The 57,671-nt window shown below is 37.9% G+C and carries 49 protein-coding genes (1 of these 49 running past the window's edge); 35 read left to right on the forward strand and 14 right to left on the reverse strand.

Going from position 1 to position 57,671, the window contains the following annotated elements; all coding sequences use genetic code 11:
• Positions 1–105: 105 nt before the first annotated feature.
• The gene (locus tag PR800_RS10875) at positions 106–453 is read right to left on the reverse strand and encodes a RidA family protein (protein ID WP_272530789.1); all 348 of its coding nucleotides are present in this window, start codon (positions 451–453) and stop codon (positions 106–108) included.
• Between the two features lie 151 nt (positions 454–604).
• On the opposite strand from PR800_RS10875, the gene PR800_RS10880 reads away from it, so the two are divergent.
• The 9 genes from PR800_RS10880 (at position 605) to PR800_RS10920 (ending at position 14,033) form a co-directional block, all read left to right on the forward strand.
• On the forward strand, positions 605–2,530 hold the full coding sequence (locus PR800_RS10880) for an ATP-dependent DNA helicase (protein ID WP_102140285.1): 1,926 nt from the start codon (positions 605–607) through the stop codon (positions 2,528–2,530).
• 94 nt (positions 2,531–2,624) lie between these two features.
• The gene (tsaB, locus tag PR800_RS10885; protein ID WP_102140286.1) at positions 2,625–3,323 is read left to right on the forward strand and encodes a tRNA (adenosine(37)-N6)-threonylcarbamoyltransferase complex dimerization subunit type 1 TsaB; all 699 of its coding nucleotides are present in this window, start codon (positions 2,625–2,627) and stop codon (positions 3,321–3,323) included.
• 247 nt (positions 3,324–3,570) lie between these two features.
• A complete protein-coding gene (locus tag PR800_RS10890) occupies positions 3,571–4,173 on the forward strand; it encodes a Slp family lipoprotein (RefSeq protein WP_102140665.1) in 603 nt (200 codons plus the stop codon).
• Positions 4,174–4,602: 429 nt separating this feature from the next.
• Positions 4,603–6,291, forward strand: coding sequence for a long-chain-fatty-acid--CoA ligase FadD (gene fadD / locus PR800_RS10895; protein WP_166265050.1), 1,689 nt, complete (start codon positions 4,603–4,605; stop codon positions 6,289–6,291).
• Between the two features lie 85 nt (positions 6,292–6,376).
• The gene (gene rnd, locus PR800_RS10900; protein ID WP_272530875.1) at positions 6,377–7,498 is read left to right on the forward strand and encodes a ribonuclease D; all 1,122 of its coding nucleotides are present in this window, start codon (positions 6,377–6,379) and stop codon (positions 7,496–7,498) included.
• A gap of 441 nt (positions 7,499–7,939) precedes the next feature.
• Positions 7,940–8,683 (forward strand): Slam-dependent surface lipoprotein, encoded by a 744-nt coding sequence (locus PR800_RS10905; RefSeq protein ID WP_210844012.1) that lies wholly within the window; start codon positions 7,940–7,942, stop codon positions 8,681–8,683.
• Between the two features lie 87 nt (positions 8,684–8,770).
• Positions 8,771–10,183 (forward strand): surface lipoprotein assembly modifier, encoded by a 1,413-nt coding sequence (locus PR800_RS10910; protein ID WP_210844014.1) that lies wholly within the window; start codon positions 8,771–8,773, stop codon positions 10,181–10,183.
• Positions 10,184–10,201: 18 nt separating this feature from the next.
• Positions 10,202–13,201, forward strand: coding sequence for a TonB-dependent receptor domain-containing protein (locus PR800_RS10915; protein ID WP_272530792.1), 3,000 nt, complete (start codon positions 10,202–10,204; stop codon positions 13,199–13,201).
• Positions 13,202–13,268: 67 nt separating this feature from the next.
• Complete coding sequence (locus PR800_RS10920) at positions 13,269–14,033, forward strand: TonB family protein (protein WP_272530794.1); 765 nt, start codon at positions 13,269–13,271, stop codon at positions 14,031–14,033.
• A gap of 88 nt (positions 14,034–14,121) precedes the next feature.
• Here the strand turns inward: PR800_RS10920 and minE are convergent, their stop codons facing one another.
• From minE to minC, 3 genes are read right to left on the reverse strand one after another with little or no spacing between them, the layout of a single operon-like run.
• Positions 14,122–14,406, reverse strand: coding sequence for a cell division topological specificity factor MinE (minE, locus tag PR800_RS10925; protein WP_102140659.1), 285 nt, complete (start codon positions 14,404–14,406; stop codon positions 14,122–14,124).
• Between the two features lie 3 nt (positions 14,407–14,409).
• Positions 14,410–15,225 (reverse strand): septum site-determining protein MinD, encoded by an 816-nt coding sequence (gene minD / locus PR800_RS10930; protein WP_125894818.1) that lies wholly within the window; start codon positions 15,223–15,225, stop codon positions 14,410–14,412.
• A 23-nt stretch (positions 15,226–15,248) separates the two neighbouring features.
• The gene (minC, locus tag PR800_RS10935) at positions 15,249–15,950 is read right to left on the reverse strand and encodes a septum site-determining protein MinC (protein WP_272530796.1); all 702 of its coding nucleotides are present in this window, start codon (positions 15,948–15,950) and stop codon (positions 15,249–15,251) included.
• A gap of 129 nt (positions 15,951–16,079) precedes the next feature.
• Here minC and PR800_RS10940 point away from each other — a divergent pair, with 129 nt between their 5' ends.
• The 11 genes from PR800_RS10940 (at position 16,080) to PR800_RS10990 (ending at position 26,471) form a co-directional block, all read left to right on the forward strand.
• The gene (locus PR800_RS10940) at positions 16,080–16,349 is read left to right on the forward strand and encodes a YcgL domain-containing protein (RefSeq protein WP_102140656.1); all 270 of its coding nucleotides are present in this window, start codon (positions 16,080–16,082) and stop codon (positions 16,347–16,349) included.
• A 48-nt stretch (positions 16,350–16,397) separates the two neighbouring features.
• On the forward strand, positions 16,398–17,486 hold the full coding sequence (locus PR800_RS10945; RefSeq protein WP_272530799.1) for a lytic murein transglycosylase: 1,089 nt from the start codon (positions 16,398–16,400) through the stop codon (positions 17,484–17,486).
• Between the two features lie 19 nt (positions 17,487–17,505).
• Positions 17,506–18,162 (forward strand): fumarylacetoacetate hydrolase family protein, encoded by a 657-nt coding sequence (locus PR800_RS10950; protein ID WP_102140654.1) that lies wholly within the window; start codon positions 17,506–17,508, stop codon positions 18,160–18,162.
• A 20-nt stretch (positions 18,163–18,182) separates the two neighbouring features.
• Complete coding sequence (locus PR800_RS10955) at positions 18,183–18,626, forward strand: YcgN family cysteine cluster protein (protein ID WP_102140653.1); 444 nt, start codon at positions 18,183–18,185, stop codon at positions 18,624–18,626.
• Positions 18,627–18,657: 31 nt separating this feature from the next.
• Positions 18,658–18,780: a hypothetical protein gene (locus PR800_RS10960; RefSeq protein ID WP_256372924.1), complete on the forward strand. Its 123-nt coding sequence runs from the start codon at positions 18,658–18,660 to the stop codon at positions 18,778–18,780.
• Positions 18,781–19,102: 322 nt separating this feature from the next.
• Complete coding sequence (locus PR800_RS10965) at positions 19,103–19,312, forward strand: hypothetical protein (protein WP_102140652.1); 210 nt, start codon at positions 19,103–19,105, stop codon at positions 19,310–19,312.
• Between the two features lie 421 nt (positions 19,313–19,733).
• Positions 19,734–19,967, forward strand: a complete 234-nt coding sequence (locus PR800_RS10970; protein WP_102140651.1) for a putative hemolysin — start codon at positions 19,734–19,736, stop codon at positions 19,965–19,967.
• A gap of 1,602 nt (positions 19,968–21,569) precedes the next feature.
• The gene (locus tag PR800_RS10975; RefSeq protein ID WP_272530802.1) at positions 21,570–22,148 is read left to right on the forward strand and encodes a fimbrial protein; all 579 of its coding nucleotides are present in this window, start codon (positions 21,570–21,572) and stop codon (positions 22,146–22,148) included.
• Positions 22,149–22,257: 109 nt separating this feature from the next.
• On the forward strand, positions 22,258–22,959 hold the full coding sequence (locus tag PR800_RS10980) for a fimbrial biogenesis chaperone (protein ID WP_102140365.1): 702 nt from the start codon (positions 22,258–22,260) through the stop codon (positions 22,957–22,959).
• Positions 22,960–22,968: 9 nt separating this feature from the next.
• Positions 22,969–25,449 carry a fimbria/pilus outer membrane usher protein gene (locus tag PR800_RS10985; protein WP_206277075.1) on the forward strand — a complete coding sequence of 827 codons (2,481 nt, stop codon included), beginning with the start codon at positions 22,969–22,971 and terminating at the stop codon, positions 25,447–25,449.
• Positions 25,440–26,471 carry a fimbrial protein gene (locus tag PR800_RS10990; RefSeq protein ID WP_102140366.1) on the forward strand — a complete coding sequence of 344 codons (1,032 nt, stop codon included), beginning with the start codon at positions 25,440–25,442 and terminating at the stop codon, positions 26,469–26,471. The genes PR800_RS10985 and PR800_RS10990 overlap by 10 nt, the downstream gene beginning before the upstream one ends.
• 101 nt (positions 26,472–26,572) lie before the next feature.
• Here the strand turns inward: PR800_RS10990 and PR800_RS10995 are convergent, their stop codons facing one another.
• Together PR800_RS10995 and PR800_RS11000 are read right to left on the reverse strand one after the other, a co-directional pair.
• Entirely contained in the window at positions 26,573–26,875 is a 303-nt protein-coding gene (locus PR800_RS10995; protein WP_102140367.1) for a helix-turn-helix domain-containing protein, read from the reverse strand.
• 487 nt (positions 26,876–27,362) lie between these two features.
• Entirely contained in the window at positions 27,363–27,953 is a 591-nt protein-coding gene (locus PR800_RS11000; RefSeq protein ID WP_166267495.1) for a DJ-1/PfpI family protein, read from the reverse strand.
• Positions 27,954–28,152: 199 nt separating this feature from the next.
• On the opposite strand from PR800_RS11000, the gene grxB reads away from it, so the two are divergent.
• A complete protein-coding gene (grxB, locus tag PR800_RS11005) occupies positions 28,153–28,791 on the forward strand; it encodes a glutaredoxin 2 (RefSeq protein ID WP_272530805.1) in 639 nt (212 codons plus the stop codon).
• 70 nt (positions 28,792–28,861) lie between these two features.
• On the opposite strand, the gene PR800_RS11010 is transcribed toward grxB, so the two are convergent.
• Positions 28,862–29,299 carry an META domain-containing protein gene (locus tag PR800_RS11010; protein ID WP_102140370.1) on the reverse strand — a complete coding sequence of 146 codons (438 nt, stop codon included), beginning with the start codon at positions 29,297–29,299 and terminating at the stop codon, positions 28,862–28,864.
• Between the two features lie 14 nt (positions 29,300–29,313).
• Positions 29,314–30,312 carry a 2-hydroxyacid dehydrogenase gene (locus PR800_RS11015; protein ID WP_102140389.1) on the reverse strand — a complete coding sequence of 333 codons (999 nt, stop codon included), beginning with the start codon at positions 30,310–30,312 and terminating at the stop codon, positions 29,314–29,316.
• A 234-nt stretch (positions 30,313–30,546) separates the two neighbouring features.
• On the opposite strand from PR800_RS11015, the gene PR800_RS11020 reads away from it, so the two are divergent.
• Genes PR800_RS11020 through PR800_RS11030 form a run of 3 tightly spaced genes read left to right on the forward strand, consistent with a single transcriptional unit; the run spans position 30,547 to position 33,694 of the window.
• Complete coding sequence (locus PR800_RS11020; protein ID WP_272530807.1) at positions 30,547–33,144, forward strand: YdbH family protein; 2,598 nt, start codon at positions 30,547–30,549, stop codon at positions 33,142–33,144.
• Between the two features lie 11 nt (positions 33,145–33,155).
• Positions 33,156–33,368, forward strand: coding sequence for a YnbE family lipoprotein (locus PR800_RS11025; RefSeq protein WP_102140371.1), 213 nt, complete (start codon positions 33,156–33,158; stop codon positions 33,366–33,368).
• Entirely contained in the window at positions 33,365–33,694 is a 330-nt protein-coding gene (locus PR800_RS11030; RefSeq protein WP_125894796.1) for a YdbL family protein, read from the forward strand. Before PR800_RS11025 ends, PR800_RS11030 begins: the two co-directional genes overlap by 4 nt.
• Positions 33,695–33,774: 80 nt before the next feature.
• On the opposite strand, the gene PR800_RS11035 is transcribed toward PR800_RS11030, so the two are convergent.
• Positions 33,775–34,374, reverse strand: a complete 600-nt coding sequence (locus tag PR800_RS11035) for an FMN-dependent NADH-azoreductase (RefSeq protein WP_166267493.1) — start codon at positions 34,372–34,374, stop codon at positions 33,775–33,777.
• Between the two features lie 214 nt (positions 34,375–34,588).
• Here PR800_RS11035 and hrpA point away from each other — a divergent pair, with 214 nt between their 5' ends.
• Positions 34,589–38,488, forward strand: a complete 3,900-nt coding sequence (hrpA, locus tag PR800_RS11040) for an ATP-dependent RNA helicase HrpA (protein ID WP_272530809.1) — start codon at positions 34,589–34,591, stop codon at positions 38,486–38,488.
• A gap of 304 nt (positions 38,489–38,792) precedes the next feature.
• On the opposite strand, the gene PR800_RS11045 is transcribed toward hrpA, so the two are convergent.
• Positions 38,793–40,133, reverse strand: coding sequence for a basic amino acid/polyamine antiporter (locus PR800_RS11045; RefSeq protein WP_395349643.1), 1,341 nt, complete (start codon positions 40,131–40,133; stop codon positions 38,793–38,795).
• 352 nt (positions 40,134–40,485) lie between these two features.
• Complete coding sequence (gene ydgH, locus PR800_RS11050) at positions 40,486–41,436, reverse strand: DUF1471 family protein YdgH (RefSeq protein WP_272530811.1); 951 nt, start codon at positions 41,434–41,436, stop codon at positions 40,486–40,488.
• A 385-nt stretch (positions 41,437–41,821) separates the two neighbouring features.
• Here ydgH and pntA point away from each other — a divergent pair, with 385 nt between their 5' ends.
• Both pntA and pntB read left to right on the forward strand, forming a co-directional pair.
• Positions 41,822–43,351: a Re/Si-specific NAD(P)(+) transhydrogenase subunit alpha gene (gene pntA / locus PR800_RS11055; RefSeq protein ID WP_272530813.1), complete on the forward strand. Its 1,530-nt coding sequence runs from the start codon at positions 41,822–41,824 to the stop codon at positions 43,349–43,351.
• A 13-nt stretch (positions 43,352–43,364) separates the two neighbouring features.
• Entirely contained in the window at positions 43,365–44,753 is a 1,389-nt protein-coding gene (gene pntB / locus PR800_RS11060) for a Re/Si-specific NAD(P)(+) transhydrogenase subunit beta (protein ID WP_102140391.1), read from the forward strand.
• Positions 44,754–44,846: 93 nt separating this feature from the next.
• On the opposite strand, the gene uspE is transcribed toward pntB, so the two are convergent.
• A complete protein-coding gene (gene uspE / locus PR800_RS11065; RefSeq protein WP_102140378.1) occupies positions 44,847–45,794 on the reverse strand; it encodes a universal stress protein UspE in 948 nt (315 codons plus the stop codon).
• Between the two features lie 126 nt (positions 45,795–45,920).
• Positions 45,921–46,676, reverse strand: coding sequence for an FNR family transcription factor (locus PR800_RS11070; RefSeq protein WP_068443675.1), 756 nt, complete (start codon positions 46,674–46,676; stop codon positions 45,921–45,923).
• A gap of 364 nt (positions 46,677–47,040) precedes the next feature.
• Here PR800_RS11070 and PR800_RS11075 point away from each other — a divergent pair, with 364 nt between their 5' ends.
• The 5 genes from PR800_RS11075 (at position 47,041) to PR800_RS11095 (ending at position 52,648) form a co-directional block, all read left to right on the forward strand.
• Complete coding sequence (locus PR800_RS11075) at positions 47,041–48,051, forward strand: NAD(P)H-quinone oxidoreductase (protein WP_272530815.1); 1,011 nt, start codon at positions 47,041–47,043, stop codon at positions 48,049–48,051.
• A 404-nt stretch (positions 48,052–48,455) separates the two neighbouring features.
• Entirely contained in the window at positions 48,456–50,396 is a 1,941-nt protein-coding gene (locus PR800_RS11080; protein WP_231068933.1) for a pyridoxal phosphate-dependent decarboxylase family protein, read from the forward strand.
• Between the two features lie 20 nt (positions 50,397–50,416).
• Entirely contained in the window at positions 50,417–51,625 is a 1,209-nt protein-coding gene (gene tyrP, locus PR800_RS11085; protein WP_102140380.1) for a tyrosine transporter TyrP, read from the forward strand.
• A 275-nt stretch (positions 51,626–51,900) separates the two neighbouring features.
• On the forward strand, positions 51,901–52,443 hold the full coding sequence (locus PR800_RS11090; RefSeq protein ID WP_125894386.1) for a PadR family transcriptional regulator: 543 nt from the start codon (positions 51,901–51,903) through the stop codon (positions 52,441–52,443).
• Position 52,444: 1 nt separating this feature from the next.
• Positions 52,445–52,648 carry a DEAD/DEAH box helicase gene (locus PR800_RS11095; RefSeq protein WP_102140382.1) on the forward strand — a complete coding sequence of 68 codons (204 nt, stop codon included), beginning with the start codon at positions 52,445–52,447 and terminating at the stop codon, positions 52,646–52,648.
• Positions 52,649–52,871: 223 nt separating this feature from the next.
• Here the strand turns inward: PR800_RS11095 and PR800_RS11100 are convergent, their stop codons facing one another.
• The gene (locus PR800_RS11100) at positions 52,872–54,617 is read right to left on the reverse strand and encodes an ABC-F family ATP-binding cassette domain-containing protein (RefSeq protein WP_272530816.1); all 1,746 of its coding nucleotides are present in this window, start codon (positions 54,615–54,617) and stop codon (positions 52,872–52,874) included.
• A gap of 412 nt (positions 54,618–55,029) precedes the next feature.
• Here PR800_RS11100 and PR800_RS11105 point away from each other — a divergent pair, with 412 nt between their 5' ends.
• The 3 genes from PR800_RS11105 to rbbA all read left to right on the forward strand — a co-directional run.
• On the forward strand, positions 55,030–55,506 hold the full coding sequence (locus tag PR800_RS11105; protein ID WP_102140384.1) for a GNAT family N-acetyltransferase: 477 nt from the start codon (positions 55,030–55,032) through the stop codon (positions 55,504–55,506).
• A gap of 366 nt (positions 55,507–55,872) precedes the next feature.
• Positions 55,873–56,943 carry an HlyD family secretion protein gene (locus tag PR800_RS11110; protein WP_166267483.1) on the forward strand — a complete coding sequence of 357 codons (1,071 nt, stop codon included), beginning with the start codon at positions 55,873–55,875 and terminating at the stop codon, positions 56,941–56,943.
• Positions 56,940–57,671: the 5' portion of a ribosome-associated ATPase/putative transporter RbbA gene (gene rbbA, locus PR800_RS11115; protein ID WP_102140386.1), read on the forward strand. It continues 2,025 nt past the right edge of the window; only the first 732 of its 2,757 coding nucleotides appear in the window; the start codon lies at positions 56,940–56,942; its stop codon lies beyond the right edge, outside the window. Before PR800_RS11110 ends, rbbA begins: the two co-directional genes overlap by 4 nt.

Consider the following 57,671-nt stretch of genomic DNA (forward strand, 5'->3'; position numbering starts at 1 on the left):
CTCTAGTCGCATACTTATGTAATTAGTTATATTCTCAAATTATAGCTATTCAAAATAAAATGGGCGCTCATAATTGGCGCCCATTTTAATTAAGTTAAAATTTGCCTAATCAATTGCAGCAACAATCTTAATTTCGACTTTATATTCAGGCTTCATTAGTAATGCTTGGACAGTACAACGGACAGGCGCACTTCCAGCAACAACCCATGCATCCCATGCTTGGTTCATACCTGCAAAATCGGCTTTATCAGCGAGAAAAATAGTCGCATCAAGGATTTTACTTTTGTCTGAGCCAACACGCTCAAGCATGACATCAATCGCTGCAAGCGTGTTTGCTGTTTGGGCAACAATGTCAGCATCAAGGTTTTCAGGAACACTGGTGTAGTAAATTACATCATTGTGAATAACAGCTTCCGACCAACGATTATCTGGGTCAATGCTTTTGATAGTCATAATTATTCCTTATTATACATGTAGCTCAAGAATAACAGTTTGTAGGTAGGATGAAAATCAGTTGTTCAACGAAACAATAATTACCTCAGCAGGGTTAATAAACTCATGGTAAAGTGTGAGCCCTCATTATTACTCATAAATAGGTCTTGTAGTGCACGACGATTTTTCTGCGGATGGCTTTTTAGCCAGAACAATTCCCGGTTTTCAGCCTCGAGAAGCACAAGTTACTATGTCAAACGCAGTAACCGAGTCGATTGAGCAGCAGCATGTGCTAGTGGCGGAAGCTGGTACTGGAACAGGAAAAACTTATGCGTATTTAGTTCCTGCATTGCGTAGCGGAAAAAAAGTTATTGTTTCAACGGGCTCAAAGGCCTTACAAGATCAACTGTATCACCGGGACTTACCAACAATTATTGAGGCCATGAATTACACTGGGCGCACAGCCTTGTTAAAAGGGCGTTCGAATTATTTATGTCTAGAGCGATTAGACCAACAATCCCTCGGGGGTGGTAGCCTTGAGCCTGAGATATTGTCAGCGGTTGTGAGGCTACGCAGTTGGTCCATCGAATCTGAGCTAGGAGATACAAGTACTTGCCATGATATCGCTGAAGATAGCCCAGTTTGGCCATTGGTAACCAGCACTAATGATAATTGCCTTGGTAGTGATTGCCCGCGTTATCAAGACTGTTTTGTTTTAAAAGCACGACGCAAAGCATTAGAAGCCGATATTGTTGTTGTGAATCACCACTTATTTATGGCTGATAGAGTGGTGAAAGACACAGGTTTTGGTGAGCTAATCCCCCAAGCAGAAGTCATGATTTTTGATGAAGCGCACCAAATTCCTGATATAGCCAGCCAATATTTTGGCCAGCAACTTAGTAGTCGCCAATTGCTGGATCTGGCGCGCGATATGATTATGACCTATCGAACAGAGCTAAAAGACCAAGTGCAGCTACAAAAAAGTGCAGATAGACTCACGCAAAGCACGTTAGACTTTCGGCTCAATTTGGGTGAAAACAGTTTTCGTGGCAATTTACGTGATTTACTGAAACGTCCTGAAGTACAAAGGGCGTTGACGCTCCTTGATGATTCCCTTGAACTTTGTTACGAAGTGATTAAAACCACTTTAGGCCGCTCACAGAGCTTAGACTCTATTTTTGAGCGCGTCACAATATACCGAAATCGTTTAAACCGTTTAAAAGATGTGACAATTGCGGGTTACAGCTATTGGTTTGAAAGTTATGGTCGCCATTTTTTATTGGCACTAACACCCTTAACGGTTGCAGATAAATTCAGTGAAATGATTGCAAGTACGCCGGCCAGTTGGGTATTTACATCAGCGACGTTGTCAGTAAATGAGAAACTAAGTCACTTCACTGACCGTTTAGGTTTAGTTACTGCAAAAACGTTATTATTAGCCAGTCCATTTGATTATCAAAGCCAAACTTTATTATGCGTTCCTCGCTTTTTACCAGAACCCAATCAACGAGGTTTAGCACAAAAATTGGCAACAATGCTACGACCTATGATTGAAAAAAATCAGGGGCGCTGCTTCTTTTTATGTACCTCACATCTGATGATGCGCGAATTGGCGGAAGAATTTAAATCTTCATTGACATTGCCGGTCTTAATGCAGGGGGAAAGTAGTAAAAATAAACTATTGTCTCAGTTCATTTCAGCGGGGAATGCCGTGTTAGTCGCGACGAGTAGTTTCTGGGAAGGGGTTGATGTGCGAGGGGATGAACTCACTTGTGTCATTATTGATAAACTCCCATTTACGGCACCGGATGACCCGTTATTAAGAGCCCGCATCGAAGATTGTGAATTACGGGGGGGAGATCCATTCTCGGATGTTCAATTACCCGATGCCGTTATTACTTTAAAACAAGGTGTGGGCCGGTTAATTCGTGATACCAGTGACTATGGTGTCATCGTCATTTGTGATAACCGTTTAGTGACTCGCCCTTATGGTGAGGTTTTTTTACGTAGCCTTCCGCCATCACCACGGACAAGAAGTATACAAAAAGCAATTGCATTTCTTGAAGAAAAAAGGCAAGAAGCAGATAGAGCAAGCTAAATCCTATCTTGTTTTTCTGCTATTCCTACAGCCGTTTGTGCTAATATAAACGGCATCTTTTAATCAAAAACTATTAATTTGCCGGAGTTTAGGCATGTCGAGTCGTATTCTTGCTGTTGATACAGCAACAGAAGCCTGTTCAGTCGCGCTTTGGTGTGATGGTGACATTATTTCGCGTTTTGCTATTTCTCCTCGCGAGCACACGCAAAAAATTTTACCAATGGTTGAGGACGTTCTTGCAGAAGCAGGAATGGGGTTGAGCCAGTTAGATGCATTGGCTTTTGGGCGTGGTCCTGGCAGTTTCACGGGTGTTCGTATTGGTGTTGGGATCGCACAAGGGCTAGCATTAGGGGCTAATTTGCCTATGATCGGCATTTCCTCTTTAATGACACTTGCAGAAGGCGCCTTTCGTATTGAGGGCCATGAACAGGTATTAGTGGCTATAGATGCACGGATGTCAGAAATCTATTGTGCCCAATATCAGCGAACAGCTGAAGGTCAATGGTTAGGTGAAGACACTGAAGCCGTTTTACTTCCCGATGATTTTGAAAGTAAATTTGCTAAACTTTCAGGGCGTTGGGGTTATGCAGGCACAGGGTGGGAAGCTTATCCTTCATTATTGAATGCATCAGCTACATTAGCTAACAGCCATATAACGCTGCCTGATGCGCAAGATATGTTACCCATTGCAGCTCAATTATGGCAACAGGGAAAAGTGGTTGCCGTTGAAAATGTCGAACCGACTTACTTACGTAATGAAGTTACATGGAAAAAATTGCCTGGTCGTGAATAAGATACAGGAAGTTAATTGATATCGAATTGGCTATATCTCGTGATATAGCCAATTTTTTTATATTAAACATAAAACCAATCAAATATTGATTATAAAAAATACAAATCGAATCATTTAATAATTTAGGGTATTATTAGGCAGTAATAGAACTATTATGGCGACTTTTAACATATCGTGTTTTTGTTTGCTAAATGCTATTTAAAACTGTATTACCTGAATTTATAATATAGCTAATCGGAGGTGGTCTATGAATATTGAATTAAACTGCCGTAATGCACTTAAAGGCCTTTTTGTTGCAAGCGTATTAGCACTAACAGGGTGTGTTTCTATACCAGCTTCAATTCAAGGTTCGGTTCAAAACCCAACAGATAACTTAACATCTGTACAAAATGCCCCTGAAATGTATATTGGTCAGGAGGCGCGTTTTGGTGGAAAAGTCCTTGCCGTTGAAAATGAAGCTGCAAGAACACGTTTAGAAATTGCGGTGATGGCATTAAATAAATATGATGCAGCGCCAGAACTTAATGCGCCTTCTATTGGGCGTATTTATGCTTATCTAAATGGCTTCCGTGAACCAAGTGATTTTACTAATCGTTATATCACTGTAGTGGGGAAAATCACGGGTGAGCAGCAAGGGAAAGTAGGGCAAGTTCCTTATAAGTACGTCACGTTAGATGTTACTGGTTTCCAACGCTGGAATGTTGCTCAAAGTGTTATGATCCCACCATCTGGCCCGTGGGGTTATGGTTATTACGGAGACCCATATTTTTATAATCACCCATGGGGTTATGGTTATGGATACGGTTACCCTGGGGGACCAGTACCCGTACAAACTTATTTAACAGAATAACACTCCCGTATCTGTTTAAAGGCCCTGCTTATAGCAGGGCCTTTTTACTAGCACAAAAAAGAATATCCAAATAAGCGTTAATAGATAAAAGTACGCAATAGAAACATTAATTAAAATATAATTCCAATAAAAGTGACTTCGGTTAACGTAATAGGCTAAATCCCTTCTTAAGTGGCTAGATAACCACTCCAAAAATCACGTAACATCATGTATAATTGCGCAATCTTGTACAGATTTACATCTGTTTAACTAATTTAAGACAAACTAGGCGGCTTAGTCCGCCTAGTTTTTTCTTGAAGGAACAAAATTTATTTAGTGATAGACCTCTCAACCTTGACATTGTCTGTTTTTCAAACTGGTACGCTGAGTTAATAATTTGTTAAAAGAGATGTTGAGTATAATAACTTCACTAAATTCAGGAGTAACATTTTGGAAAAAATCTGGCTAAAAAATTACCCTGCTGATGTGCCGGAAGAAATCAATCCTGATAGCTTCGCTTCTCTAGCAGAGTTACTTGAAAATGCGGTCTCTCAATTTGCCGACCAACCTGCATTCATTAACATGGGCGCAGTGATGACTTATCGGAAACTTGAAGAGAGAAGCCGCGCTTTTGCTGCCTACTTACAAAATGGACTTGGCCTTAAAAAAGGGGATCGTGTCGCGTTAATGATGCCAAACCTATTACAATATCCGATAGCCTTGTTTGGGATATTACGTGCAGGTATGGTTGTCGTAAACGTTAACCCACTTTATACCCCAAGAGAATTAGAGCATCAATTAAATGATAGCGGTGCAACAGCAATTGTCATTGTGTCGAATTTTGCGCATACATTGGAAAAAATTGTTTTCAATACCAAAGTGAAACACGTCATTTTAACTCGGATGGGTGACCAGCTTTCACGCCCTAAAGCTACAATTGTTGATTTTGTCGTCAAATATGTAAAACGCTTAGTCCCTAAATATAATTTACCCGATGCGATCTCCTTTCGCCGTGCCATGCATTATGGCTATCGTATGCAATATATTAAACCTAATATTACTGGCGATGACTTGGCCTTTTTGCAATATACGGGTGGAACGACGGGGGTTGCTAAAGGAGCGATGTTAACTCATCGCAACATGCTAGCAAACATTGAGCAGGCAAGGGCAGCTTACGGGCCTGTATTGAAATTTGGCGCTGAATTTGTTGTCACTGCGTTACCGCTGTATCACGTTTTTGCATTGACAGTAAACTGCTTACTGTTTATCACTGTAGGGGGCGTTAACTTATTGATTACCAACCCTAGAGATGTGCCCGATACCGTAAAACAATTAGGACGTTATCCCATTACATCAATTACGGGGGTTAATACCTTATTTAATGCATGGCTGCACAATGAAGAGTTTAAAAAACTGGATTTTTCACGTTTACGCCTTTCAGTTGGCGGCGGCATGCCTGTTCAAAAAGCAGTTGCAGAAAAATGGCAAAAGCTCACAGGAAAACATTTACTCGAAGGATATGGTTTAACAGAATGTGCCCCACTAGTAACCGGTAATCCTTATAATTTAACCAGTTATAGTGGAAGTATTGGTTTACCTGTTCCGTCAACAGATGTTAAATTTCTTGATGATGAAGGCAATGAAGTTGCTATTGGTGAGCCAGGTGAAATGTGGGTAAAAGGTCCTCAAGTCATGAAAGGCTATTGGAACCGGCCTGATTCCACCGCTGATACGATAGTGGATGGTTGGTTAGCAACGGGGGATATCGCTGAAATAGATAGCGAAGGGTATATCCGCATTGTTGATCGTAAAAAAGATATGATTATCGTTTCGGGTTTTAACGTCTATCCTAATGAAATCGAGGATGTTATTTCTGCACATCCTGATGTTATAGAGTGTGCTGCAATTGGCGTACCAAGTGAAAGTACCGGCGAAGCGGTTAAAGTTTTCGTTGTAACGAAAAATGCGAATTTAACGGGTGATGAGCTAAAAACCTTTTGCCGTCGTTCATTAACCGCGTATAAAGTCCCTAAGATATTTGAATTTCGTGATGAATTACCAAAATCTAATGTGGGTAAAATTCTGCGTAAAGACCTACGTGATGAAGAAAAATTGCAAAGAGAAAAATCACAAGTATGATTGTGGTTTAGTCTTAAACTATGAATAGATGACGCCGGTTTTAGCCGGCGTCATTGTGATGAAAATAAAAAAAGAGAAACTTGTTTTGAATTATCGTTTAGTAACTACAGATAGCGAATTAGCCCAAGTATGCCAAGAGGCGAGTAATGCACCATGGCTCGCTTTGGATACCGAGTTTGTTCGTACCCGAACATATTACCCACAACTAGGTTTGCTACAACTATATGATGGAAAACAAGTTTCGTTAATTGATCCATTATTAATGACGGATTTTAGCCCGTTCAAAGCACTTCTGACGAACTCTGCGCAACTTAAATTTTTACATGCAGGGAGTGAAGACCTTGAAGTGTTCATGCATGATTTTGATTGTGTTCCTGAGCCGATGATCGATACACAAATTGTAGCGGCATTTTTAGGTTATCCAATTTCTTGTGGCTTTGCGTCATTGGTTGCTGAGCATTTAGGCATTGAACTAGATAAAAGTGAATCACGGACAGACTGGCTTGCGCGCCCACTGAGTGAAAAACAATGTGATTATGCTGCTGCTGATGTGCTGTATTTACTACCATTAGCTGAAATTCTGATGGAAAAAGTGACTGAAGCGGGCTATTTGGAAGATGCTAAAGATGAGTGCCAACGTGTTGTGGCCCGCCGGCAAAAAGCGTTAAAGCCTGAAAAAGCCTACATGAATATTCATAATGCATGGCAGCTACGTGATGAGCAGCTCGCCTGTTTGCAATTATTAGCCCAATGGCGTTTAAATCAAGCAAAAGCCCGCGATATGGCGGTTAATTTTGTGGTAAAAGAAGATCACCTGTGGAAGGTCGCCCGTTATTTACCGGGTTCGCTCGGTGAACTCGATGCGCTTGGTTTAACGGGGCAAGAAATTCGTTGCCATGGTAAGCGCTTATTATCAATTGTCGAACAAGCTAAACAACTCGATGAGAGCCAATACCCAGCTCCTGTGTCGAATATTACTGAACAGAGCCAATACAAAAGCGTATTTAAAGAAATTAAAACAGTAGTTAAAGATATTGCTGAAAACGAAAAATTTAATGCAGAGCTATTGGCCTCTAGGCGGCAAATTAACCAATTACTGTCTATTCATTGGGGATTAAAGTCTTCGGCTACACCTCCTGAGCTGTTGGCGGGCTGGAGAGGGCGGTTACTTGCAGAACCCATCGCAAAGTTATTAGCGAACGTATAATGCATTCAGGTACAAGAAGAGTGCTTCTTGTACCTAATTTAAATACCTGAGTCTATTTATCTTTATCTTTATTTTTGTCTTTATCTCCATTATTCATTCAATAAACTTATAAAAACATATATCTTATTTGTTTTTAAATATGTTTATTTGTTTTTTAATTAAAAACTGTAATTAGTCTTAAAAATCAAATCAATTATTAATGTAAAAAGTAATAAATAAAATCACTTATTTCAGGGTTTTTAATTAACCAATTAAAAAATAAAAAGTTATTTTATTTTAATGCTTTAATAATGAAAGGTTGAATTATATTTCTTACATTTGTAAATGAAAATTATTTTTATATACTGAATCTCGAGCATTAAAGGAAAGCGTAATCTTTTATTTAATGTGTTCCTTTAATAAACCAACCTAATTCAAACTTCTATTTAAGAGGATGAATAAATGAAAAAATTATCACTAGTTACAGTCGCAGTATCTTTATCTATATTTTCTGTTGGTGTTATGGCAGAAACGGAATCAGCGCAAAGCTTAAAATACGATCTTGGCCTAACAAATATTATTGTTGGTAAAACTCAATCAACCATGGGGCCACACGGTGGTAGTATTGGTGCACCAGGTATTGGTTCTCGCTTTATGAGAAATGGAAAAACAATTTCGTTCTCTGGTTTAAAAAACTTAGTCACGCAAAAGCCTGACAATGTTTATGTTTTAGAAAGTGGCGGTAGCCCGCACGGTGGAATGGGTAAGTTCCAATTTAGCCAGGTTGCAGATGCCGAGGTATATTTCGGTGATTGGTCACAAACTGGGGCTGCTGATGATGCAATGCACACGGTTTATTTCTCTGGTGCTAATGCAACGACAGAAGTGCCAACCAGTGGCCAAGCGACTTATACTATAGCGGGTATTAACCAGTTTGCAGGTGAAGAAAAACAGACGGGTTGGTTTAATGCTGACTTCGCGGATAAATCATATACAGGTGCATTAGAAGGAGTAAATAGCCACTCCATGGAAGGGGCTATCAAAGAAGACGGTAAATTTAGCGGTACTGCCATTGCCAATGGAATACATCAAGGTGATAGTATGGGGCAACTCTTTGGGGATAATGCAGAACAAGTGGCGGGTATTCTCTCTTATGAGAATAACCGTGAGTTAGACACGGCATTTGGTGGCCAGAAAGACGAATAATTACTGAACATATAATAAGCTAAAAAAAGTAGGCAAAAGTGATTTTGTCTACTTTTTTATTTTTGTCATTAAAATGGTAGCCTAATCATGTTATTTTTTAATAAAAAAACAAATTTAATATATTTGAGTTTATTATTACTTTTTTCTCTCCCTTCGGTATTGTCAGCTCAAGAGCTAAAAGGAGGAGTTATCGGTAATTTAAAAGATTCTAGTAACAAAAAACATCAATCAGAAATAAATAATGTTAAATATAGTGAAAAAAATATCGACGAACTTGGTTTTATTCTTTATGATCTCATTCAGAAACAAGATTTTGACAAAATAAATGAAATCATTGGTATTTACGTTGACCATAAAGACCACGATAAAGAACTGGTTAAATACATTCAATCTGAGAAGGCAATGTTAAATAAGCAGTATGATTTAGCAATTAGCCTATATAATGAGATTTTGATTCACAAGCCTAATATGTTGTTGGTTGAGTTAAAGTTTGCACAAGCACTAATCTATGTTAAGCATTATGAATCAGCATTATCAAAATATCAAAATATCAAAATAAAATATAAAGGAAGAATATCAATTCGATTAACTGAATTTATTAAAAATAAAATAATAGATTTAGAAAATAAAAATCATTGGCAAGGTACAATTAAGCTAGGCTCAAGTTATGATTTTAATTTAAATGAAGCATCAAATAGCCGTGAGATGTACTGTTTTCGTCGTAAATGTATGAATAGTAGTAACCAGTCTATCGCTGGTGGAAAGTGGCATTATTATACTAAATTATCAAAGCGTTTTCCTCTAGTAGGAAACCACTCAACGGTACTCTCATTAGGTATGGTTGGGGTAGAGCCAATGAAAACAGTCGCGGTTAGAAAAACAAATATATATGTTACAGGGGAGTATCAATTTGATAACGCGGATACAACGTTCCATATACAGCCCACCCTTGAGGCTAAATGGCACGATAACCAATACTATAATTTAAGCCTAGGAGGAAAAATAGCGACAGAATACACGTTAAATCATCGGGTAACCTTGTTAGGTAATATTGAATATAAAAATAAAACTTACCCTTATAAGTATAGTTTTAATAACGGCGATAAATGGGCTTATTCAGTTACTGGTACTTATTTAATAAACCCTCGATTAATGGTTTTTGGCAGTTTTTATGGAGCCAACAGGAAAAAGCAATACGATAGTGATAGCTATGTACAGTATGGGGTTAGAGCTGGTTTTTTAAAAGTAACCGAACTGTGTGACCTACTTATTGCAATAGGTTATAAGCAAACAAACTTTGAACGGTTTGATGCATTTTTGAATGTAAAAAGAAAAGATCATAATGGGTATTTAAATAGCCAATTAACGTTTGATAAAAATAAGATATTAACTTTTACGCCTTCTCTTTATTTTAATAGCCAAGTGAATAAGAGTACGGCAGATATTATTTATTCTTTTAAGCAAAGTGAAGTCGGTGTCAATTTCACCAAGAAATTTTAATTTTCACCGGAACAGATAATGAAAATCAAAACAGTGATAGCCATTAATATCGCGACAGGGTTATCTATTGGCAGTATTGCAAATTCAGTCTATGGACAACAAAGTGCAAATATTGGCTCTATTGTAGTTAATGATAAAGCAACAACTATCAAAGAGCGTGATGGAAAAGGGGCGGATGACCAATATGATAAAGACGAGTCAAATATTTATATTAGTAAAGAAGAAATTGATCGTTATAAAGGCACTAACCCTGCAGACACCATTAATCATGCAGTAGGGGTATATAGTGGTGACGCCCGTAATAGCGGGGCAATAGACCCCAATGTACGAGGGATACAGGGGCAAGGGCGTGTCCCGGTGACTGTAGATGGTACAGAGCAAGCTATCACTGTTTGGCGTGGTTATAATGGCGCGAATAATCGTAACTATATCGACCCGAATATGATTAGTAGCATTAAGGTAATGAAAAGTGCAACGCTAGACCGCAATGTACGTACATCGACAGGCGGTGGAGTTGCCATAACAACGCTAGGCATTGATGACGTTGTGGATAAATACAGCAAGTTTGGTTTTGATATTAAATTAGAAACATCGAGTAACTCGACAAAACCGAGGGTTAATCAATTAAGCCACGGTATAGATTACCGTGATGATAAGCGGCTATTGAATACGTTAGACATGCAGAAGTTTCGTGGGATTTATTTTAAAGATCACGAAATGCTTGTTGATCCTCGCAGTAAAGGTAACGCTAATTTCTTTAATCTGCAAGATAACGCAGCGCGTATTGCCGTTGGGACACGGCAAGAAAAGTTTGATTTGATGCTGGCATACAGCTATCGCAACCAAGGTAATTATTTTGCTGGGCGCCGAGGGGCGGGTAAATTTTATGACGACATCATTACTTATGACCCTAATAACCCAAATAAAGCGATAGACCCATATATGCCCTTCGTAGCTAGGATTTATGGATCAAATAAAGAGGTGGCGAATACATCAAATGAAATGTCGACATGGTTAGCTAAATTAAACATGATGCTACCTAATTCACAGGACTTATCCCTTGGTTATATGCATACATCAAGTCATTATGGCGAAATCATGCCATCGCAAATTCGGTATCATGATTTAGAGGGAAAAATTCCACAATGGCCTTTAGCTAACTTGGCGCTAAATACTTTTTACGCCAATTATTCGTTCAAACCTGAGTCCATTGGTTGGATTGATTTTCGATTAGGCTATTGGTTAACAAAAACGGATTTAAACTCAAATACCGCAGGTGGTCAACCTAGGGAACCAATGGAAAGGGATTGGAATTATGAATTTGGTCGAGATAAAAATGTAGCTAAAAATCCTGCTATCAATGGCACATTAGTTGATGGGATTAAATTAAACCAACTTAACGATCGCTATGGTGTTTCATTATCCAATAAATTTCAAATTACACCTGAATTTAAAGTGACTTTAATGGGAAGCTTAATTGATGAAACCATTGGTAGTCGTGAAGATATCTTTAATTCGGATTCGACCCCAAAGGGTAACATGTTCCGAGCTATCCCTAGGGAAGGTAAACGTCGGGAATATAATGGGACTATTCGCTTTGATTGGCAGCCTACCGAATGGTTAAGTCTGAATGCGGGGGCTCAATATATTAGCTACTGGTCAAGGGATTTATTAAAAGAGAGACGCATTGCGGCTAAAGATATAAATTATGCACCTTATAGCCATATAACGGCGAGAAATTTCCTATTATCCCGTTTATTAAGTGCGGAAGAATATCAAACAATAAAACAGTATATTGATGATAAAGGGAATACATATAATGATATAAAAGGAAAAAGTTATGAGAGAAGAATTTTTATCGAGCAAGCATTAAACATGAAAAAGGATTCGTTATGTGATGTTGGATTAATAGGGAAAAAATTAGAATTTAGAATCACAGAAGTTAACCATGTAGTGAAATGGAAAGTGGATGAAAATAACCGATTTGTAGCTAAAAATAACCCATTTTATAATGGGGAGGTTGATTTAAAAGAAGAAAAAATAGACCCCGTCACCGGTTTAAAAGCCAAAAAATATCTCGTTGACCGCGATATTAATAACAGTCAAGATGAAGTGAAGCATTCCAATAAACAAAAATTTAAAGCGCCGAAAAGAAATGAAGAATCAGCTTGGGCTCCGGCATTAGGGGCAACAATTTACTTAACAGAGAACGATCGAATATTTGGGCGTTATTTAGAAACCGTTAGGATGCCAAGTATCTTTGAAGACACTATTGGTTTTTCGGGGGGAAGAGAGCCGAATTACACACCACCAGTTTATTTGCCAGAACGCAGCCATACGATAGAACTGGGATATGTGCGTAATTTCCAAGATCTCGTCGCAGCAGAAAACCATGCTGATTTACGCATAAACTACTATAACACGGTTGTCACAAACGCATTTGATAGGAACGACAGATTAGTCTTTACGCAGGTTGATAAACATAATACGGCCGGTTTGGAACTGTTGGCGCGTTATGATAATGGCTGGGTATTCGGTGACTTAGGTGTGGATTATCGCTTAAAAAATGAGGTTTGTGATGAAGTTTCACTGATGGTAATGGACCCCTATAACAAATTTGGTGGCTCAGAGTGTACAACAGCAGGGTTCCCTGGTGGCTATTTGCGTACTCAACTGCAGCCTAAGTACAGCATCCATGCCAATCTTGGTCTGCGTTTCTTAGATGAACGTTTAGAAGTGGGGAGTCGTTTGCGTTATCACAGCAAAGCAAAAAATGAAGATGAAGCGGAAATGATGGATAAATACCCGTACCAGTATGCGCCATTAAACAATGACCCGATGAGTTGGAATGCTGTTTTTACCGCTGATGCTTATGTTAATTATCAGTTTAATAAAGACCTAGCATTTGAATTATTAGCCACCAATTTATTTGATGAATATTATATGGACCCATTAACCCGCAGTATGATGCCTGCACCGGGTAGGACTGTGCGTTTCAATATCACCAGTCGTTTCTAAAAAGGATCCCCCTTCGCTGATACTGTTGCATTTATGTATTGGTGAGGGGGCTATTAGGGATATTAAAATGATTACTTTACGTTTTAATTTTGCTGTGATGGTTTCTTTATTATTTCATTTTGGCATCGTTTTTTATTGTTTAAATATAGAGAAAACACGCTCTGCACAAATTTACACGCCAATATATGCGGCTATCGTCTCTGTTGCATTGACACAAAATGTAATTGAAAAACAAACAAATGACGTCACATTAAATAATAAGCTAGTGGGAGGCTTACTTGCAGAGTCACAACAAAATGAAAATGCTGTAATTAAAGTTGCTAATAAGAAAAATATACATAGTGATGAAAATAAAGCGTCAGAAAAACAAAAAAAAATTATCGAGAAAAAAGAACAAAAACAACCAAATAAAAAAGTGATTAAGCAGAAAGAACAGGAACAAAAAAGTGATGATGTAAAACAAGAACAGCGTGTAGGTAAAAACGACAGCCAATCTTATGCAGCAGGCCAAGCGGGAGCACAAAGGACGACCTCGGTAGGAAACGCAACAGATTCAAACTACCAAAGTTATATTGATAAACTACGTAGTGAAATTGAACGACATAAACGTTACCCAAGAAAAGCGAGAAATACCAATGTTCAAGGAACGGTTCTGGTGAATTTTACGCTTACGTCATTGGGGGAGATCACAAAGGTGAGTATTGAAAAGTCTTCTATGCATGTTCAACTGGACGAAGCCGCATTAGCTGCAACACTAAAGAGCCGCTCTGTTGGAGTGCCACCGGAAGGTCTAAGAAAACAGCACACGTTGGAAATTAAATTTAAGCTATAAAAGGATTAAAACATAACTTCTGGCTAATCAGGGCAAATTACATAGTAAAAAAGCAAGCCGCCATAATGTATAGCGGCTTCTTTGCGAATTATTTTTCTACTGTCGTGGTTTTAATTTCATCACCTTCAGGAAGTGTGACATTTAATTCCAAAACAGAAATATCATCGTCTTTTTGTTCAAATTGCAATGACAACATTTCAGGGTCAATTTGCACATATTTACAGATAACCTGCAAAATATCGCGTTTCATATCAGCAAGATATGGGGGCTCACTATCACCACGGCGACGTTCAGCGACGATGATTTGTAATCGCTCTTTTGCGATATTCGCTGTCGTTTTTTTTCTCGACAGAAAGAAATCCAATAAAGCCATTATTTACCCCCCAAATAGGCGTTTTAAGAAACCTTTTTTCTCTTCTTCAATGAAACGGATAGGGCGATCTTCACCTAAAATACGCGCAACACAATCATCATAGGCTTGGCCTGCATCAGATTCTGTATCTAAAATGACCGGCTCACCTTGGTTAGAAGAGCGCAGTACAGATTGGTCTTCAGGAATAACGCCAATCAAAGGGATACAGAGGATCTCGAGGACATCTTCCATGCTTAGCATATCGCCACGAGTTACACGTCCAGGGTTATAGCGTGTCAATAATAAGTGTTCTTTAATTGGCGTATCGCCTTTTTCTGCTCGACGTGATTTTGACGCTAAAATACCTAAAATACGGTCAGAGTCACGAACGGAAGAAACTTCTGGATTGGTAGTAATAATGGCTTCATCAGCAAAATAGAGTGCCATTAAGGCACCACTTTCAATACCCGCAGGGGAATCACAAACAATAAAATCGAAACCAAGGTCATCACTCAATTCGTCAAGAATTTTGCCAACGCCTTCGCGAGTTAACGCGTCTTTATCGCGTGTTTGTGAAGCAGGTAAAATGAATAAATTTTCGGTGCGCTTATCTTTGATTAAAGCCTGATTAAGGGTTGCATCACCTTGAATAACGTTTACGAAGTCATAGACTACTCGACGTTCACACCCCATGATAAGGTCAAGGTTACGTAGGCCGATATCAAAATCGATCACTACCGTTTTGTTCCCTTTTTGTGCCAGGCCAGTAGCTATGGCCGCGCTTGAAGTGGTTTTACCAACGCCACCTTTACCTGAAGTCACTACAATTATGCGTGCCATGAATAATTCCTTGTAAATAAGGTCTAATTTAAATATTCGATGTTAAGTTTATTATCAACTAAACAAAGTTTAGCTGCTTTGGCGAGAAATTCAGCAGGGATTTGATCGCTCAGCCAATATTCACCGGCAATTGAGACCAGCTCAGCTTGCAAATGAGTACAATAAATCTGACTTTCAATATCACCAGAGGCTCCAGCTAAAGCACGGCCTCGCATCACGCCATAAATATGGATATTACCATCTGCTAACAGTTCTGCACCTGCACTAACATTGCTTGTGACGATCAGATCACTATTTGGTGCATAAATACGTTGCCCAGAACGAACAGGAGTATTGATAATACGAGTTTTACGATATAAAGGTTCAGTTTGAATTGTAGCAGTCTGAGGTTCAGGCTGAATTTCAACAGGCTTTTGACTTTTACCTTCATTTAATATCGGTAAACCCGCATCGTTTGCTTTTTGCCGTATCTGTGGGTCAGTACATCCACTGATCCCTACAATACGTAATCCCGCAGAAATAACAGATTTATGAATACTCTGTAAATCGGCATTTGGGGATAATTCAGCAATGTTAATCACGACAGGGGCATTTTTAAAGAAATCAGGAGCCTGATTTACTTTATCTTGCAGCGCTTTTTTGATGAGTTTAGGCTCTTCACTGTATAAGTGAATAACTGAAAGAGTAAAACTGCTGCCTTTAAGTTCTATTGGCGATTGTGGCATCTATCCAGACTCAGCAAATTAAAATTTCCGAAACAATCCTCGGGTGAAGATATTCTGTAAAACAATAGCATGTTATAGTTACTATATACTTCAAGCAAGCTAATGAACTAAGAAAAAGAGTTAAATATAATGATTTGTGCAATTTATAGAAGCCCTAAGCGTGACCAAACTTATCTTTATATTGAGAAGAAAGATGATTTTTCACGTGTTCCTGATGAATTATTAGCTCAATTTGGAACACCTCAATTTGCCATGCTTATCTCATTAGATAAGCGTGAAAGGCTCGCCAATGCTGACTTGGCAAAGGTTAAATTAGACCTCTTAGAAGTTGGTTATTACTTACAGTTCCCACCTCCGGTGGAGGATTTGCTTTCAGAACATAAAGAACTGAATAACTAGAGCAAATTAAGAAAATCCTGAAAAGCAAAGATAGTCTGGAGGAGACGAATGAAACCAACGTTATTATATACATTAGTCGCTGGCTTATTTTTAACAAGTTGTTCTGCAACACAGAATGAACCAGTTGTTACTCACCCGATTACCGCAGAACAAAATGCGGCTATAGCCCAAGAAGTCGCTGCTTTAGATAAAGCATTCCCTATTGAACAACGTGAACCATCACAATTTCCTGCTTATGTGGAATTACTGAAAGAACATGCTATTGCTCAGGGAATTAAACCTGCCACCATTGAACGCGCTTTTGCTAATATTCATTTTATTGAGCGTGTTGTGAAAGCAGATAAAGGCCAACCAGAGAAAAGGGCGACGGTTACGTTAGCAAGCTATCTAAAAAATGTACTCCCACAATCGCGTATCAATGCTGGCTATAACAAATATTTAGAAAATAAACCCACTCTAGATGCTATCAGTGATAAATATGGCGTCCCACCTCAGTTCATTGTTTCGTTATGGGGATTAGAAAGTGGTTTTGGGCGCTCGCAAGGTAAAGAAGATGTTGTTTCTGCACTTGCAACACTTTCATTTGAAGGCCGTAGAGAAGCGCTTTTTAGCAAGCAATTATTAGCTGCACTTGAGATAATGGACAAAGGTTATATTCCAGAAGATCAACAGCTCAAAGGTTCATGGGCTGGTGCCATGGGCCAAAGCCAATTTATGCCAACCTCTTATTTGTCTTACGCAGCAGATGGCGATGGTGATGGTAAAATGGACATCTGGAATAATAAATCAGATGTGTTTGCATCTATTGCTAATTATTTATCAACAGAAGGTTGGCAAGCTCAATTACCATGGGGCTACCAAGTTAATTTACCCATAGATTTTAATAAAACGTTGGAAGGCGTAAAAGCAGAACAAGGGAAATCTGTTCGTGAATGGCAAGAGTTAGGCGTTACATTACCTGCATTTGCTCAATTATCTTCAGACGTAAAAACCTGGGTGGTTATCCCTGATGATCCTGAAGGTAGAGCATTTTTAGTGACTGAAAATTTCCGTACCATTATGCATTGGAACCGCTCATATTATTTTGCATTGAGTGTATGCATGATGGCAGATGGTATCGCTAATAAAATACAATAACGATAATAGGAGTACTATTATGTATCAACATCGTGACTGGCAAGGTGCGTTACTTGATTTCCCTGCAAATAAAGTTGTTTGTGTTGGTAGTAATTACGCAAAGCATATAAAAGAGATGGGGTCTGCGACACCAGAAGAACCCGTTATTTTTATTAAACCAGAGACTGCTTTGTGTGATATTACTCAATCAATTGTTATTCCAAAAGATTTTGGTGCTGTGCATCATGAAATTGAGATGGCGATTTTAATTGGTATGCCATTAAAAAATGCAGATGAAGACCGCGTATCACGCTCTATTGCAGGTTATGCAGTTGCATTGGATTTAACCTTACGTGATTTGCAAGCTAAATTTAAAAAAGCAGGTCAGCCATGGGAAAAAAGCAAATCATTTGATGGTTCATGCCCAATTTCCGGTTTTATTCCTGTTAGTAGCCCGAATGACTTACAAAATGTTCAGCTTTCACTGGAAATTAATGGTGAAGTTCGCCAAGAGGGCTCGACGCGTGATATGATCACACCAATTTTACCGCTGATTAGCTATATGTCCCGCTTTTTCACATTACGAGCAGGGGATGTCATCTTAACGGGAACACCTGAAGGTGTCGGCCCATTAGCTTCTGGTGATATGCTAAAATTATCAATTAATGATCACTCGCTGACTACACGGGTTATTTAAGTATAGGATTAATAAGTATTATGTCGCAGTTCTGGCAAGTTAAAACTTTAGATGAGATGACAGATGAAGAATGGGAATCTCTCTGTGATGGTTGCGGGCAATGCTGCTTGCACAAATTAATGGATGAAGATACAGATGAAATCTATTTTACTAATGTCGCCTGTAATCAGCTAAATTTAAAAACTTGCCAGTGTAAGCATTATGAAGACCGCTTCAGCTATGAAGCGGATTGCATAAAGCTTAATCGTTATAACTTAGAAACATTTGAATGGTTGCCAAGTACTTGCGCTTACCGTTTGTTATTAGAAGGAAAATCTCTTCCTGCCTGGCACCCATTAAAAACAGGATCTAAAGCGGCAATGCATAATGAAGGTGTGTCTGTTCGTCATATTGCTGTTAGAGAAATTGACGTGGTGGATTGGGAGGAACATATAATGAATAGACCCATGATAGGAAGAGGCTAGTAGTAATATCTCAAATATACAGTAAATCATTATGGAAATATCTTTGCCAACAGTAGGCTTATTTGCCATTTTAAATATTGCCATTTTGCCGGCAATATTCTCTTTTTTTGAAAAATTTAGCCAAGCTGCATTGATGATGGTCTATACATTTTAATCGCGGTATCATGCTGTTTTATACGAAAATAAATAGTAATAATAATCACACTCAGACTGGGGGTGGTTATTTGCGTTATTAATAATAAGAATTATTTCTAATAAATACTCGATGTTAACCCTCTAATATTATCGTTCCTGACATAAAGTTTGAGTATATGAAAATCTATCTTTAAAACTGTCCACCCACTAATTCTTACGCGTTATAGGCTAAGCTGCAAAGTTTTCATTTAAGAAAATATTATAATTTGTGACTTCTCATTTTGCTTTTCTCAAAATACTTGGCTAATCTATTTTGGTAAAAGTGACATAAGGGGATAGAAATGAAAACATTTGGGGTGGTGCTCACAATTATTGGTCTCGTTACTGCAATTATTTCTTACAATATGGATGTCAGCATTCCTATTGTATATGGGGAGAGTGTGAAAGATACAGGACTGGCATTTGATAGGCAGAATTATATCATTGGTAGTTTGTTAGTCGCATTTTTTGGCGTTCTAATTGTCCTATTTGACAATAAACGACGCAAGTAAAATGGGGGATGTCTTGCCAATAGACGGATGGTCATAATACGTTAGCTAATATGGTTAATATAATCCAGATATTGATAGATATAAGCAGAACACCAATAATTACTCTTAAAAATAAATAAAGTAGCTGATAGCAAAATCTCTAGGTAATAATGCTGACAAGCTCCAGTATGCTAAACCAGATAAAACTAAGACAAGCAGTAACAAGTAAGTAATGAAATAAATCATATTTTTTAGGGTGTTGAAGTAATAAATATCTGCTAATGATAAAGAATTTTAGGCTAAAGTAATTTATTAGCCGTTGTTGATATAATATTGAACACTTAATGCGATATTGTTTTATTTTCGAATAAAATTGAGTTTATATTAGTTTCACTCGGTTATAATAAATAAATATTTTAATTTAACCTAGAGAATATTTCTTATGAAAAAAATACTTGTGTTAGCTGGTTTGGCTATTATTTCTGGATGTGTTTCCAATGAAACTGAAATGGAGTCAAAGAGTGTAGGCATAGCAAATCCTGCATCAGTATATTGTGAGCAAATTGGGGGGACAGTAGAAATTGAAAATACAGCGGATGGGCAAGTAGGGTACTGTATTTTACCATCAGGTGAAAGAGTAGAAGAATGGGCTCTATACCGCCAGAACAAACACTAGTCAATCTTTCACCTCTTAACTGCCATCAGCAGAAATATTTTGTGAGATTTTTGCTGTAGTTCCCCCCTAATAATTTTTCTATTCTATATTAATCATTTCTTGAAATTAGCCGATATTACTATTATCCAGTATAACTGTCAGTGTTAAGTGTGTTTTCATAGTTTGATCAACGAGATAACTATGTTTATATACATGTAAAATACTTAGTAGACACATCATAAGGCTTTTTTGCGATATTTTGATGGCCTCATATGGATTTGGTAAGGGAGTCATCGTGTTTTTATGGTAAATTATTGATATAAAATATTTTTATCCTTTAATATCACATAATCGGTAATTTGTAGTACGAAAACAGAAACAGCTACCTTATGTTATGTGATTGCTAAGTAAAGTGGGCTTATTAGAACGATTGATTCACTAAAAAGACGCTAAACTGCCTGATAGTAGAAAAATAGCAGAAGGAAAAAGCATCTTTTATTGATGACTTTTTGTATTAGATCACACTTTAACACACGGAATGAGTGATTTAGGAATATTCCTAATGTCAAAATTTGTAATGTAGATCACCTTTTTATAAAGTGTTCGTTTTAAGAAAATATCATTGATTTCATATGGTTATAAAAAGAGAAAATTGACGTAACGCAGTTTATAGTTTGTACAGTTAATCAAGTTTTCTTATTCTATATCAAAAATAATGATAATTTTTTTTAACATAGGCTCAACTAAATAATTTGATATTTCAGTTTTCACTTCAATATCAAGTTGAATGAGTAAAGAATTATATTGCGATTTTATCACTAATTCTTCTATCAGATTTATTTCGTCCGTTTCATTTATTTTGAAATTTTGATTAAAATAGATATTTACCTCGTTAAAAAGCATATTTTAAAATTTTAATAACAACCAAAGCTGACTGTTAATACAAAAGAACATATATACACTCTTGCTGTGTTATTTTGATATTCAAGCATAATAATTCGGAATTCAATATTTGTCATTTTTAGATATGTCATACTCTTATTAAGAATGAATCATTAATTTAATTAATGTTATTCTCTTGAGTTGATGTTCAGTAATTGATGAATTTCATGGTCATTCTGCAACAAAAAGTATCAAAGTATGAATGAAATTATATATTCAATGTAAATATAATGATTTTTGTTATTTCTAATAATCTGTAATTTCTATTTTGTTAGTTTTTAATGTTATGCAATGGCCAATTTCAATACATTAAAATCTAAATATTAATCTTAGTGCGAGTAAGTTAGTTAAATCTAAACATCAAGTAACCCAATCAATAGATCGCTTTTGATAGTTTGCACCTATCAAAAAATAAATAAGTGATGGAAAAAACGATTTAATAAAACTTAAGTTATTATGTATCCTCTCTTCGAAATCATATAGAGCATATGATTATAAATTCTAAATAGGACTAATTAAGAAAGACATTTACTTGCATTAAATAAATGGTTTAAAAATGAAACATAAATAACTAACTGTATTCAATATACGGTAGAACATCTATTTTCCTTATTTACCAAAATGAAAGCTTAATAAGTTCGTTTAAATGTAAGAATAAAAATCTCATATTAGGAAATGAAAATGAAGAAAGTACTACTGACTGCGGTTGCTACAACAATCATCGGCTTATCAACAGCTAACGCAGCAAATAAAGTTGGCGGTGGCCAAGTTAACTTTAACGGTAAAGTAACTGATGTTTCTTGTACTGTTTCTGTTGACGGTCAAGGTAGCGATGCAAGCGTATACTTAGCACCAATTTCATTAGAAGAAGTTCAAGCAGGTGGTAAAGGTACATTATTAAAACCAAAAACATTTGCAATTGATGTGACTAACTGTTCTGCAACATCAGTTGGTGGCAATGCTAAAACGATCGGTGTGGTGTGGACTGGTGGTAACTTATTAAGTGGTAGCGAAAAATTAGGCTATTTAGCGAATACCGATTCTACTGGTGCGAAGAATATCCAATTTGTTTTATCGGCTGATGACGCTAAAAAATTCATCGTACCAGGTGGTGACAAACAACAGTCATCTGAGCTTATTACTCAAATTGACCAAGGTTCACGTTTCCAATATTACGTAGGTTATATCACCGATAAACCAACAGAAGTTACTGCGGGTGAAGTAAAAAGCTACGCAACTTACGAAATCACTTACCAATAAGAATAGGTTGGTTGTTTTAAATTAGTGTTATTAACGTTGTAGTGAAACACTAATCGATATTATTGCAATAAGCGGTAGAACACTGCCGCTTTTATGTTTTGAGGTTTAAATGAAAGCTATCGTATTAGCATGTTGCTTTATCTTCAGTATTAATTCGTTTGCTAACAATATAATTGTTAATGGTACGAGGTTTATTTACCCTGGAGATGAGAAAGAGATCACAGTACAACTTTCAAATACGGCAGAACGTCCAGCGGTTGCTCAAGCTTGGCTTGATACAGGTAATGCATCAGAAACACCTGATACGATAAAAACCCCATTTCAAATTACCCCTCCTGTTTCTCGAGTAGAAGCAAAGGGTGGTCAAAATTTACGCATAAAGTTGATGGATAAAGGGCAAATTCCTCAAGATAGGGAAAGCTTATGGTGGCTCAATATTCTCGATATTCCGCCTACCGTAAAAGGCAAAGATGGAGAAATGCAGAATGTTTTACAACTAGCAATTCGCTCTCGTTTTAAGTTCTTCTACCGACCTGTTGGGCTAGGTAGCCGAGAATTAGCACCTGAACAGTTAGTTATCAAAACAAATGGTAAGAATATTGTTATTGAAAATCCAACACCTTTTTATATTACGGTTACAAAAATATCCACCGATGGGAAAGTAGGCCTCACAGATAAGACTGTTTTGATAGAACCCAAAAATCAGACATTAGTTGAATTAAAGCAGGCAATTAAGTCAGGTAGTAAGGTTGTTGTTAACAATATTAATGACTATGGTTCAGATGTTGCGGTGACTCTAACTGCAAAATAGGAATATATAATGAAACAGCGAGAGTTAAACAATAAATATAGCAATACACTCTCTGTAGTCTGCTTTATTACGTCATGGATTGTTCCCATATTCTATGCATCAGCGGAAGAAGAAACCTATGAATTCAACAGTGGCTTTATCATGGGAAGTAAAGACAATGTTGACTTAGATCGCTTTAATGCCACAGGGATTAGCCCAGGAAAGTATTCAGTTGATGTATACACGAATAATGATTGGAAAGGGCGTTACGAACTTAATTTTGAAGAACAAAAAAATAAACAATTAGGGGTTTGTTACACCCCAGAGTTACTTTCAAACTTAGGTATTGATACTGAAAAATTTAATCCATCAATTGATAAAAACAGTGACACTTGCCTGCCATTGGATGAGTGGAACAGTGACAAAGAAGTTAAAGATATATTTCATACGTCGACACTTCGTTTAGATATTTCTGTACCGCAAATATATGAACAAAAAATTTCTCGTGGTTATGTCTCTCCGCAATTTTGGGAAACAGGAATTCCTGCGTTAAATATTGGTTATATGGCTAATTACTATGATAGCCATATCAGTGGAAACCAAGGTTCAGACAGCTCTAGCGCTTATTTAGGCGTTAATGCTGGCTTGAGCTATGATGGTTGGCTACTGAAACATATAGGAAATTTGAGTTGGCAGCGCTCTGCGGGGTCGGACTGGAACAGTAATCAAACCTATCTTCAGCGACCCATTGCTGCATTAAAATCAAAAGCGACGGTTGGGCAGTTTTATACGGATGGTAACCTATTTGATAGTTTTGGCTTGAGAGGTGTAAAGCTAACAACTGATGACAATATGTATCCAGATGGGATGACAACTTATGCGCCCGAAATTCGAGGGATCGCTCAAAGTAATGCCTTAGTGACGATTCGGCAAAATGGCAATATTATTTATCAAACAACCGTGTCTCCTGGGCCATTTAGTTTGAATGATGTTTATCCATCCGGCTATGGTAATGATTTGAATGTTACAGTAAAAGAGGCTGATGGTAGTGAGACTAATTTTAGTGTGCCATATTCTTCGTTAGCACAATTATTACGTCCAGGGTTTACGCGTTACCAAATAGCGGGTGGTAAATCTGATTCTGAAAATTTAAGAAATCGTCCTTTTGTTATGCAAGCGACTCTTCAGCATGGGATTAATAATACATTTACTCTTTATGGTGGGGTCACTGCTTTTGATGATTACCAAGCTTATTTGTTAGGAAGCGGTATTAATACTGGGATTGGTGCGGTTGCAATTGATGTAACGCAATCTCGTATTGTATTTAATCATCGTACAGATTATGGGCAAAGTTATCGTTTTACATTTAATAAGTTATTCACAGAAACAGACACAAACCTTGTGTTAGCAGCATATCGATATTCTACGAAAGATTATTACAATATTAATAATGCACTTTATGCCATTGATAACGATAAACGTGGCGTTGTCGATACATTAGGGCGTGAAAAAAATGGTTTCAGTTACACTATTAACCAAAATTTACCTGAAGGTTATGGTGGAATTTATTTCATGGGGCGTATTTCAAGTTATTGGGATAAGTCAGGAACAGAAAAACAATATCAACTAAGTTACAACAATAGCATCAATCGCCTTTCATATGGTTTGTCATTTATGAGGGTGTATACACAAAATAGTCATGATAAAAAAGATGACAGGATCGGTGTGAACTTGAGTATTCCTCTTTATTGGGGAGAGAATCAGGTATCTACCTTAACGTCAAATACTACATTTAATAATGAAAAGTTCGGAAGTAGCCAAATAGGAACCAGTGGTACGTTTGACCGTGATAACAATTGGACATACGGTATCAATACCTCAGTTGCAAATGGTGGTGCGAAAAATATCGGTCTTAATACTAGTTACCGTACATCGTCAGCCAATACAAATGCGAATTACAGCCAAGGTGAAGGTTATCGCCAATATGGTGTAGGCGCAAATGGGTCATTAGTTTTGCACTCTGGTGGAATAACGCTAACGCCGAATAATGCAACCACAATTGCATTGATTGAGGCGAAAGGCGCAGAAGGTGCATCAGTGGTAGGGGCGATGGGGACGACAATTGATAGTCATGGTTACGCTATTGCGCCTTATGTAAGGGCTTATCGCACTAATAAAATCGAAATTGACCCGAAAGGCAGTTCCGAAGATATTATTTTTGAAAATATGTCATCACAAATAGTTCCTTATGAAGGTAGTGTTGTTAAGGTTAAATTTGGTACTAAGATTGAAAAAAATGTGATTTATAACGTTAAAAGGCCTAATAACAAACCTCTACCATTTGGCGCTAATGTGACAGACCAAAAAGGTGAGTCAATCGGTATTGTTGGGCAAGGTGGTATGGTGTTCATTAGCAGTGAAATTGCAACTAATGCCATTATTACGTGGGATAAAGGTCAATGTACATTCTCATTAGCTGCAGGAAATAGTAAGGAAGTTCTATGTCAATAAAAAATCAATGGTTTTGGTATATTGGGGTAGGGTTACTATTTACCGCAAATGGAGTATCTGCAAACAATTGGTGGACAGAACGTATCAATAGGAATAGTTGCGAAAGAACGAACCAACCTGCATATAGAGTAGACATGAGGCTAGGAAAAATAGTTGTTGATCCTAACCTCCCGGTTGGTAGTGTAATTAAAACGCAAGATTATACAATGAATACCAATCAAACTTACCTCTGGTGCCGTGGAAAGGTGAATATTGAGGCTGAAGTCGTGATGCCTGACCTACGTGATATTGGTGGAAAAGTGTATCAAACGAATGTTGAAGGTATTGGTTTAAAATTCCACCGCTCATCGGGTCGGCAGCATTCTATGACTTACCCAAGTACTTTTCCTATAGATGTGGGATATTATACTACCCCAATGTCATTAAATGATTCTACTTTTACGTTAAGTATAATAAAAACGGCTAAATATACAGGAACCGGAACACTCGCAAGTGGTATCTATACTACTTATGGATATAAACCTAATAACAGTCCAATCTTAGTTAGTTATTTAGATGCAAATGCTATTACTATCGTTTCGCCATCCTGCCAAGTGACAAGTGGTGAAAATCAAAATGTAATGTTAGACCCTATAAAACGAGTTCAATTAACAGCGCGAGACCAACCTGCAGGTGAAAAAGATTTTACAATAAAATTGAAATGTAGTGGTGGTACTAGTTTTACAGGAAAAACTAATATTGATGTGACTTTTAGCGGAATTAAAGCAACGGGTACTCAAGTCAATGGTGTTTTAGCAAACCAAAGCACATATAGCCCAGCAAAAGGAATTGGTGTTCAAGTTATACAGCGAAAAGATAAAAGCCCAATCAATTTTGGCCGTCCATATCATGTAGCATCATTAAATAATAATGATACTAAAGATATCGATATAGAACTTACTGCTCGTTATTTTCAATATGAAGATAGAACTACACCGGGAGAGGTTTATGCTCAAATGCGCTTTGATATTACATATGATTAATTATTAAAAATATCTTATTCAATAATAAAGGTTGATTTCATATTTAGACTCAACCTTTATTCTGTCATTCAAAATGATAATACGTAATTATTATAGGAAAATCATTTTAAATCAACGATTATGCTTTCTGCAGTATACTGTCGCTCTTTATTTGATTGTTCAAATTCATCATTTTTTTCAATTTTTAGTCCGCTTGTATAACCTTGAAAAAACCATTCAATCGGGCAATTTAATGCTTCAGCGATATCAACTAAATGATTAATTGGAATTTTGTTAATACCATTTTCATAACGTGATATTTGTTGTTGGCTTAAATTTAATTTCTCAGCTAAATTAGCGCCTGATAGACCGAGTTCTTTTCTCCGGTTTTTTATTTTAATACCAATTATAGTATGAATGTCCATATGACATCCTCAATTTATAGGAAAGATTATTATTCAATGCACTTAATTTAAATTACGCTAGATAGTATATTAAAAAACAAATGAATTTAAAAGTTTTTATGAACATAATTATGATGAGAATCTCTATTTATAACTTGTTCATTTGCAGTATAATAACATTATTTATGATATGGTTATTATAATTACATAAGTAAAAATATCTATATTTATTATTCCCCACGGTGAGGTCTTTAAATTTAATTTTTAATATCTTATTTCTGCCTCTCAATTTTGTTAAATTTTTGATTTAAAATCAGCTAGTTATAATTTCTATTATAACACTGGTGTTATAGTGGTAAAGTTAATGGATCGTTTTAAAATGTTAATTTTTTGTTTTGGCTGATTTAATCTAAATAATCGTTTTTTAAAAATAAAGGTACAGATCAATAATATTAATCATATACCAATTTAATTGATATTAAATAAAATCTTAAATCATCTTAAATGATTACTTAGAGAATGGATCATGTTTAGCATTTTGATTCCATATGTATTCCATTTTAAGTGCGATATTACTTGCAATACTTTGGTCATAAAAATCGCAAATAATCTGTAATGACATATCAATACCTGCACTAATGCCTGATGAAGTATAAAACTTATTATCATGAACCCATCTAGCTTTCGGTTGCCATAACACTTGGTTATTAAGAGAAGTTACCCACTGATAAGATAGCTTATTTGTCGTAGCTTTAAAGCCATTTAAAAGAGACGTTTGAGCAAGAAGTGCGGAGCCAGTACAAACGGAAATGACAGTCTCTGCAAACTCGGCTTGTTTTTTTAGCCACTGAATATACTGATCATTTTTCGATAATGAGCGAGTACCTTGCCCTCCAGGTATCAAAATACATTGATAGCAAGGGGTCTGAATAGGTAAGGTATTAAGTGTAACTCCCTGAGAACTGCGCATGGGCTCTCCTGAAGGTGAGATAAATACAATTTGGCAATCTTTTAAGCTACCAAATACTTCAACAGGCCCCATGACATCAAGGGTTTCAAAATTATCAAAAAGGATAATTGCGATAGAATTTAGCGACATATTTTTCTCAGATGTTGTCATTGTTGAGTATATTGTGCCACGTTATATATTTTATGATTGGGATTTTGTGCACTCTAATATACTTATATTACTTAGTGATAAACAAAATTTCATAAGCGTGATAAAGCATAAATATGGGCACTGAAGTATACTGTATAAAACCTATTGGGCTTTTAATACCAAACTAGCGAGGTTAACAATGAAATTATATATTTATGATCACTGTCCATTTTGTGTCAGAGCAAGAATGATTTTTGGTTTAAAAAAGTTAGCGGTAGAGCAAATTGTGTTATTCGATGATGACATCGAAACACCGACAAAAATGATTGGTCGGAAAATGCTGCCTATTCTACAAAAAGATGATGGGAGTTATTTACCTGAAAGCTTAGATATTGTGCATTATGTAGATAGCATTAATGAACCTAAATATGCAGGAGGAAACATAACCCCTGAAATAGAGGCTTGGTCTAAAGCGGTTTCTGCTGTGGTATATAAGCTTGTGACACCACGTTTTACACAAACTGATTTCCCTGAAATTAGTACAGCAGAAGCCAGAGCTGCATATATCGCTAGAACATCAAAATCTTATGGTGATTTAAACGAGCTTAAAAAAGAAACGCATACGCTGCTAGTTGAATTAGAGCCCCAACTGTCGTTATTAGATGTGTGGCTAGAAACACGTGGGGAGGTCATTGATATTAATGATTTTATTATTTTTCCAACTTTACGTAGTTTGAGCATAGTTGAGCACTTAGCATTTAGCACAAACATTCGCAACTATATGGAACGAATTGCAAAATCTTCGAATATTAATTTGTTATTTGATAAGGCTAAATAGTCTATCTAGCTGCCAGTTTAGTGTTTTTTGGCAAACGTTTACCGCCTCTAAAAGAGGCGGGTTGTATTCGTTAATTGACGTAGTCGCGTAGTGTATATACTAACTTGTAATGGCCTTGAGTTAACACTAGTTTGTTGTTTTTCAATGAAATTATCGCACCTTCAGACAGTGCTCGATTTATCATTGAATCCCATTTGGATAAATCTTCATCAACGCATTCGAGTTCAGTCCTACTTAAATTTTTTACGGTAATTTTTGCGTTTTTGATATTGCCAAATCCGTTGAAATCATTACACATTGATGCAGAAACAAACATTTTTTCGCCAAAAGCAAGGAAAGGGGCGGTCTGTTTACTGTTAATCGTCTTACCATTTACTTCAGTTAAAATAAAACGGTGGTGCATCAATTTATTTTCAAGTGCTTGGTCATCATTACGCGCATTGACTTGATGAGTTTGGCATGCTGCTAGCAATAAACCCAAAATAGTAAGTGGAATTAGGCGTTTCATAATCCCAGATCCAACTATGCGTTAACAATATTAGGGCAAGTTTCCCCACAACTAATTTGACGGATATTATTTAGCGTAGTTTGACTGATACTTGTTAATGCTTCTTCGGTTAAAAACGCTTGATGCCCAGTAAATAACACATTATGACAAGAAGAAAGTCGACGAAAAACATCATCTTGTATTACGTCATTAGATTTATCTTCGAAGAATAAATCACGTTCATTTTCATATACATCCATACCTAATGCGCCAATTTTTTGTGATTTTAGTGCATTAATGGCGGCAACAGAATCGACTAACGCACCTCGACTTGTATTGATGATCATGACCCCATTTTTCATCTTCTTGAATGCATTTTCATCGAGTAGGTGATGATTTTCAGGTGTTAATGGGCAATGAAGAGAAATAATATCTGATTGTTCATATAGAGTATCTAAGTCAACATATTCAGCACCCAAATCTAAAACAGCTTGGTTTGGGTATGGGTCATGTGCGAGTAAACGCATTCCAAAGCCCTTTAAAATACGTAGTGTCGCTTGGCCAATTTTCCCGGTACCGATAATGCCAGCGGTGCGGTTATGCATATTAAAACCTGTTAATCCCTCGAGAGAGAAATTTGCATCTCGCGTGCGCTGGTACGCCCGGTGGATCCGGCGATTAAGGCATAGCATCATCCCAACTGCGTGTTCTGCAACGGCTTCAGGAGAATAAGCAGGGACTCGAACAACTTGGATACCTAATTCTTTAGCTGCTTGTAAATCAACATTGTTAAAGCCAGCACAACGTAAAGCTAAAATTCGAATATTGAGTGCGGCAAGTTCTTCTAAAACAGCACGATTAGCTTCGTCGTTAACGAAAATACAGATAGCGTCGGCACCAACAGCATTTTTCGCTGTCTGAACCGTCAATGGAAAATCAAAATATTCAATACTAAAATTAAATCCAGAATTTTGATTAACTTGTTCCATATGCTTGCGGTCATACTGTTTGGTACTATAAGAAACAATTTTCATCATAAAGACTCCAATTTTTAGGAACCAATTAGAAAAGAGTAGGTAAAAAGGTGTACCTACAAAATATAAACTCAGAATAAGACAATTAAGTTTGTAAATCACCTATAAATTAAGAAAATAGGTATCTGTTTACGATTGAATGTGGTTTATCTTTGTTAGTATCGCGTTTAATGAGACGATTTTGCTGAAATTTATCATTTGCGCTACAGAACAATTCAAACAAGGGACGTAGTAATGCAGTTAATGAAAAGAGCATTCAGAATATTACTCTGCTTTTTGGGTGGAAGCATTGCTCTCTTAATACTTTTATGGATAACGATATCCCATTGGGCTCCTGTTGTTGCATCATACTATCTTCCTAAGCCATTTAAACTGTCGTTTTCAGAACCAAGAATTAGTCATGGCCAATTGGGTATAGCAAATATCAGTATAACAGCAAATGATTGCACATTAGTTCAGTTGAATAGCACAAGGCTTTCAATCTTTCCCTTGCATGCTATTGTGGATGGCCTTGATGTTAAAACTGAATGTTTGAGTGCTCTTGAGCCAACGAATGAAACAGATAATGATCCGATTAATATTGCAGACGTTATCGATAATATTCCTGTTTTTTCATTAGTCATAAATAATGCCAACATACAGCCATGGAGTGATTACCAAGGCAGTATCTGGTTACGTAAAAATCAGGCTAACCCTCTAGAATTTGATTTTAGCGGCGACAATTTAAGGTTGTCATCTTTAATAAACAGGGAACACCAATTAGTCATTCAAAATTTTTTAGCATTTCTACCAGAACAAAAGCAAACAATAGAATTATTTGGTGATGTGCAACTCCCCTTAATGGCAAATCAGCTTCCAGAAAAAGGCGAGCTGAATGCTTATTTTAAGTTAATCAACCCAGAAAAATTCTTACAAGCTAAATTCAGTTGGTTGAATGACCAAGGCGTCTTTAGTGTCATGGATACAGACACAAAGGAAGAATTGCTTTATTTACCATGGTTACTATCGCCTTCTAGAATACAAATAGCGCAAGGGAAGTGGCAATGGAAAGAAGTAGATATTCCTTTACAAGGCGGTATCAGCCTTCAAGTTGATAACTGGAATAATACATTAAGTGAAATGGTATTTTCTGGGCGTATTAATATGCTCACACAAGCAAAGAAAGGGAAAGCCAATATTGTCTTAGCGGTGCCATCTACCCAGATAAATTTACTCGATGCTGATATTAACTTTAGGTTACATGGCCAAGTTAAATATGATGATATGGTGCTGGATATTAATTTACCAGCCAAGGTTTCAGGCCAGTTAGCCACACCAAAAGTTTCTTTTTTATCCAGTTCATTATTAAGAGCTTATGGCCGCCTTTCTGAAACATTGGTTCTTAACGAAGTTAGATTACCACTCGCGGGGACATCGTTAGGTGAAGATGGTATTTCAGGGCGTTTGCAAGCTATTCTAAAAATTAAAGAGCAATATTGGGGGGATTTTGATATTCATTTGGATGGTAAAGCTAATAAATTCACCTTGGATAAAGGAAAATGGTTTTGGAATTATTGGGGAAATGCCAACTTGCCGTCATTATCGGCTAATTGGGATATTAAGGGTAATGGGAGTTGGCAGGACACTTTAATCACATTAAATAGCTTAAATACAGGGTTTGACCAAATACAATATGGGCTCTTATCGATGAGGGCTCCGCGTTTACAACTAAGTAAGCCATTAGTTTGGCAACGTGATCAGAATAAAGCCAATTTTAATGGACAATTACAGCTTACCAGTGAACGAATGCAATTTGGTACTGAAAGTTATCTACCAAAAATTACATTAGATGCGGATCTTAGTGGAAAATCTCCCGCTGAATTTCAACTTAAAGGTGATTTAAGCACTAAAGATGTCGGGCCAATCGTCATATTTGGGCGCTGGGACGGTGAAAGATTAAGAGGGGAAGCGCGTTGGCCTGAACAGTCAGTCACGGCTTTTCAAACATTAATTCCTGCTGATCTTGGAATTGAATTAAAACAAGGAAAATTATTTTCTCAAGCTGCATTCTCAATAACACCAGAAGATGGTTTTATTGCAGGAGGACACTGGCGTGTAGAAAATACTAGCCTTTGGTTAAAAGATGGTGAGTTATCAGGATTAGACTTTGTTTTACCATGGCGTTTAAAACAAAGTACTTGGACTTTAGGGGGGAAGGCGCCCGTTGAGTTACGTATTAAACAGCTCAATAATTTATTTGAATTGACGGATATTAAAGCCGATCTTTCTGGCTCATATCCACCAACGGAAAATATGCCGTTAAAACTGACTAATGTGGGCTTTAAAACCTTAGGGGGTGAGGTATCGATGGATTTACTGCGCTGGCCACAAACCCATGCCTCCTCGATAAAATTAAAACAGATTGAACTTAGTCAGTTATTTACCATATTAAAAGTGTCACAATTTGCTGTTTCAGGTAAAGTTAATGGTGAGTTACCTTTTTATTTAAATAATCCAGAGTGGATAGTTAAAGATGGGTGGTTAGAAAATAGTGGGCCATTAACGTTACGGTTAGATACTCAATTTGTTGATTCCATCCGAGAGGATAATATATCTGCGGGTTCCGCTATGGGGTGGCTACAATATTTGGAAATAAAACGCAGCCGTACAGACGTTAATGTTACAAACTTAGGGTTGTTAAATATGAAAACAATCCTTGAAGGGTATAACACGCAAGAAAAGAAAAAACGTGAAGTTCATTTGCATTATCAACATGAAGAAAATATCTTTCAATTATGGCGTAGTTTACGATTTGGTAGCTCCTTAGAAGAGTGGTTGGAAAAAAATTTATAATGAGCATAAGAATGAACGTGAAAATATTAAAATTTACTACAGCTATATCGATTGCGTTATTGTTATCAGCTTGCTTACGAGTTGAGGTCGCAACACCGGATAAGCCCATCAATATTAATATGAACGTAAAAATTGAACATGAAATCCAAATAAAAGCGGATAGGCAAGTAGAAGAATTATTAAAAGAAAATAGTGATTTGTTCGGAGAGGTAAATCCCAAATGAGTCGAATTATCAAAGTACTAGCGCTATGTTCATTATTGACTACTTTTCAGGCTGTAGCAATTACAGTGGATGAAGCCAAAGAAACAGGCCTATTGGGGGAAACATTGTCAGGGTATTTAGCTCCAATTAATACAAATAATCAGGAGGCCACCAAGCTAGCAGCGCAAATAAACCAAGAACGGGAAAAAAGATATAGCGAAATTGCTGCAAAAAATAACCTAAAAACTAATGACGTTGCAAGGATAGCAGGACAGAAGCTCGTAGAAAGGGCGAACTCTGGGGAATTTGTACGTGGAATTAATGGTCAATGGCTACAAAAGAAATAAAAAGCGCACTCAGAAAGTGCGCAAAATATAACAATGGTAGTTTTGGATCTTAATAATATATTACTTAGAAAGTCTAGATCTTAAGCGATAATTGTATTGATATGGCTTTGTGCTTGTTGATGCGCTCGTTCGACTGACTCTTGGCCTAACGACGTGCCTTCAGCAAAAATAAACTCAACGTCGGTAATACCAATGAAATTTAGAAATAGTGTTAAATAAGGCACCATGGTGTCTGTTGGTGTGTCTTTGTAGATACCGCCTCGGCTCGTTAATATATAGGCACGTTTGTCTTTTAATAAGCCGACAGAACCTTGTTCTGTATATTTAAACGTGTGGCCTGAGCGAGCGATAAAGTCGAAGTAATGTTTTAAGTGGGAAGAAATCGTAAAGTTATACATTGGGGCTGCAATAACAATTATATCGTGAGCTTTAATTTCCTCAATTAACGTATTTGACAGGTCCAAATGTGCTTGTTGTTGTTCTGTTTTCGTGTCACTTGGGCCAAAAGCTGCTAAAATTTCACCGTCAATCGCTGGAATTGGTTCTTTGACTAAATCTCGTACAGTTACTGTATCTGCTGAGTGTTTTTCCTGCCATTGTTGAATAAAGTAATCTGCCATTTTATTGCTTTGTGAATAGTCAGCCAGAATACTTGATTTCAATAGTAATACTTTACTCATGTGTTCCTCTATGTTTAGGTGAAATTTTATTGGTAATGATACGTGAGGTGTAACTGATTGATAGGAAAAAAATTAGATAGCCTTCTTCAAAAAAATTGATGGTATTTTCATGTGATAACAACAATTAAAAATAAAAACAAAATTTAGCCCTCACAAATTGCGAAGTGGATTGGCTAGCGTGCATTGAAACTTATTAAAGATAAGGATTTAACAGGTGAAATCCATACTGACAGCATTAACCGCTGATATTGGACAAACTTCATTACGTGACCAATGGTTACTGAAAAAAAGAGTGCAAGGTATTGCAAAGATCCAGAACGAAAAATCGCGCTCTGCGGTACTTGACGCTATTAAAATAGATATTGAGAAAGCCAAACAAAGAGTTGAACTTAAACGATTAAACTCACCTAAAATTGTGTATCCAGATAATTTACCGGTTAGCCAGAAAAAAGACGTTATTTTAGATGCCATTAAAAAGCATCAAGTTGTTATTATTGCAGGTGAAACTGGGTCAGGTAAAACAACGCAGATCCCAAAAATTTGCCTGGAACTTGGCAGAGGGGTTCTAGGGTTTATTGGGCATACTCAACCAAGACGGTTAGCTGCACGCTCAGTCGCAACACGTCTTGCTCAAGAGCTTGAATGTGAATTAGGTTCAAATGTTGGTTATAAAGTCCGTTTTAGTGACCAAGTGAGTGAAACGACTCAAGTCAAATTGATGACTGATGGTATCTTGCTTGCAGAATTACAAAATGACAAATTGCTGTTGCAATATGACACTATTATTATCGATGAGGCTCACGAAAGAAGCCTTAATATCGACTTTATTTTAGGTTACTTACGTCAATTATTACCGAGACGTCCTGATTTAAAAGTGATTATTACATCGGCAACCATTGACCCTGAGCGTTTTTCGAAGCACTTTAGTCACGCTCCGATTGTTGAAGTATCTGGGCGAACTTATCCCGTTGAAGTTCGTTATCGCCCTATTATTGGAGAGCAAAACGATAGTGACCGTGACCAAATTGATGGGATCATAGATGCGGTAAATGAACTGTCGGTTGAAGGTAATGGCGATATATTGATTTTTATGAGTGGTGAGCGGGAGATCCGTGATACTGCTGATGCGTTATCAAAACTTTCTTTACGTCACACTGAAATTTTACCTCTTTTCGCAAGGCTCTCTAATAGTGAGCAAAATCGCATCTTCCATCCTCATGGGGGGCGGCGGATCATTCTTGCAACAAACGTAGCAGAAACATCATTAACTGTACCAGGTATCAAATATGTCATTGATACCGGTTATGCGCGAATTAGTCGTTATAGTTACCGAACAAAAGTGCAACGCCTTCCTGTTGAAGCTATCTCTCAGGCTTCAGCTAACCAACGTAAAGGGCGCTGTGGCCGTGTTTCTGATGGAATTTGTATTCGTTTATACTCAGAAGATGACTTTCTATCACGTCCAGAATTCACGGATCCTGAAATTTTACGGACGAATTTGGCATCAGTTATATTACAAATGACTTCTATTGGTCTTGGTGATATCTCTGCATTTCCATTTGTGGAGGCTCCAGATAAACGTAACATCCAAGATGGTGTGAAATTACTGGAAGAGCTAGGTGCAATTAAGTCCCACAAACAGGCGGATAAAGGCTATCAATTAACGGATACAGGTAGGCAACTAGCCCAGCTTCCTGTTGACCCAAGGCTCGCTCGGATGGTGATTGAAGCTCGTAAACATGGTGCAGTACGTGAAACAATGGTGATTGTTTCTGCATTATCAATTCAAGACCCGAGAGAGAGACCGTTAGAAAAACAGCAAGCTGCTGATGAAAAACATCGGCGTTTCCATGATAAACAATCAGACTTCTTAGCCTTTTTAAACCTTTGGGATTATTTAAAAGAACAACAAACGCAGCTTTCTAACGCCCAATTTAGAAAAATGTGTCGCCAAGATTTTCTAAATTACTTACGTATTCGAGAATGGCAAGATTTGTATACCCAATTGAGACAAGTGGTGAAAGAACAAGGTTTTGCCATTAATAGCTCTGAGGCTGATTTTCGGAGTATTCATGTTTCGCTATTGGCTGGTTTGCTTTCACATATTGGCCAAAAAGACGCGGATAAACACGAGTTCACTGGGGCTAGGAATGCACGTTTTACTATTTTTCCAGGGTCGGGTCTATTTAAAAAACCACCCAAATGGGCAATGGTAGCGGAACTTGTTGAGACATCGAAATTATGGGGAAGAATTGCCGCATCCATCGATGTTGAGTGGGTTGAACCCTTAGCTGAACATTTAACTAAACATAGTTATAGTGAACCTCATTGGTCAAAATCTGAAGGTGCGGTAATGGCATCAGAAAAAGTGACGCTATATGGGCTACCTATTGTTGCATCAAGGCAGGTTAATTATGGGAATGTTGACCCATTACTGTGCCGTGAATTGTTTATTCGTCATGCATTAGTTGAAGGGGATTGGGTTACTCGTCACGCATTCTTTAAAGAAAATCTGAAGTTATTATCTGAAGTTGAAGATTTGGAGCATAAATCACGTCGGCGTGATATTTTAGTTGATGATGAAACATTATTTGCATTTTATGACCAACGGATCCCGAATGATGTGATTTCCTCCCGTCATTTTGATAATTGGTGGAAAACGGCATCTAAGCAACAATCTGACTTGTTAAGCTTTGAAAAGAGCATGCTGATTAAGGAGGACGCCAGTAATGTTTCGGCACTTGATTATCCTAACTATTGGCATCAAGGGGATTTAAAATTTCGGTTGAGTTACCAATTTGAACCTGGAACTGATGCTGATGGTGTGACGGTACATATACCTCTTGCTGTATTAAATCAGGTTCAGAATATTGGCTTTGATTGGCAAGTTCCTGGGCTGCGTCATGAGCTAATCGTTGCTTTAATTAAATCATTACCTAAACCAATTAGACGAAATTTTGTCCCTGCACCTAATTATGCTTCTGCATTTTTAGAGCGAGTGCCAGAGCCTGAAGGCAGTGTACTGGATAAACTTGAACGTGAATTACGCCGTATGACGGGTGTTACTGTTGAACGCGGATCATGGCAACTAGCGCAGCTTCCAGCCCATTTAAAAATGACGTATCGTGTTGTAGGCGACAAAAATAAAACCGTTGCGGAAGGGCAAAATCTTGATGAGCTAAAAAATAGCTTAAAAGAAAAAGTGCAAGAAACGTTATCTGAAGTTGTGGATGACGGTATTGAGCAACACGGGTTACATATTTGGAGTTTTGGCGAATTACCTCAACGTTATGAACAAAAAAGAGGCGGATATTCCGTTAAAGCTTATCCTGCATTAGTTGATGAGAGAAATAGCGTAGGTATCAAGGTATTTGAAACAGAGCTGGAACAACAGCAAGCAATGTGGGCCGGCGTGCGTCGATTGTTGCTGTTAAATATTCCATCGCCAATTAAGTATTTGCATGAAAAACTACCAAACAAATCAAAATTAGGTTTGTATTTTAACCCTTATGGCAAGGTGTTAGAGTTAATTGATGACTGTATTGCTTGTGGTGTTGACCAATTAATTGCTAATTTTGGTGGTGCAGTTTGGAATGAAGTGCAGTTTGAAAAATTGAAAGAGTTTGCACGAGCAGAATTAAATGATGTGGTTGTTAATATTGCTAAGCAAGTTGAACAAATATTAACAGCGGTGTTTGCTATCAATAAACGTCTAAAAGGGCGGGTCGATTTTTCGATGGCAATAGCATTATCGGATATAAAAACACAAATGTCGAATCTCGTGTTTAAAGGCTTTGTGACCACTCATGGTTGGAAACGCTTACCTGATATCCTTCGTTATTTAAATGGGGTAGAGCGGCGATTAGAAAAACTGGCTATTGATCCTAACCGAGATCGTGCACAACTGAGTAAGGTAGAGCATGTTCAGAATATGTGGCAACAATGGTTAGCTAAGTTATCTCCAGTTCAGCGAAATATGCCAGAAGTGCAAGAAATTCGTTGGATGATTGAAGAACTGCGTGTCAGCTTGTTTGCCCAACAATTGGGAACTCCGTACCCAATATCGGATAAGCGGATCATACAGACGATGGAGCACTTGTCTCAACAACTGTAAGAATGATTATTTTACTCGTTGACGCTTCACATATTATTTATGTGAAGCGCTTTTCCTTTTTTAGTCAGTTTAGGATTTTTAGTTACAACATACAAATAGATTGTAAAAATATAAGCATCTGAGATCGTACAACAGTAATTTTCACCAGTATAAGGGAAGTGAAATGGTAATAGGGGATTAATACTAGAAGATTATTGAAGTATTGAAGTATTGAGATCTTGAGGTTTTGAGTGTGTGGAAAATAGGAAATTACAGTAAATAGGGCTTAAATTTACGTATCAAAATTAAGCCCTTTGGTACAAAGCTAAACAACTAAATAATAGAGTGCTGGAATAGCAGCGATAGCAATTGCATAAGCCATGATTTTTTCAATCATCTTTAATGGTACTTGGTTGGTTTGTTGCTGACGAGCATAGAAAAATACCAAAATACCAGGGGCATACAAAACAACGGATAATAGTAAATTAATTAACCCTGAAGCATAAATCAGCCATAAACCATAAAGGCTAGCAATAGCTCCAACCGCAAATAATGCTTTATTATGACGCTCAAAAGCCACTTTGACTAAAAATGCACCGACAAGGAAATAGGGGACTAAAATCATTTCGGAAGCTATAGTAAGTAATGTATTGTAATTACTTCCACTAAGCCAAATAAGAACTAAAGAGAGTTGCACAGCACCATTAGTGAGCCATAAAGAAGAGGATGGCGCATCATTTTTATTTAGTTTGTTGAATATTTTAGGAAATGATTGATACTGCGCGGCGATATAAGGCACTTCAGCGGCCATAATGGTCCAACTTAGATAAGCTCCACAAACAGAGATAATGAGGCCAGCCGCAATAATAATATCACCACTCGAACCAATTAAATCTATCATGAGAGGAGCCATGGATGGATTTTTTATTTCTGCAAGTTCTGCTCTAGGCATGATACCAAGAGAAAGTAAGGTAACGAGTATATAGATAATTAAGGCGGAACTGACAGCAAAAATTGTTGCTAAGCCAACATCACGGCGGTTTTTAGCTCTAGCTGAAACGACAACAGCCCCTTCAATACCAATAAATACCCACAGGGTAATCAACATAGTATCTTTGACTTGCTCCCAAACAGGAACGCCAAATTCGATACCACTGAAATCTGCATTGAAAATATCAAGTCTAAATGCCAAAAAAGCTAATACAATAAATAAGCCAAGGGGAACTAATTTTGCCATTGTAGCGAGTTTATTAATTCCAGCGGCTGTTTGTACTCCACGAAGCACTAAATAGTGAACAAACCAGAGAAGTATTGATTCTCCGATTAGGGCTTGCCATGTGTTCCCATCACCAAAAATGATGTTATCAGGGGTATCAGTAAAAAAACTGATTGCTGCGAATACGATAACAAGATAAGACACATTGGCAACTACCGCACATAGCCAATAACCCCACGCAGAGCAAAAACCAATTAATTCCCCAAAGCCGACTTTGGCGTAAGTAAATATCCCACCATCAAGGTCAGGTCGTATACGAGAAAGCAACAATAAGGCAAATGCTAAAAAAAGGATGCCCACACCAGTAATTGACCAGCCGATTATTAATGCGAGAGGGCTAGCCACTTCAGCCATATTTTGAGGGAGACTAAAAACACCGGCACCAACCATCGAGCTAAGAACTAGCGCCGTTAGAGCGGTAAGACTCAAAGTATTTTTCAAAGTAAATCCTGAACGTTCAGAAATCAAAAGTTAAAATGACGTTAAAATGCCATTACAATAATTAGTTTAACTAGAAGCCATAAAAAAAGTAGACAGAATGACTGCATGTTTTCAGTGTGTGGATTCTACGAACGAAATGAGAGATATGCAATGGTAATGTATGCATTTTTTAAGGTGTTTTATGCACTTTCTTAAAAGAATGAAGGTGGATAGTGTGTGAGATGTGATTTAACGGAAACGAAGTGAATAAAAACAAAAAAACCAGCCGAGAAGGCTGGTTTTAGTATCACAGAAAATTGAACTATTTAAACAAGTCAGCACTGATGGTGACACTTCCACCATTAGATTGCCATTCTCTTGTAATATGGAAATATTTAGCCCCTTTTGCTTCCGCACGTTTTGCTATTTGGTAACGTACTTCAGGCGTATTGGTGTAATATCCAGAGAATGTTATAGAGTCAAATGGAACCATTTGAGCCGCGGCTGTTTTGTTGACTTCTTCGATAACATAACCACTTGGCAGGGTCACACTAGTACGACCCGGTTGACTGCTAGAGGTTTCAAAGAAGCGTCCGACTGCGGTTGTTGGTTCTTCAGAAGATGCAACACCAGGAATGCGAACTTTTTTAGCAGCTTCACCACCTTCAGCTAATAGAGCACGGCCAGCGTCTGAATCAGCAGGAACCACTGCGTCTTCATTCAGTACTTGTCGCTTCGGCGCATCTTTCTTATAGATATAAGCTGTCGCTAATGTGTTTCCACCATCATTCATTGCGATATTACGAACCACATAGAACGAAGCTGCATTTTTCTCAAGGGCTTTTTTTGCAATAGCCTCATACAGGTCTGGTTGAGAAGGGTAAAAACCACTTACCGTAACAGTATCAAAAGGTTCATATTCGGTTGCATCCGCTTTTGACATTTCCTCAACACTACCGAATACACGACGCTTCGGTGAATCAACTTCTGGTGCATCTTTTGCGTAGACGTCTGCAACAACACGCATGTTGCCACTATCACCTACATCATCAAGGCTTTGAATGTAAAAGGCATACGCCCCCATTTTATCAGCCCTACGGGAAACTGCATCAGATGCTTCATAAATAGCATTAAAGCGCCCGGTAACTGTTATACGCTCATAAGGTTTTAATTCAGTAGCCTGTTTTGGCGTCAATTCAACAGCCGCCTGAGTAGCAGTTATACTAGTTAATGACAGCACCGCGGCTGCGATGACCGTAGTTTTCAGCTTCATACAAAATCCTTCCGCCTTGCGCAATTTATTATAAACATGCTGAATCTTAGTTGTATCACATGTACGTGATTATTACACGTAACAGAACCTGTTGTCTCATGATTTTATTTTTATGAGAAATAAATAATTATTGACTAGTTAAATTTACCAGATTTTTTAAAGTATCCAGTATTTTATTGACCTAAAACTAAGATTTTCACTGCGAATTCCATTTACTGTCTAAGAATCGAGATCAATTATGGATCAAGACGCTTATTTTCAGTAGGTTATTAGAACATTAAAAATCTGTTTATGCACAAAATAAGACTTTTCTCTGTGATGATGGTCATTATTTTAGCAAACACCCTATTAACAACATTACTTCAGGCATTAAAAAGGGAACATTATGCGTATTGGTATACCAAGAGAACGACTTGCCAATGAAGCGCGTGTTGCAGCTACGCCATCAACAGTGACTCAACTACTTAAATTGGGTTTTTCTGTGTGTGTAGAGCAAAATGCGGGTCATTTAGCTAGTTTTGATGATGTAGCATATGAGCAAGTGGGTGCCGAAATCGTTGATCGTGATACTGCATTTGCTGCGGATATTGTTTTTAAAGTCAACGCACCTCTGGATGATGAAATTCCTTTGTTAAAAGAAGGAGCAACATTGGTGAGTTTCATTTGGCCAGCACAGAATGCTGAGCTAATGGAAGCTTTAAAGGCTAGAAATATTAACGTGATGGCGATGGATGCAGTACCACGTATTTCACGTGCTCAGTCACTTGATGCGCTTAGCTCAATGGCAAATATTGCAGGTTACCGTGCAATTGTTGAAGCTGCTCATGAATTTGGCCGTTTCTTTACGGGGCAAATCACCGCGGCAGGTAAGGTGCCACCAGCGAAAGTCATGATCATTGGTGCTGGGGTTGCTGGCCTTGCTGCAATTGGTGCTGCGGGTAGCTTGGGTGCCATTGTACGTGCCTTTGACACTCGCCCTGAGGTAAAAGAGCAAGTTCAGAGTATGGGTGCTGAATTCCTTGAGCTAAATTTCAAAGAAGAGGCTGGCAGTGGCGATGGTTACGCCAAAGTGATGTCAGAAGCATTTATAAAAGCGGAGATGGAACTGTTCGCTGCACAGGCGAAAGAAGTCGACATTATAGTGACCACGGCACTTATTCCAGGCAAACCAGCGCCTAAATTGATTACCAAGGAAATGGTTGAATCAATGAAGCCGGGAAGTGTGGTTGTCGACTTAGCGGCTCAAACGGGTGGTAACTGCGAATTAACCCAAGCTGACAAATTAGTCGTGACCGACAATGGTGTGAAAATTATTGGTTACACAGATTTGCCAAGCCGTTTGCCAACACAATCATCCCAGTTATACGGCACCAACCTTGTTAACTTGATGAAATTACTGTGTAAAGAAAAAGATGGCGAAATTAATATTGATTTCGACGATTTGGTTATTCGCGGTGTAACGGTGATTAAACAAGGTGAAATCACGTGGCCAGCGCCCCCAATTCAGGTATCTGCTCAGCCGCAGGCGAAACCGCAAGCGGTGGAAAAAGTTAAAGCACCTGAGAAAAAGATGTCACCGACGGTAAAATATGGCTTGATGGCATTAGCTATCATCTTGTTTGGTTGGTTCGCTAATTCAGCGCCAAAAGAGTTTTTATCGCACTTTACTGTATTTGCATTAGCTTGTGTGGTTGGTTATTACGTGGTGTGGAATGTGACTCATGCATTGCATACACCGCTAATGTCAGTCACTAATGCTATTTCAGGGATCATCGTCGTGGGCGCCTTGCTTCAGATTGGAAGCGGTGGCTGGGTAAGCTTCTTATCCTTTATCGCCATATTGATCGCGAGTATCAATATTTTCGGTGGGTTTACTGTAACTCAACGCATGTTAAAAATGTTTCGTAAAGGATAAGGGGTAACTTATGTTGTCGAGTGGAATTGTGACAGCAGCTTACATAGTTGCTGCTATCCTGTTTATTTTCAGCCTTGCGGGGCTATCACGTCATGAAAGCTCTCAACGAGGGAATACTTACGGCATCATCGGGATGGCTATTGCATTGATAGCCACCATTTTAGGTCCTCACAGTGCAAATGTGGGCTGGATGATCGTTGCGATGGTTATTGGTGCGGTTATCGGTATTCGCTTAGCGAAAAAAGTTGAAATGACAGAAATGCCTGAGCTGGTGGCTATTTTACATAGTTTCGTCGGTTTAGCTGCAGTGCTGGTTGGTTTTAACAGCTTTATCGCTAGTGAAGGGCATGCTGATGTTGTGATGGAAAACATTCACTTAACTGAAGTTTTCTTAGGGATCTTCATTGGTGCAGTGACCTTCACCGGTTCAGTAGTCGCTTATGGTAAATTATCAGGGAAAATGTCATCAAAACCGATGATGTTACCTAATCGCCATAAACTGAATTTAGCAGCGTTAGTTGTTTCATTTATTCTGTTAGTCATTTTCGTTAAAACAGAAAGTGTCGGCTTACAAGTCTTCTTGATGCTAGTCATGACCGCGATAGCTTTAGCTTTTGGCTGGCATTTAGTGGCATCAATTGGTGGAGCGGACATGCCAGTGGTTGTTTCAATGCTGAACTCATATTCAGGTTGGGCTGCTGCAGCGGCAGGTTTCATGTTAAGTAATGACTTGCTGATCGTTACAGGGGCATTGGTCGGTTCTTCAGGTGCGATTCTGTCTTATATTATGTGTAAGGCGATGAACCGTTCATTCATCAGTGTTATTGCAGGAGGCTTCGGTACAGATGGCTCTTCAACAGGCACAGAAGAAGAAATGGGCGAATACCGTGAAAGCACTGCAGAAGAAGTCGCTGAAATGTTGAGAAATTCAACATCAGTGATTATCACTCCAGGCTATGGTATGGCAGTGGCACAAGCACAATACCCTGTTGCAGATATCACGACTAAATTACGTGAACGTGGCGTCAAAGTGCGTTTTGGTATTCACCCTGTCGCTGGGCGTTTGCCAGGGCATATGAACGTATTACTCGCAGAAGCTAAAGTGCCTTACGATGTCGTATTGGAAATGGATGAAATTAACGATGATTTCTCTGATACCGATACCGTTCTTGTCATTGGTGCTAACGATACGGTTAACCCAGCAGCTCAAGAAGATCCAAACAGCCCAATAGCGGGGATGCCAGTTCTTGAAGTTTGGAAAGCAAGCAATGTCATTGTATTTAAACGTTCAATGAATACAGGCTATGCAGGGGTGCAAAACCCGTTATTCTTCAAAGAGAATACACAGATGTTGTTTGGTGATGCGAAAGATAGCGTTGATGCGATCTTACGTGCATTGTAATTTAATGAATCACTAATTCATGTCAAAATGATATAAATAAGAATGGGTTACTGGTTAATATCAGTAACCCATTCTTGATTTTTAAGTCACTAGTTAATCATCATCAGCAGGAGTGATAGGGCAGACAAAACCGTCAGGTTTAATTGCTAATAAATCACATTTTAGTTTATCGATGACATGTTCCGCAGTATTCCCTAAAAAGGCGGCTGAAATGCCTGTACGGCCTAAAATACCGAGTACGACAACCCCCGCATGTAACTCTTCACACATATCAGGAATAATTTTCTCAGGTAGGCCCTCTCGGACATGGGTGTACTTTTCATCAATACTAAACTTTTGCCGTAACTCTTTCATGGCAATTAAATGTTGGCCGCGTAGTGCGTTGTTATATAGGCTCGGGTCGAAATCAGGTAACTCTATGGCAATATTCATAGGAGCAACAGGATACGCACTTACTAAATGGATTTCCTGCTCTTTAATAATACGTGTTGCTAAGTCTTTTGTTTTTTCAACCAATTTGATATTGAGGTCATCATGATAAGATTCCTCATTCGATAGGTTAACAGCAACAACAACTGAACCATGGTCAGGCCATACTTTATCTTTTACCATCCAAACGGGAGCGGGGCATTTTCGGAGTAAGTGCCAGTCAAGTGGGGTAAAAATAATAGATTCAAAATTATCTGTTTGATGTGCCATTTTGAGTAATAAGTCATGTTCACCACTTATCACTTCTTGAATAATGGCTTCATATGGCTTGTTATGCCAAATAACTTTAATTTCAATATCAATGCCCGCTTCAAGATAGAAATGAGCTTGTTGTTTGATCCAAGCCGCTTTTTGGCTTATTACACCTTTGCGCATGGCATTACGTTCTTCAGGCGAAAGTAATGTTGTCATGTCATAGGAAAGGTCGTAAATAGGTAAAAACGCTTTTATCCGTCCACCATTACGCTGCACGATGTAGACAGCACGTCTTAATGCAGGTTGATCATCCTGATTTGGGTCAATTGCAACTAGCAGGTTTTTATAGTTTGCCATATTGAAATCCTCTTGATACACGGATGTTTCCATATAGATAAACTATGATATTGGGATTAAATAGGCAAGAAATCTGGGGAAAAAAAATGAAAACGGATCACCGATAACGTGATCCGTTTAGGGATATTAACATGTAATAGCTGAAACTTTACCTGCAATATCAGTCAGTTTTGTCATATCTTCGATAGTGATATACTTACCTTTAACACTCAGCATGCCACTTTTCTGGAAACGGCCTAAAAGGCGGCTAATGGTTTCAACGGTTAATCCAAGATAGTTACCGATATCTCCACGCGTCATTGTTAATCTAAATTCTCTTGGTGAAAAACCACGCTCTGCAAAGCGATGAGATAGGTTAAGAATAAATGCAGCTAAACGTTCTTCAGCGTTTTTCTTGGATAATAAAAGGATCATTTCTTGATCGCCTTTAATTTCACCGCTCATTAAACGCATAATTTGCTGACGTAAATTAGGCATTTTGCCTGACAAATCATCTAAGGTCTCAAATGGTATTTCACAAACCATTGATGTTTCAAGGGCTTGTGCAAAACTCGGGTGCTGTGTATGAATGATAGCGTCAAAACCAACAAGGTCTCCGGCTAAGTGAAAACCGGTAATTTGCTCATCGCCTTCTTCGGTTATTGTATAGCTTTTTATTGTACCTGAGCGGATGGCATACAATGAACGCAATTCATCACCAGCTTTAAATAAAGCTTGGCCTTTTTGAATGGGTTTTTTGCGCTCGATGATATTATCAAGTTGATCCAGTTCATGTTCATTCAGCGTAAAAGGAATGCAAAGTTGGCTAATACTGCAGTCCTGGCAATGAATAGCACAACCACCAGACTGGATGCGACGAACAACTCTTTTTTCTGGGATCATATTTAAGGCTCAATCAAGTTAAAATTATTGATATGAGTCAATTTTAACATAAGATAATGCAACTGGTAAGTAGTAAAGTATGACAGAATCGACTTAATAAACAAAAAAGCCAATCAGAGAAACTGCAAGAGATTAGTGAATTTAGATGTTCATGCTAATTTAAAGAACATTACTAAATATAAAATTTGATATAGGTTAAATTTTGGTCTTTAAACGATAAAAAGCGATATGTACGACCCATTGTAATTAATACTTAAAATTATGCTAATTAAGCACGAAACATTAAACTAATTAGCATTAATTTAACACGAAAATAAATTTATGAATATCAATTTTTCAAATTAACCTCAAAAAGGAGAATATAATGACACTTACTCAACAGTCTTTACCCACTTCGATGACGGTTGTTGACATTATAGAACCTGGTGGACCAGAAAAACTGCGATTAATTGATAAACCGCTACCTAGAGTTTCTGCAGGATATTTGCTTGTTAAAGTGGAAGCCGCTGGAGTTAATCGTCCTGATATTTTTCAACGTAAGGGGTCTTACCCTCCACCGGCAGATGCATCACCGATTATGGGACTTGAAATCGCAGGAACGATTGTTGCCAAAGCGGATGATGTAGATGAATGGCAGATAGGCGACAAAATTTGTGGGCTGGTGGCTGGGGGAGGTTATGCAGAATATTGTTTAGTACATAAAAATATCGCATTACCATTAGGGGGCCTTTCTTTTATCGAAGGGGCTGCTATACCTGAAAACCTTTTTACTGTTTGGGCAAATGTTTTTCAAATAGGTAAGCTTAAGAAAGATGAAACGGTACTTATTCATGGTGGGACATCGGGTATTGGCAGTGTGGCGATTATGTTAGCGAAAGCCTTTGGTGCAAAAGTATTAACAACCGTTGGTTCTGAAGAAAAAGTGGATGCAGCAAAACGACTCGGTGCGGATTGTATTATTAACTATAAAAAAGATGATTTTGTTGAGGCGACGCTCAACTACACCTCTTCACTAGGTGTTGATATGGTTGTCGATATTATTGGTGGAGATTATGTCGCGAAAAATTATCAAGTTGCCGCTAAATTTGGGCGGATCATCCAAATTGGGATGATGAAAGGTAACCCTAAAGAGTTAAATATGATGCCTTTAATGGTAAAGAGATTGACTCATACAGGCTCAACCATGCGCTCTCGTACTATTGAAGAAAAAGCATTGATCGCTCAAGAACTGAAAGAACAAGTTTGGGATTTGTTACTAAACGGTAAAATGAAACCTATTATTAACAAAGTGTATCGTTTATCACAGGTAAAAGAAGCTCATGAGCATATGGAATCTGGAGATCTTATCGGCAAAATTGTTTTGTTAAACAATTGATTAGCTGTTATTTCTGTGGTTTTTACTATTCTGCTTTAGTTATTTTTGAATAGTAAAAATCGCATTCAATATAACAATTTTTTCACATATTCAAGCTTTTTTAGCGTAAAAATCTCTTTACAGTTGACTAAATTTTGATTTTTTGTGTTTGTCCACAAATCAGAACGAAATTAGACGGAGTTTGTTAATAATTTAATAGAGATCGATTATACCTATGAATAAGTTGGCCATTAACGGTTTGTTTATCAATAAATAATGTTTAAATGATATTTTTAAATGCATATCATTAATATATTGATGTCTCTTATATAAACATAGCCCGTTATGCACTTTCCAATGATATTAAGTTAAGTGACTTAAGTGCAATTAGCACGCGTTAATTGTAGTTTGAAGGTGTAGTAATGATAAATAATTTTAAAAATTCAAAAATAAATGTTGATGCATTATTTTTAGGCCCTAAATCTGAAAATGCTGTCTTTTTCAAAGAAATGATGGAGTATTCAGTTAGTGAACATATGCATTGGCGCTCTAGCTACCATCCTGAAGATCCTGATCTTATCTCTACTGTTGACCGTTATGCTCCCGAGTACCGAGATACGCTTTATCGTACTGAAGGCATTCTTAATCAACTCTCTTCAAAATTAAAAACAACGTCGGTCCCCTGGTTCTCTCCCCGTTATATGGGGCATATGAATGCAGATACACTGATGATTTCTAATTTGGCTTATGTCATGGCAATGATGTACAACCCCAATAATTGTGCACAAGAATCTTCACCAACGACAACCGTTTTAGAAATAGAGGCTGGGTTAGATTTATGTGCTATGTTTGGTTATGACGTACAACATGCATGGGGGCATATTACATCTGGTGGAACAGTAGCTAACTACGAAGGATTATGGGTAGCTAGAAATATTAAAACACTACCGTTGGCGATTATGCAGCATCCACAATCCAAATATCTACTGCAGGGCAAAACCGAAAAAGAGTTACTCAATCTCTCTGTTTCTAAGGTGTTAGATTTAATTGATGAATTAAAGAAAATGCATATTTTCGAAGAAATTCGTGATTTGACCTGCCGTGGTGTTGGAATAAAGCAAGGAAAACTCGGTAAGTTATTGGTACCGCAGTCTAAACACTATTCATGGATGAAAGCGATGGATATTCTTGGTTTAGGCCAACAGAATATTGTGCAACTCCCCGTTGATGCAAGTTATCGAACGGATGTGCATAAAATGCGGGAAACTGTATTTGCATTGATTGAGCAAGGGGAGCCAATTTTAGCCGTAGTTGCTGTTGTTGGAACTACAGAAACTGGCGCGATAGACAATGTAAAAGAAGTCATTGAGCTACGACGTGAATGTGAGCAGCGTTTTGGGGTTTCCTTCTATGTGCATATTGATGCCGCTTATGCGGGATACGCTTGCGCGATGTTTCGTGATGAAGAAAATCAATTTATGGAGTATGAGAACGTAATCCAACGTTATCATAGTGAAGGCATTTTTCCTGAAAACATGGTGTGGCCAAAACGCGATGTTTATGAAAGCTTTAAAGCATTAAGCCAAGCTGACTCTATTACTGTTGATCCTCATAAAGTGGGGTTTATTCCGTATGCCGCAGGTGCAATCTGTATGAAGGATAAGCGGATTGTGGATTTAGTTTCTTATCATGCCGCATATGTATTTGAAGAAGTACAAGAAAAACAGCGTACAACAGAAAAAGCGCAGAATGTGTTACTTGGCTCTTCTATTATGGAAGGATCAAAAGCAGGGGCAACTGCAGCAGCGGTATGGGCTGCACATCGTTTAGTCCCGTTAAATATTTTAGGGTATGGAAAAGTGATTGCGGCAGGGGTCACCACAGCGAATTGGATGATCGACAAGATAAATCAATGTGAGCCCTTTATTATTGAAGATCGCCAGTTTTCAATTATTGCGATGCCCACACCGGACTTTCACATGATTAATTTTATGTTTCGTGAAATCGGTAACACATCTTTAGAAAAACAAAATCAATTAAATAAACGGTTATATGAATTATGTTCTTATGCCGCAGGGCGAAGTTATTCTAATGATTTTCTCACCTCATCAACCTCACTAACACATGAAGAGTATGGCGATAACCCATTGAGCTTATGTCGAGATGCACAATTTTCTGATAATGAATGGCATAAAGTACGGTCAATTTATGTGCTACGGGCAGCGATAATGACGCATTGCTTGCGTGATAGGGCTCATTTTGAAACCTATTGGATGGAATTAAAAAATATCTTTGAAGACAAACTGCAACATCTCATTAATGAAGAAAATAAGTTAAATCATTCCAATTATAAAATTAAAATTTAATTACTTGTTAGGATCTCAATATGAAAAATCGCACACTTGGTAGTGTATTTATTGTTGCAGGTACTACGATTGGCGCAGGTATGTTAGCTATGCCTATCGCTGCCGCTGGTAATGGTTTTTTAGTTAGTTTGGCTATGTTATTAGTATTGTGGGCATTGATGTGTTACACAGCATTGCTTTTGGTTGAAGTTTATCAACATGAATCTCACGAAACTGGGATCGGTAGTGTTGCTCAACGGTATTTAGGGCCTAGCGGTAAATTTATTACAGGCTTTAGCATGATGTTCCTTATGTATGCATTGACAGCGGCTTATGTGAGTGGCGCAGGGGAAATTATTACTTCAAATTTAAAAAGTAGTTTTGCCATTGATATGGCTGATTGGATGGGAATTGTTGTATTTACCATCATTGGTGGGGGAGTTGTATGTTTTGGGACTTCATCAGTAGATTTTATCAACCGTATTTTATTTGCTGCAAAAATTGTTTTCTTAGTCATTATATTGGCGTTAATGATACCTCATGTTGAGCAACAGAATTTATTAGCAGCACCAACTGAAAAAGTCCTCATTTTATCGGCTATTCCCGTATTTTTTACCTCCTTTGGTTTTCATGGCAGCGTCCCTAGTATCGTCAAATACATGGGGGGAGATGTCAAAAAACTTCGTGTTATCTTTATCATCGGTAGTGCTATCCCGTTAGTTGCTTATATTTTATGGCAAATTGCAACATTAGGGAGTATTGGCACAACAACATTTGTTGGTATTCTGGCTGAAAACGCAGGGCTTAACGGGTTGCTCGATGCAATTAAGGATGTAGCTCAATCAGGAAAAACAGAGTTAATAGCACAGATGTTCATGAGTTTGGCTTTAGCAACCTCTTTCCTTGGGGTCGCTTTGGGGTTATTTGATTTTTTAGCCGATTTATTTAAACGCCAAGATAATGCTTCAGGGCGCATACAAACGGGTTTACTTACCTTTGGACCACCACTAGTTTTTGCTTTATTTTATCCTAAAGGGTTTGTAATGGCGTTAGGGTATGCTGCGATTGCACTTTCAATACTCGCCTTATTATTACCTAGCGCAATGGCATTCAAATCAAGAACATTGAATCAACGGAAATATCAAGTCCTAGGTGGTGGGTTAGGCCTATCATTGGTATTTATTTGTGGAATTATTGTTATTGGTGTTCAGTTAGGGATTGTCTTCAATATATTACCTAATATTGGTTAATAAAATACGTGTATACAAGCCAGCCGTATCTTGATGGCTGGCTTGCTCAATTCCTAAAAGCCTTTCCTAAATTTACTGCATAATTTACTCAGCTAGACAATTCACCGCACATTTTTACTGTTGTATCGACAGTTAGTCGGTATAATCCATATAAGAATGATTATCATTAGCACGTTATGCACAAAAACAGATATATCTAAAGCTAGCATTTTCTGTAAAAGTAACTATTATATTAGATATATCGGTTTTAGTACGAATAACCACTGAGAATTTTAATGGCAAGTGAACAACAACTAGACCCGTGTTTGTGTAACGGTAAAAGTGTTAGCCGTATGTTTAACCCTAAACAGTTAAGGATTTATATCCTGCATTTACTGACAGGGGGAATTAATTACGGTTATGAGCTAATAAAAAAAATTGCAGAAGAGACAGCGGGTTTTTATTGCCCGAGCCCTGGGGTGATATATCCGACTCTAACGTTGTTAGAGGAGCTAGGGTTTATTTCAGCGGGCAAAGATAATGGAAAAGGGCGAAAGTGTTATGTCATTACCCCCGAAGGTCGCTGTTTTTTATTACTAAAAGCTGAAATATTGGCAGAAGTTCAACTAAAATTAAAATATGCACAGGAATTAAAAGCAGGTAATCAATTTGCTAATGAAATTGAATGTGCTGTAGACAAATTTAAGTCATTGTTGAGACACCAAATAGTGATACAACAGTTGACGAAAGAAGAGACAACAAGAGTCGTTGAGATCATTAACCGAGCAGTAGAACGAATTGAGCAAGTCAATGCCGTGTTAGTGGCAGAGGAAAAATAAAATGGCTAAAACGAATGATATTATACAAGCAAAAGAGCGTTTATATATGAAAGAAACAAGCAAAATACCACAAACCGACGCCCCGGTTTCATCTGAAAATGAACCGCCTATAAATACGAATAAAGAGGTTAAGTTTAAAGAAGTTGTATGCCCAAGTGTCCCAACTTCATATTTTAAGCGGGCTAAGAAACAGAAAATAAAATAACAATTTGGATAGTTTACAAAATCTTTATTCACATAAAATGCATAAAGAATAAACTTTATTTATTTTCATTATTGGTGAACAACGGTACTTATTTCTATTATGTCGTCAATAAGGTAAATTTTAGGGTGCATATAATTATTTTGTAAACTGTAACTATCATCCTATATTAATATACAGCTTCTTAAGAAAATCCCCTGATCACTAACGTTACCAGGGGTATCGGTTACAAGCCCAATTTAGCGTGTATTTGGGCTATTTCGTTGCTCCACTGTTGTTGTAACTGTGGTTTTTGGTGGCTTAGTTTGCGTTTTTGGTCCGCAAGTAATTTTTGCTCCAATATAAGCAATGTTTCTAACAACTCATCTTCATGAGTAGTTTCCTTACTGGGAATTTTAACCATCGATTTAACAGGGGCATTTCCCCCAATTGTAGACGCTAATAATGGTTGTGTTTGCTGTTCAATTTTATGATAGATATCATCAAGATTAAGGTATTCCTCTAACCGATTATCATCGATAAACCAGAATCGTTGGCAACTATTTTCAATGAGCCACCTATCATGGCTGACGACCAACAATGCTCCAGAAAATAAGCTAATTTGCTCGCAAAGTGCTTCCTTACCTTCTAGATCAAGGTGATTGGTTGGTTCATCCAACAAAATCAACTCGTACTGGGCCAAACTTAAACCAATAAACAATAATCTAGCGCGTTCGCCACCGCTCAGCGTAGCGACTTTTTGTTGATGACGAGTGTAGGTAAAACCCGCACCAATCAATGCCATTTTTCGTTGTTCATCGGTTAAAGGTGCAAAATGACGTAGTGCATCCAATAGACTATCATTATCATTTAGCTGCTCTAATTGTTGGTCATAATATCCAACACTAATTGCAGGATGAAACTTCAACTGTGCGCTATAGCGTAAGTCTTGCTGATAATGTTGCCAAAGTAGGCGCAGAAGTGTTGATTTACCACAGCCATTGGCCCCCATGATAGCGATATGCTCACCACTTTTGACTTGATGAAATGCCGTTTTAAATAACGAATTTCCATTCGGTGTTGAGACAACGGCGCCTTCCAATTCCAAAACTCTATCTGCAGGAATGGCTTTACCATTTAAGGCAAGCCGCCATTGATAGCCTTCAGTTAACTCTGTTTGGGCATCTTTAAGGCGGTCAATCTGTTTTTCCATTTGCTTAGCTTTGCGTGATAAGGCTTCATTGTCATACACATGCCCCCAAATGGCTAAGCGTTTGGCACTTGATGCAATACGGTCAATTTCTTTTTGCTCTGCTTGGTTACGGCGTGCGTCGGTGACGTCTTTTTCACTCAATGCTTGTCGTGCTGCACTGCAAGGTAACCGATAAAAATGCAGTGATTTATCTCGTAAGATCCAAGTGCAGTTACTGACTTTATCTAATAACGATTGGTCATGAGAAACTAGCACAAAACTGCCTTTCCATGATTGTAAGAAGTTACCTAACCAAATAAGTGTGGGTAAATCTAAATGATTACTAGGTTCATCGAGTAACAGTAAATCGGGTTGTTCAATTAAAGCACGGCCCAGAAGCAAACGTGTATGTTGTCCGCCACTGATTGCATTCGCTTTTTGTTCCCATTGTTCAGGTGTAAAACCTAATTCTGATAATATAACCTCAGCTCGCCAACGTTCAGTGACTTTATCTTGTTCAGGTAATTTTTGAACAAGTGCATCAAGCAGTGTCAAACTGGCAACATCATCGGATAAGTGTTGTTCAATATAAGCAGTTACACAATGATTCGAATAAGTGATACTGCCACTATTGGGGGAGAGTTGTTGGGTTATTAGCTTCAACAATGTACTTTTGCCACTTCCGTTATGGCCAATTAAACCAATACGGTCACCTTGTTGAACAGTAAAAGAGATGTCATTCAATAAGGTAGAGGTTGAAGTATCGTAATTTAATGATTTTACAGTTAATAAAGTGCTCATAGCTTACTCAAATTTTAGGCATAAAAATACCAGGGATAGCCGTAACGACAACCCAGTAAGCTGAGGGAAGGTTTTCTTTAGTGGCTTCGCTCAGGCAGGGTTATCGCAGTATAAAACTGTGAAAGCCTGAGCTCTGGCGATTACCAAAGAAGTGTGAATATTCAATAAGATCACACAACAACATAAATTAGCCTCCTTAATATTCATCTAGTTAATCGATGAGACAATTATAGCTAATATGTTATTTAACCGACAAGGTCCGAAAATGCGCTCTCCGATTATTATGGGAAAAAGCATATATAGGTATCAATAATACTTATATCACGCGCAAAGAGATGAATAATATTGCTGTGAATTGGGTTCTTGTTATGTAACGTTTAAAATCATGATTCAAATAACAAGAGAGCCCCAAATGAATGTAGAAATAAAACCCGCAACCCGTGATGACGCTGCTTTGATATTAGATATGATCATTGAATTAGCAGATTATGAAAAAGCACGTCACGAAGTTAAAGCCTCGGTGGCTGATATAGAAAATTCCCTATTTGGAGCGAACTCAAGCACAGAAGCTTTAATCTGTTATGTGGATGGGAAGCCAGCAGGATATGCCGTATTCTTTACTAGCTATTCAACATGGTTAGGCAACAATGGTATTTATTTAGAAGATTTATATGTTTCCCCTGATTTTCGTGGCGCGGGAGCAGGAAAAAAATTATTAAAGCATATTGCCGTGTTAGCCGTAGAACGAAAATGCCAACGGTTGGAATGGAGCGTTTTAGATTGGAATCAGCCTGCAATTGATTTTTATAAAAGTATTGGTGCAGAGCCTCAGGATGAATGGGTTCGCTATCGAATGGATGAAAAAATAATTGCCGAATTCGCAAGTTAATATTTAGTCACTGTTCAAATATTGCTGAATAAAGCCAGTAAGTTAATTTGCTGGCTTTATTTTTTGAATTAAATATATACAAATGATGCCTTATCCTGATTTTTGTAAGTTTATTCTGTTTTTTTGTGACATAAGGCAACTAAACTTAAGCCAAACGTTGATAAACTATCATTAAATTAAATAGATAGCCAATTTAATGATAGTGGTAACACTTACTTGGCCGAGTTTATAATAAATAATATTATTTTTAGTTTTAATGGTATTTATTTCGTATAGAGACAGTTATGTCATTTTATTAATAATCACCAGGTTAATAATCAAAATAATTGTTGTTCCTTGTTTTCTCATTTAATGGAAAGGGATGGTATGAAAATAAATAAGCAAAAAATATCTTTTTACATCATTTTAATATTAATTATTGTTGCGGGTGGTCTTTATTACTGGAATGTTAATTCAGGTGGGCTACCTGCTGGGTTCGCGCAAAGTAATGGTCGTATAGAAGCAACAGAAATTGATATTGCCACTAAGACGGCAGGGCGTATTGAAACAATTAATGTAAAAGAAGGAGATTTTGTTAAAGAAGGGCAAGAACTTGCTCGTATGGATACGCGAGCACTCCAAGAGCAGCTACATGAAGTACAAGCTCAATTACGTCAAGCCATCAGTGCAGTGACGACGGCCGAATCAGCTTTAGCACAGCGTAAAAGCGAAAAAGTTGCAGCTCAAGCGGTTGTTCGTCAACGTGAAGCTGAGTTAGATGCTGCACAAAAACGACTAAATCGCTCTAGAGCTTTGGTAAGAACAAACGCCGTTTCTCAACAACAAGTGGATGACGATACCGCCCAGATGCAAGGTTCTCGCGCAGCACTGGAAGCGTCAAAAGCCCAAGTGGCTGCAGCGACATCAGCGATTGATTCTGCCAGCGCTGGTATTGTTCAAGCTAAAAACCGTGTTGACGCAGCGACAGCAACGGAACGTCGTATTATAGCGGACTTAGATGACAGTATTTTAAAAGCGCCAAGAAATGGGCGTATTCAATATCGTGTAGCTGAGCCCGGTGAGGTACTTGGGGCAGGTGGACGGGTTTTGAATATGGTCGATTTAAGTGATGTATATATGACCTTTTTCTTACCAACTGAAGACGCAGGTAAAGTTGCCTTAGGTAGTGATGTTCACATTATACTCGATGCTGCACCAAACATCGTGATCCCAGCGAAAGCCACTTTTGTAGCAAGTGTCGCACAATTCACACCGAAAACCGTAGAAACACAAAATGAACGCTTAAAATTAATGTTCAGAGTACGTGCGCGTATTTCTCCAGAATTATTAGAGCAACACCTTGAATATGTGAAAACAGGGCTACCTGGAAAAGCATATGTGCGTTTAGACCCTAACGGATCTTGGCCTGCTGAACTTGAGGTGAGATTACCACAATGACCAATAAACTGATGGATGATGTGATTATTGATATACAGCATGTCAGCCAGCATTATGGTGATAATTGTGCGTTGGATGACATTGTGCTTTCCATCCCAGCGAGAAAAATGGTTGGGTTGATTGGCCCCGATGGCGTAGGGAAATCAAGCCTGATCTCCCTGATTGCAGGAGCAAGAGTGATTCAACAAGGCCAAATAACGGTACTTGATGGTGACATGAATGACATTGAACACCGTAGAGCAGTTTGTCCTCGCATCGCTTACATGCCTCAAGGGTTAGGAAAGAACCTCTACCATACGTTATCTGTTTATGAAAACGTTGATTTTTTTGGTCGGTTATTTGGCCAATCAAAAGCTGAGCGTGAATATCGCATTCAAGATTTGCTTGAAAGTACCGGGCTTGCGCCATTTAAAGACCGTCCGGCTGGCAAATTATCAGGCGGTATGAAACAAAAACTTGGGTTATGTTGTGCGCTAATTCATGACCCTGACTTATTGATTTTAGATGAACCTACCACTGGGGTTGACCCGTTATCTCGCGCACAGTTTTGGGATTTGATTGATCGCATTCGTTTGCGACAAACCAATATGAGTGTTTTGGTCGCAACCGCGTATATGGAAGAGGCGGAGCGCTTTGATTGGCTAGTGGCAATGGATGATGGCAAGGTGCTCGCTACAGGCCATGCATCTGAATTAAAAGCCCAAACGCAATGTGATGACCTTGAAGCT

It is taken from the genome of Providencia sp. PROV205, assembly GCF_028479505.1.
Classification (GTDB): domain Bacteria; phylum Pseudomonadota; class Gammaproteobacteria; order Enterobacterales; family Enterobacteriaceae; genus Providencia; species Providencia huaxiensis.

Bases quoted from the DNA above. Each gene is read 5' to 3' on its own strand.
- PR800_RS10995 (WP_102140367.1), bottom strand. From the start codon at position 26,875: ATGGACATTCATACTATAATTGGTATTAAAATAAAAAACCGGAGAAAA.
- PR800_RS10920 (WP_272530794.1), top strand. From the start codon at position 13,269: ATGATTACTTTACGTTTTAATTTTGCTGTGATGGTTTCTTTATTATTT.
- PR800_RS10960 (WP_256372924.1), top strand. From the start codon at position 18,658: ATGGAAATATCTTTGCCAACAGTAGGCTTATTTGCCATTTTAAATATT.
- PR800_RS10950 (WP_102140654.1), top strand. From the start codon at position 17,506: ATGTATCAACATCGTGACTGGCAAGGTGCGTTACTTGATTTCCCTGCA.
- PR800_RS11095 (WP_102140382.1), top strand. From the start codon at position 52,445: ATGGCTAAAACGAATGATATTATACAAGCAAAAGAGCGTTTATATATG.
- PR800_RS11025 (WP_102140371.1), top strand. From the start codon at position 33,156: ATGAACGTGAAAATATTAAAATTTACTACAGCTATATCGATTGCGTTA.
- grxB (WP_272530805.1), top strand. From the start codon at position 28,153: ATGAAATTATATATTTATGATCACTGTCCATTTTGTGTCAGAGCAAGA.
- uspE (WP_102140378.1), bottom strand. From the start codon at position 45,794: ATGGCAAACTATAAAAACCTGCTAGTTGCAATTGACCCAAATCAGGAT.
- PR800_RS10875 (WP_272530789.1), bottom strand. From the start codon at position 453: ATGACTATCAAAAGCATTGACCCAGATAATCGTTGGTCGGAAGCTGTT.
- PR800_RS10905 (WP_210844012.1), top strand. From the start codon at position 7,940: ATGAAAAAATTATCACTAGTTACAGTCGCAGTATCTTTATCTATATTT.
- tyrP (WP_102140380.1), top strand. From the start codon at position 50,417: ATGAAAAATCGCACACTTGGTAGTGTATTTATTGTTGCAGGTACTACG.
- PR800_RS10970 (WP_102140651.1), top strand. From the start codon at position 19,734: ATGAAAAAAATACTTGTGTTAGCTGGTTTGGCTATTATTTCTGGATGT.
- PR800_RS10910 (WP_210844014.1), top strand. From the start codon at position 8,771: ATGTTATTTTTTAATAAAAAAACAAATTTAATATATTTGAGTTTATTA.
- PR800_RS11110 (WP_166267483.1), top strand. From the start codon at position 55,873: ATGAAAATAAATAAGCAAAAAATATCTTTTTACATCATTTTAATATTA.
- minC (WP_272530796.1), bottom strand. From the start codon at position 15,950: ATGCCACAATCGCCAATAGAACTTAAAGGCAGCAGTTTTACTCTTTCA.
- PR800_RS10945 (WP_272530799.1), top strand. From the start codon at position 16,398: ATGAAACCAACGTTATTATATACATTAGTCGCTGGCTTATTTTTAACA.
- tsaB (WP_102140286.1), top strand. From the start codon at position 2,625: ATGTCGAGTCGTATTCTTGCTGTTGATACAGCAACAGAAGCCTGTTCA.
- PR800_RS11105 (WP_102140384.1), top strand. From the start codon at position 55,030: ATGAATGTAGAAATAAAACCCGCAACCCGTGATGACGCTGCTTTGATA.
- PR800_RS10890 (WP_102140665.1), top strand. From the start codon at position 3,571: ATGAATATTGAATTAAACTGCCGTAATGCACTTAAAGGCCTTTTTGTT.
- PR800_RS11000 (WP_166267495.1), bottom strand. From the start codon at position 27,953: ATGTCGCTAAATTCTATCGCAATTATCCTTTTTGATAATTTTGAAACC.
- PR800_RS10980 (WP_102140365.1), top strand. From the start codon at position 22,258: ATGAAAGCTATCGTATTAGCATGTTGCTTTATCTTCAGTATTAATTCG.
- PR800_RS11070 (WP_068443675.1), bottom strand. From the start codon at position 46,676: ATGATCCCAGAAAAAAGAGTTGTTCGTCGCATCCAGTCTGGTGGTTGT.
- PR800_RS10975 (WP_272530802.1), top strand. From the start codon at position 21,570: ATGAAGAAAGTACTACTGACTGCGGTTGCTACAACAATCATCGGCTTA.
- minE (WP_102140659.1), bottom strand. From the start codon at position 14,406: ATGGCTTTATTGGATTTCTTTCTGTCGAGAAAAAAAACGACAGCGAAT.
- minD (WP_125894818.1), bottom strand. From the start codon at position 15,225: ATGGCACGCATAATTGTAGTGACTTCAGGTAAAGGTGGCGTTGGTAAA.
- PR800_RS10915 (WP_272530792.1), top strand. From the start codon at position 10,202: ATGAAAATCAAAACAGTGATAGCCATTAATATCGCGACAGGGTTATCT.
- PR800_RS11010 (WP_102140370.1), bottom strand. From the start codon at position 29,299: ATGAAACGCCTAATTCCACTTACTATTTTGGGTTTATTGCTAGCAGCA.
- PR800_RS11075 (WP_272530815.1), top strand. From the start codon at position 47,041: ATGACACTTACTCAACAGTCTTTACCCACTTCGATGACGGTTGTTGAC.
- PR800_RS11015 (WP_102140389.1), bottom strand. From the start codon at position 30,312: ATGAAAATTGTTTCTTATAGTACCAAACAGTATGACCGCAAGCATATG.
- PR800_RS11030 (WP_125894796.1), top strand. From the start codon at position 33,365: ATGAGTCGAATTATCAAAGTACTAGCGCTATGTTCATTATTGACTACT.
- PR800_RS11090 (WP_125894386.1), top strand. From the start codon at position 51,901: ATGGCAAGTGAACAACAACTAGACCCGTGTTTGTGTAACGGTAAAAGT.
- ydgH (WP_272530811.1), bottom strand. From the start codon at position 41,436: ATGAAGCTGAAAACTACGGTCATCGCAGCCGCGGTGCTGTCATTAACT.
- PR800_RS11045 (WP_395349643.1), bottom strand. From the start codon at position 40,133: ATGGTTGGTGCCGGTGTTTTTAGTCTCCCTCAAAATATGGCTGAAGTG.
- PR800_RS10985 (WP_206277075.1), top strand. From the start codon at position 22,969: ATGAAACAGCGAGAGTTAAACAATAAATATAGCAATACACTCTCTGTA.
- PR800_RS10955 (WP_102140653.1), top strand. From the start codon at position 18,183: ATGTCGCAGTTCTGGCAAGTTAAAACTTTAGATGAGATGACAGATGAA.
- PR800_RS10990 (WP_102140366.1), top strand. From the start codon at position 25,440: ATGTCAATAAAAAATCAATGGTTTTGGTATATTGGGGTAGGGTTACTA.
- PR800_RS10965 (WP_102140652.1), top strand. From the start codon at position 19,103: ATGAAAACATTTGGGGTGGTGCTCACAATTATTGGTCTCGTTACTGCA.
- PR800_RS11020 (WP_272530807.1), top strand. From the start codon at position 30,547: ATGCAGTTAATGAAAAGAGCATTCAGAATATTACTCTGCTTTTTGGGT.
- PR800_RS11035 (WP_166267493.1), bottom strand. From the start codon at position 34,374: ATGAGTAAAGTATTACTATTGAAATCAAGTATTCTGGCTGACTATTCA.
- PR800_RS10940 (WP_102140656.1), top strand. From the start codon at position 16,080: ATGATTTGTGCAATTTATAGAAGCCCTAAGCGTGACCAAACTTATCTT.
- PR800_RS11100 (WP_272530816.1), bottom strand. From the start codon at position 54,617: ATGAGCACTTTATTAACTGTAAAATCATTAAATTACGATACTTCAACC.
- pntA (WP_272530813.1), top strand. From the start codon at position 41,822: ATGCGTATTGGTATACCAAGAGAACGACTTGCCAATGAAGCGCGTGTT.